The sequence below is a fragment of the Halomonas sp. A29 genome (assembly GCF_046723295.1).
GTDB lineage: Bacteria > Pseudomonadota > Gammaproteobacteria > Pseudomonadales > Halomonadaceae > Halomonas.
Window position 1 is genome coordinate 1 of the sequence record NZ_JAXQPR010000018.1, and the last position, 40,888, is coordinate 40,888.

General features: G+C 65.1%; 38 protein-coding genes and 2 pseudogenes. 14 read left to right on the forward strand and 26 right to left on the reverse strand.

Features of this window, described 5'->3' with window-relative positions; all coding sequences use genetic code 11:
- From SPH52_RS21805 to SPH52_RS21830, 6 genes and pseudogenes are all read right to left on the reverse strand, one after another.
- A pseudogene (locus SPH52_RS21805) lies at positions 1-227 on the reverse strand (C4-dicarboxylate ABC transporter); the annotation flags it as partial.
- Between the two features lie 265 nt (positions 228-492).
- The gene (locus tag SPH52_RS21810; protein WP_411797154.1) at positions 493-1,926 is read right to left on the reverse strand and encodes a sigma-54 interaction domain-containing protein; all 1,434 of its coding nucleotides are present in this window, start codon (positions 1,924-1,926) and stop codon (positions 493-495) included.
- 122 nt (positions 1,927-2,048) lie between these two features.
- Positions 2,049-4,898: a valine--tRNA ligase gene (locus tag SPH52_RS21815; RefSeq protein ID WP_411797155.1), complete on the reverse strand. Its 2,850-nt coding sequence runs from the start codon at positions 4,896-4,898 to the stop codon at positions 2,049-2,051.
- A 175-nt stretch (positions 4,899-5,073) separates the two neighbouring features.
- Positions 5,074-5,514 carry a DNA polymerase III subunit chi gene (locus SPH52_RS21820; protein WP_411797156.1) on the reverse strand — a complete coding sequence of 147 codons (441 nt, stop codon included), beginning with the start codon at positions 5,512-5,514 and terminating at the stop codon, positions 5,074-5,076.
- A 193-nt stretch (positions 5,515-5,707) separates the two neighbouring features.
- On the reverse strand, positions 5,708-6,805 hold the full coding sequence (locus tag SPH52_RS21825; RefSeq protein WP_411797157.1) for a branched-chain amino acid aminotransferase: 1,098 nt from the start codon (positions 6,803-6,805) through the stop codon (positions 5,708-5,710).
- A gap of 132 nt (positions 6,806-6,937) precedes the next feature.
- A complete protein-coding gene (locus SPH52_RS21830; protein ID WP_411797158.1) occupies positions 6,938-8,458 on the reverse strand; it encodes a leucyl aminopeptidase in 1,521 nt (506 codons plus the stop codon).
- A gap of 117 nt (positions 8,459-8,575) precedes the next feature.
- Here SPH52_RS21830 and lptF point away from each other — a divergent pair, with 117 nt between their 5' ends.
- From lptF to SPH52_RS21870, 8 genes are all read left to right on the forward strand, one after another.
- Positions 8,576-9,655, forward strand: a complete 1,080-nt coding sequence (lptF, locus tag SPH52_RS21835) for an LPS export ABC transporter permease LptF (protein ID WP_411797159.1) — start codon at positions 8,576-8,578, stop codon at positions 9,653-9,655.
- Positions 9,655-10,719: an LPS export ABC transporter permease LptG gene (lptG, locus tag SPH52_RS21840; protein WP_411797160.1), complete on the forward strand. Its 1,065-nt coding sequence runs from the start codon at positions 9,655-9,657 to the stop codon at positions 10,717-10,719. The genes lptF and lptG overlap by 1 nt, the downstream gene beginning before the upstream one ends.
- 76 nt (positions 10,720-10,795) lie before the next feature.
- Positions 10,796-11,272: an RDD family protein gene (locus SPH52_RS21845; RefSeq protein WP_411797161.1), complete on the forward strand. Its 477-nt coding sequence runs from the start codon at positions 10,796-10,798 to the stop codon at positions 11,270-11,272.
- Between the two features lie 93 nt (positions 11,273-11,365).
- Positions 11,366-11,572: a (2Fe-2S)-binding protein gene (locus tag SPH52_RS21850; protein ID WP_411797162.1), complete on the forward strand. Its 207-nt coding sequence runs from the start codon at positions 11,366-11,368 to the stop codon at positions 11,570-11,572.
- 181 nt (positions 11,573-11,753) lie between these two features.
- Positions 11,754-12,236 (forward strand): bacterioferritin, encoded by a 483-nt coding sequence (gene bfr / locus SPH52_RS21855; RefSeq protein WP_411797163.1) that lies wholly within the window; start codon positions 11,754-11,756, stop codon positions 12,234-12,236.
- Positions 12,237-12,553: 317 nt separating this feature from the next.
- Positions 12,554-13,597 carry an ABC transporter substrate-binding protein gene (locus SPH52_RS21860; protein ID WP_411797164.1) on the forward strand — a complete coding sequence of 348 codons (1,044 nt, stop codon included), beginning with the start codon at positions 12,554-12,556 and terminating at the stop codon, positions 13,595-13,597.
- Positions 13,598-13,602: 5 nt separating this feature from the next.
- Positions 13,603-14,391, forward strand: a complete 789-nt coding sequence (locus tag SPH52_RS21865) for an ABC transporter ATP-binding protein (protein ID WP_411797165.1) — start codon at positions 13,603-13,605, stop codon at positions 14,389-14,391.
- 9 nt (positions 14,392-14,400) lie between these two features.
- Positions 14,401-15,168: an ABC transporter permease gene (locus SPH52_RS21870; RefSeq protein ID WP_411797166.1), complete on the forward strand. Its 768-nt coding sequence runs from the start codon at positions 14,401-14,403 to the stop codon at positions 15,166-15,168.
- Here SPH52_RS21870 and SPH52_RS21875 read toward each other — a convergent pair.
- The 6 genes from SPH52_RS21875 to SPH52_RS21900 form a co-directional block, all read right to left on the reverse strand.
- On the reverse strand, positions 15,165-15,389 hold the full coding sequence (locus tag SPH52_RS21875) for a DUF1653 domain-containing protein (RefSeq protein WP_411797167.1): 225 nt from the start codon (positions 15,387-15,389) through the stop codon (positions 15,165-15,167). The genes SPH52_RS21870 and SPH52_RS21875 overlap by 4 nt on opposite strands.
- 16 nt (positions 15,390-15,405) lie before the next feature.
- Positions 15,406-16,260 (reverse strand): tRNA cyclic N6-threonylcarbamoyladenosine(37) synthase TcdA, encoded by an 855-nt coding sequence (gene tcdA / locus SPH52_RS21880; protein ID WP_411797168.1) that lies wholly within the window; start codon positions 16,258-16,260, stop codon positions 15,406-15,408.
- Between the two features lie 43 nt (positions 16,261-16,303).
- Positions 16,304-17,071, reverse strand: a complete 768-nt coding sequence (locus SPH52_RS21885) for a pseudouridine synthase (RefSeq protein WP_411797169.1) — start codon at positions 17,069-17,071, stop codon at positions 16,304-16,306.
- Positions 17,072-17,156: 85 nt separating this feature from the next.
- Complete coding sequence (locus tag SPH52_RS21890) at positions 17,157-18,455, reverse strand: Glu/Leu/Phe/Val family dehydrogenase (RefSeq protein WP_411797170.1); 1,299 nt, start codon at positions 18,453-18,455, stop codon at positions 17,157-17,159.
- 97 nt (positions 18,456-18,552) lie between these two features.
- Positions 18,553-19,107 carry a GNAT family N-acetyltransferase gene (locus SPH52_RS21895; RefSeq protein ID WP_411797171.1) on the reverse strand — a complete coding sequence of 185 codons (555 nt, stop codon included), beginning with the start codon at positions 19,105-19,107 and terminating at the stop codon, positions 18,553-18,555.
- An 88-nt stretch (positions 19,108-19,195) separates the two neighbouring features.
- The gene (locus SPH52_RS21900) at positions 19,196-20,611 is read right to left on the reverse strand and encodes a hypothetical protein (RefSeq protein WP_411797172.1); all 1,416 of its coding nucleotides are present in this window, start codon (positions 20,609-20,611) and stop codon (positions 19,196-19,198) included.
- A 191-nt stretch (positions 20,612-20,802) separates the two neighbouring features.
- Between SPH52_RS21900 and SPH52_RS21905 the strand changes: the two genes are divergently transcribed.
- On the forward strand, positions 20,803-21,468 hold the full coding sequence (locus SPH52_RS21905) for an SDR family oxidoreductase (RefSeq protein ID WP_411797173.1): 666 nt from the start codon (positions 20,803-20,805) through the stop codon (positions 21,466-21,468).
- A 111-nt stretch (positions 21,469-21,579) separates the two neighbouring features.
- Positions 21,580-22,821: an MFS transporter gene (locus SPH52_RS21910; protein ID WP_411797174.1), complete on the forward strand. Its 1,242-nt coding sequence runs from the start codon at positions 21,580-21,582 to the stop codon at positions 22,819-22,821.
- Between the two features lie 77 nt (positions 22,822-22,898).
- On the opposite strand, the gene SPH52_RS21915 is transcribed toward SPH52_RS21910, so the two are convergent.
- From SPH52_RS21915 to SPH52_RS21955, 9 genes are all read right to left on the reverse strand, one after another.
- Positions 22,899-24,608, reverse strand: coding sequence for an ABC transporter permease (locus tag SPH52_RS21915; protein ID WP_411797175.1), 1,710 nt, complete (start codon positions 24,606-24,608; stop codon positions 22,899-22,901).
- A complete protein-coding gene (locus SPH52_RS21920) occupies positions 24,608-25,579 on the reverse strand; it encodes an ABC transporter substrate-binding protein (protein ID WP_411797176.1) in 972 nt (323 codons plus the stop codon). The genes SPH52_RS21915 and SPH52_RS21920 overlap by 1 nt, the downstream gene beginning before the upstream one ends.
- 39 nt (positions 25,580-25,618) lie before the next feature.
- The gene (locus tag SPH52_RS21925; RefSeq protein WP_411797177.1) at positions 25,619-26,719 is read right to left on the reverse strand and encodes an ABC transporter ATP-binding protein; all 1,101 of its coding nucleotides are present in this window, start codon (positions 26,717-26,719) and stop codon (positions 25,619-25,621) included.
- Between the two features lie 93 nt (positions 26,720-26,812).
- Positions 26,813-27,628 carry a phosphonate ABC transporter, permease protein PhnE gene (gene phnE / locus SPH52_RS21930; RefSeq protein ID WP_411797178.1) on the reverse strand — a complete coding sequence of 272 codons (816 nt, stop codon included), beginning with the start codon at positions 27,626-27,628 and terminating at the stop codon, positions 26,813-26,815.
- A 48-nt stretch (positions 27,629-27,676) separates the two neighbouring features.
- The gene (gene phnE / locus SPH52_RS21935; RefSeq protein WP_411797179.1) at positions 27,677-28,486 is read right to left on the reverse strand and encodes a phosphonate ABC transporter, permease protein PhnE; all 810 of its coding nucleotides are present in this window, start codon (positions 28,484-28,486) and stop codon (positions 27,677-27,679) included.
- A complete protein-coding gene (phnC, locus tag SPH52_RS21940) occupies positions 28,483-29,322 on the reverse strand; it encodes a phosphonate ABC transporter ATP-binding protein (RefSeq protein WP_411797180.1) in 840 nt (279 codons plus the stop codon). Before phnC ends, phnE (SPH52_RS21935) begins: the two co-directional genes overlap by 4 nt.
- Positions 29,323-29,417: 95 nt before the next feature.
- The gene (gene phnD / locus SPH52_RS21945; RefSeq protein WP_411797181.1) at positions 29,418-30,383 is read right to left on the reverse strand and encodes a phosphate/phosphite/phosphonate ABC transporter substrate-binding protein; all 966 of its coding nucleotides are present in this window, start codon (positions 30,381-30,383) and stop codon (positions 29,418-29,420) included.
- 115 nt (positions 30,384-30,498) lie between these two features.
- Positions 30,499-31,041, reverse strand: a complete 543-nt coding sequence (locus SPH52_RS21950; RefSeq protein ID WP_411797182.1) for a phosphatase PAP2 family protein — start codon at positions 31,039-31,041, stop codon at positions 30,499-30,501.
- Entirely contained in the window at positions 31,013-32,176 is a 1,164-nt protein-coding gene (locus SPH52_RS21955; protein ID WP_411797183.1) for a glycosyltransferase family 4 protein, read from the reverse strand. The genes SPH52_RS21950 and SPH52_RS21955 overlap by 29 nt, the downstream gene beginning before the upstream one ends.
- Before the next feature lie 185 nt (positions 32,177-32,361).
- Between SPH52_RS21955 and aceK the strand changes: the two genes are divergently transcribed.
- The 3 genes from aceK to SPH52_RS21970 are packed head-to-tail and all read left to right on the forward strand — an operon-like array spanning position 32,362 to position 35,714.
- Positions 32,362-34,107, forward strand: a complete 1,746-nt coding sequence (gene aceK, locus SPH52_RS21960; protein WP_411797184.1) for a bifunctional isocitrate dehydrogenase kinase/phosphatase — start codon at positions 32,362-32,364, stop codon at positions 34,105-34,107.
- Positions 34,108-34,128: 21 nt separating this feature from the next.
- Positions 34,129-34,863 carry an SIR2 family NAD-dependent protein deacylase gene (locus SPH52_RS21965; RefSeq protein WP_411797185.1) on the forward strand — a complete coding sequence of 245 codons (735 nt, stop codon included), beginning with the start codon at positions 34,129-34,131 and terminating at the stop codon, positions 34,861-34,863.
- 50 nt (positions 34,864-34,913) lie between these two features.
- Positions 34,914-35,714 (forward strand): tRNA-uridine aminocarboxypropyltransferase, encoded by an 801-nt coding sequence (locus SPH52_RS21970; RefSeq protein WP_411797186.1) that lies wholly within the window; start codon positions 34,914-34,916, stop codon positions 35,712-35,714.
- Between the two features lie 6 nt (positions 35,715-35,720).
- Here SPH52_RS21970 and SPH52_RS21975 read toward each other — a convergent pair whose 3' ends face one another.
- Positions 35,721-36,377, reverse strand: coding sequence for a GGDEF domain-containing protein (locus tag SPH52_RS21975; protein ID WP_411797187.1), 657 nt, complete (start codon positions 36,375-36,377; stop codon positions 35,721-35,723).
- A 490-nt stretch (positions 36,378-36,867) separates the two neighbouring features.
- Positions 36,868-37,290: pseudogene (locus SPH52_RS21980) on the reverse strand (hypothetical protein); the annotation flags it as partial.
- A gap of 102 nt (positions 37,291-37,392) precedes the next feature.
- Here SPH52_RS21980 and SPH52_RS21985 point away from each other — a divergent pair.
- On the forward strand, positions 37,393-37,827 hold the full coding sequence (locus SPH52_RS21985) for a transcriptional regulator (RefSeq protein ID WP_411797189.1): 435 nt from the start codon (positions 37,393-37,395) through the stop codon (positions 37,825-37,827).
- Here the strand turns inward: SPH52_RS21985 and SPH52_RS21990 are convergent.
- The 3 genes from SPH52_RS21990 to SPH52_RS22000 form a co-directional block, all read right to left on the reverse strand.
- On the reverse strand, positions 37,824-39,065 hold the full coding sequence (locus SPH52_RS21990) for a TraB/GumN family protein (RefSeq protein ID WP_411797190.1): 1,242 nt from the start codon (positions 39,063-39,065) through the stop codon (positions 37,824-37,826). The two genes, SPH52_RS21985 and SPH52_RS21990, sit on opposite strands and share 4 nt — an antisense overlap.
- Positions 39,066-39,144: 79 nt before the next feature.
- On the reverse strand, positions 39,145-40,593 hold the full coding sequence (locus tag SPH52_RS21995; RefSeq protein ID WP_411797191.1) for a TrkH family potassium uptake protein: 1,449 nt from the start codon (positions 40,591-40,593) through the stop codon (positions 39,145-39,147).
- Positions 40,594-40,636: 43 nt separating this feature from the next.
- Positions 40,637-40,888, reverse strand: a 252-nt coding sequence (locus tag SPH52_RS22000) for a TrkA C-terminal domain-containing protein (RefSeq protein ID WP_411797192.1), incomplete at its 5' end; no start/stop codon positions are given.

Below are 40,888 nucleotides of genomic sequence, written 5' to 3' on the forward strand. Positions count from 1 at the left end.
CGCAGGTTGATATTGCCACCGGAGATCGCTTCCAGGGTTTCGGAGAGGTGCACGACCGGCGTGCTCAGGCCCACCAGGTGGGACGGGAAGGCGATGGGCACCTGCCAGCGCACGCGCTCCTGGGCCTCGACGAAGCTGGAAGCCGCGGCGCCCGCCATCAAGGTGGCGGTAGCAACGCCGAGGGTGAGCGGACGAAGGCGAGTGGCGAGAGACGGTGTGAACGACATGTAGGCTCCTTGTGCTTTGTTGTCGCAGCGCCTTTGGTTGACGCTGTCGTTGTGCAAACTGTCTTTGTTCATATCGCGGCCAGTTCCGGCACTACGTGCCGGGCGTTGGCGCGTGCCCCAGTACAGTGCACAGGCCGTGCCATTCCTGAGAAATACAAAAAATACAATGGATTATGAGAATAGAGGGGAGGTGTCTATAAGAGAGATGTCCGGTATCTCGGACAATATTAGACTTTCGTGGATACTTATTTCGTCGGGAATCCGGTCATGTGTCCGTTTTTTCGGACAGCTTGGCAAGCTTGTCGTAGAGCACCGAGCGGGGAATGCCCAGCAGACGGGCGGTGCGCGATTTGTTGCCGCGGCAGGCAGCGAGGGCGTTGGTCAAGGCGGTGCGCTCGGCCTCGGCGACAATCTCGGCCAGCGGGCGCACGCTGGCGGTAGGCAGCGGACCGGTGCCAGCCTGGGCGGAGAGGGGCAGGGCGGCGCGCAGCTGTGGTACGTCGATCAGGCTGCAGGCTTCGTTCAGGGCCAGGGTCTGCTCGAGAACGTTGCGCAGCTCGCGAATGTTGCCCGGCCAGTCGTGGCGCTGCAGTAGCGCCACGGCCTCGTGGGTGATCTCGGCGCGGGGCTCGCCGCTCTCCGCGGCGATCCGGTCGAGCAGCGTCTCGCACAGGATTCCCAGGTCGGCGATGCGTTCGCGCAGCGGTGGGATCTGGATGCGCAGCACGTTGAGGCGATAGTAGAGGTCGGAGCGAAAGCTGCCTTCGGCGACCATGGCTTCCAGATCGCGGCTGGTGGCGGCGATCACGCGCACGTCGATGCGCTTGATCTCGTTGGAACCCAGCGGCTCCACCTCGCCCTCCTGCAGGACTCGCAGCAGCTTGGCCTGTAGCGCCAGCGGCATGTCGCCGACCTCGTCGAGGAACAGGGTACCGCCGTCGGCGAGCTGGAACTTGCCCTGGCGGGTGCGTTTGTCGGCGCCGGTATAGGCGCCCGGGGCGACGCCGAAGAACTCCGCCTCCAGCAGGCTTTCGGGCACGGCGGCCACGTTCACGGCTACGAAGGGATTGGCGCCGCGCGGGGAGTCTCCATGGATGGCCTGGGCCAGCACCTCCTTGCCGGTACCGGTCTCGCCCAGCAGCAGTACCGGTGTGACCCGTGCAGCGGCCAGGCGGGCGCGGCGTTTGACCTCGAGTACTGCGGGGCTGGCGCCGACGAAATCGGCCAGGGCATAGCGCGAACCGCGGCTGGCCAGGGCACGCCGTGCCGCCGCCAGGTCATGCTGCAGGCGGCGGTACTTGCCAATCAGCGGCGTCAGCGGCTCCAGGTCGTCGAACACGATGAAGGCCACCGCGCCGTTTACCCGGCCGCTGGCTGGGTCGTGCAGCGGCAACCGGGTGACCACCAGCTGACGCGCCTGGTATTCCATGATGTCGAGCAGGATGGGCCGCCCGCTGCGTACCACCTCGGGCATGCGGGTATGAGGAATTACTTCGGCGACCGGCCGGCCGATCACTCTGGCCGCGTCATCGATACCGAGCAGGCGGCAGTAGCAGGCGTTGATCCAGATGAGGCGGCTTTCTGCATCCACCAGGATCGCCCCGGCGCTGTTGCGCTCCAGCAGCGGAAACAGCGGGCGTATCGCCTCGAGGGTCAAGCCTTGGCTGTGGCTGGCCAGGATGCTGTCGTCTCGAGGCATTCGCGTCCTCTCCGAGTCCGCCTGCGGCGGTTGTGGGCCGCTGATCAACGCGGCGGTTTCGGGCCGCTGTCAAGCGCGGCGGTTTCGGGCCGCTGTTAGAGCGCGGCGGTTTCGGGCCGCTGTTAGAGCGCGGCGATCTTGTCGCGCTGTTCGACCAGCACGGCGCGGGCAGCCTGGTATTCCCTCAGCTTGCCGCGCTCCTTCTCGACCACCGCCTCCGGCGCCTTGGCCACGAAGCTCTCGTTGCCGAGCTTGTTCTCGATGCCGCCGATCAGCTTGTCCTGCTTGTCGATCTCCTTGGCCAGGCGGGCGAGCTCGGCCCCCTTGTCGATCAGGTCGGCCATGGGTACCAGTACCTCCATGTCGCCGACCAGCTGCGTTGCCGAGAGCGGCGCCTCGCTCGGGTCGTCGAGCCAGGTGGCGCTTTCCAGCTTGGCCAGCTTGGCCAGGAACGGGCGGTTGGCTTCCAGGCGCTCGCGGTCAGCTGGCGAACCCTTGGTCAGCAGCACCTCGAGCGGCTTGCCGGGAGCGATGTTCATCTCGGCGCGAACGTTGCGCACCGCCACGATCACGCCCTTGAGCCACTCGATGTCGCGGGTGGCCTGCTCGTCGATTTTCTCCTGCTCGGCCATGGGCCATGGCTGCGCCATGATCGACTCGCTGCCGTCCCCGGTGGCCTTGCCCGCCAGCGGTGCCACGCGCTGCCAGATCTCCTCGGAGATGAACGGCATCATCGGGTGGGCCAGGCGCAGGATGGCTTCCAGCACACGCACCAGGGTGCGGCGGGTGCCGCGCTTGGCCGCCTCGCTGGCGCCGTCGTCCCACAGCACCGGCTTGGAGAGCTCCAGATACCAGTCGCAGTACTCGTTCCAGACGAACTCGTAGAGCGCTTGCGAGGCGTGGTCGAAGCGGAACTCCTCCATCGCCCTGGTCACCTGGGCTTCGGTCTGCTGCAGGCGTGAGACGATCCAGCGGTCGGCCAGCGACAGCTCGATGCTTCCACCATCAACTCCGCAATCCTCGCCCTCGGCATTCATCAGCACATAGCGCGAGGCGTTCCACAGCTTGTTGCAGAAGTTGCGGTAGCCGTCGAGACGGCCCATGTCGAACTTGATGTCGCGCCCGGTGGTGGCCTGGGAGAGGAAGGTGAAGCGCAGCGCGTCGGTGCCGTGGGGCTCGATGCCCTCGGGGAACTCGTCGCGAGTGGCCTTGGCGATGGCCTTGGCCTTCTGCGGCTGCATCATGTTGCCGGTGCGCTTCTCCAGCAGCGTATCGAGCTGGATGCCGTCGATCAGGTCGATGGGGTCGAGCACGTTGCCCTTGGACTTGGACATCTTCTGGCCCTGGCCGTCACGCACCAGGCCGTGGACGTAGACGGTCTTGAACGGCACCTCGCCGGTGAACTTCAGGGTCAGCATGATCATCCGCGCGACCCAGAAGAAGATGATGTCGAAGCCGGTGACCAGCACACTCGAGGGGTGGAAGGTGGCCAGCTCCGGGGTCTGCTCCGGCCAGCCCAGGGTGCCGAAGGTCCACAGGCCCGAGCTGAACCAGGTGTCGAGCACGTCTTCATCTTGTGTCAGGACGATGTCGTCACTCAGGCCGTGCTTCTTGCGCGCCTCGGCCTCGGTGCGGGCGACGTAGACGTTGCCTTCGCTGTCGTACCAGGCGGGAATGCGGTGGCCCCACCACAGCTGGCGCGAGATGCACCAGTCCTGCAGGTCGCGCATCCACGAAAAGTACATGTTCTCGTAGTTCTTGGGCACGAACTGGATGTCGCCGTTCTCCACCGCGGCGATGGCGGGCTTGGCCAGGCTCTCCACGGCGACGAACCACTGGTCCGTGAGCAGCGGCTCGATGACGTCGCCGGAGCGGTCGCCAAAGGGCAGGGTGTTGTTGACCGTCTCGATCTGTTCGAGCAGCCCGGCGGCTTCCATGTCGGCGACGATCCGCTTGCGCGCCTCGAAGCGGTCCTGTCCGGCGTAGGCCTGGGGCAGGCTCAAGTCGATCTCGGGCAGCGGGCGGCCCTGGATGTCGAAGGCCTCGGCCTGGGGCAGGATCGCCGCGTCCTGGGTGAAGACGTTGATCAGCGGCAGGCCGTGGCGACGACCCACCTCGTAGTCGTTGAAGTCGTGGGCCGGGGTGATCTTCACGCAGCCGGAGCCCTTCTCCATGTCGGCGTGCTCGTCGGCGACGATGGGGATGCGTCGTCCTACCAATGGCAGCTCGACGAACTTGCCCACCAACGAGGCGTAGCGCGGGTCTTCGGGGTTGACCGCCACGCCGGTGTCGCCGAGCAGGGTTTCGGGGCGGGTGGTGGCGACCACCAGGTAGTCGAGCCCAGCGTCGGTCTTTACGCCGTCGGCCAGCGGGTAGCGGAAGTGCCAGAACTGGCCCTGCTGGTCGCGGTTCTCCACTTCGAGGTCGGAGATGGCGGTGTGCAGGGTGGGGTCCCAATTGACCAGGCGCTTGCCGCGATAGATCAGGTCCTCTTCATAGAGCCGCACGAAGACTTCCTGCACCGCCTTGTAGAAGCCGTCGTCCATGGTGAAACGCTCGCGCGACCAGTCGACGCTGGCGCCCATGCGGCGCAGCTGGCGGGTGATATGGCCGCCGGATTCGTGCTTCCACTCCCACACCCTGTCGATGAACGCCTCGCGGCCCAGGTCGTGGCGGCTCTTGCCCTCTTCGGCGGCGACCTTGCGCTCCACCAGCATCTGGGTGGCGATGCCGGCGTGGTCGGTGCCGACCTGCCACAGGGTGTTGTTGCCCTGCATGCGGCGCCAGCGGATCAGCGTGTCCATGATGGTGTCCTGGAACGCGTGGCCCATGTGCAGGCTGCCGGTGACGTTGGGCGGCGGGATCATGATCGAGTAGGGTTCGCCCTCGCCCGAGGGGGCGAAGCGGCCGTCGGCCTCCCAGCGCTCGTACCAGCGGGATTCGATCTGCTCGGGTTGGTAGGTCTTGTCCATGGGGCGTTCCGGGTCCAGAAATGATCGCCGCCGGGTCGTGGGGCCGGGCGGCGGGAAGTCATCGAAAGCGTGCGAAAAATGAGCTCGATTATAGCGCGATGGGGCGCTTGACGTCAGCCAGGCTTGAAGAGAAGACCGGCGAGATAATGCTTCAGAGGGGCGCCTGGGGCGGGACTCACCCCTTGAGCTGATGTGCCTTCACGGGATAGCCGCGCTGCTTGTAGGTCTGCCAGCACTCGCGCTTGGCGACGAGCACCTGCTGATGCTGGTTGATGATCTCGGCGACCCGCTCGAAACGCGAGAACCACTCGGGGATGCCCGGGTCGAGGTTGAGCAGTGCCATGGGTGCTTCGGCGCTCGGCTCGGGCGGCTGCTCCCAGCCGATGGTCACCGCCACGCCCTCGGCCATCTCGCTGCCGAGCAGGGCATGCGGCAGGTAGGCCTCGGGGCGAAAGGTCCACAGCCGCTCGTCGAGGTCGCTGGCCATGGCCTCGTCCTCGGCGTGCAGGTGCAGCCGGTAACCCTTGCCGGCGATGGTCTCGGCCAGCCGGCAGGCGAAGTCGAGCCGCGCTTCCAGCGTGGTGTCGGGGAGGATGTAGAAATCTACTTGCGTCATCAGAGTCTGCCCGGGGCTTTCCCTCGGGGCCAGGCCTTCGCGGAGGCGCTATGAATACATCCCTGTACGCTACCGACGCCATCCCTGGCGTAGGACCTCCGCGTCGGCCTGCCCTTCGGCGCCCCTCGCCTCGGTGGGTTAGCCGTTGTGGCAACGGACTCGCGGCAGCGGGCCCATCGTGGCGCCTTCGCCGTTACACCAGGCGCGTCAACCAGCCATGCTTGTCTTCGGCACGGCCGTACTGCAGGTCGAGCAGCTTGGCGCGCAGGCGTTTGGCCACCTCGTTGCCTGCATCGGGCATGCGGATGGTGTCGTCCTCGGTGACCAGCTGACCTACCGGAGTGATCACCGCGGCGGTACCGCAGGCGAAGACTTCGGTGATCTCGCCGGAGGCCACGCCGTCGCGCCACTCGTCGATGCTGATGGCGCGCTCTTCCGGCGTCAGGCCTTCGTCGCGGCCCAGGGTGAGCACTGAGTCACGAGTCACGCCCTCGAGGATGGTGTCGGTCAGGCGCGGCGTTACCAGACGGCCGTCCTTGTAGACGAAGAACAGGTTCATGCCGCCCAGTTCCTCGACCCATTTGTTCTCAGCGGCATCGAGGAAGGCGACCTGGCCGCAGCCGTGCTTCTCAGCTTCCTTCTGGGCAGCCAGCGATGCGGCATAGTTGCCGCCGCACTTGGCGAAGCCAGTGCCGCCGGGCGCGGCGCGCTTGTAGTGCGAGGAGAGCCAGATCGATACCGGGGCGATGCCGCCCTTGAAGTAGGCGCCGGCGGGGGAGGCGATCACGTAGTAGTCGACTTCCTTGGCCGGGCGCACGCCGAGGAACTTCTCGCTGGCGATCATGAACGGGCGCAGGTAGAGGCTCGATTCGTCGGCTTCACTGCTGGGTGTCGGCACCCAGGCGTGGTCCTGGGCGAGCAGGGCCTTGAGCGAACCGACGAAATCCTCGTCGCTGAGCTCGGGCAGCGCCAGGCGACGCGCACTGCGGCGGAAGCGTTCGGCGTTCTTTTCCGGGCGGAACGACCATACCGAGCCATCGGCATGGCGGTAGGCCTTGATGCCCTCGAAGATCTCCTGGCCGTAGTGCAGTACGGCGGCGGCCGGGTCGAGGGTCAGCGGTCCGTAGGGGCGCACCTCGTGGCCGTGCCAGCCGGACTCGGCCGTCCAGCGTACGTGGGCCATGTGATCGCTGAAGTACTGGCCGAAGCCGGGGCTGGCGAGAATGTCATCGCGAATGTTGGCTGCCACGGGCGTGGCGTTGGGCAGCGTCTCGAAGGTTGCGTTGGGCACGGCAAATGGGTCTCCGCTAAGCCGGGATTCCGGCGTTTTCTTGGGCTTCTACGGCGCACCGGGTCAGTCGACCCGGTGCGCGCAATGCGTCAGGTGTAACGGTTGTCGCCTGCGTTGGCAACCTTGGCAACGTCAGGCGTCGTTCTCGACCTGGCGTGCCTCTTCCTCGCGGTCGAGCAGGTACTGGGTCAAGAGCCCTACCGGGCGGCCGCTGGCGCCCTTCTGTTTGCCCGAGGTCCAGGCGGTGCCGGCAATGTCCAGGTGTGCCCAGGGAAACTTGTCGGCGAAGCGCGAGAGGAAGCAGGCGGCGGTGATGGTGCCGGCCGGGCGTCCGCCGATGTTGGCCATGTCGGCGAAGTTGGAGTCGAGCTGCTCCTTGTATTCGTCCCACAGCGGCAGGTGCCAGGCGCGGTCCCAGGCGGCTTCGCCGGCGTCGAGCAGGTCCAGCGCCAGGTCGTCGTCGTTGGAGAGCAGGCCGGTGGCGTGGTGGCCCAGGGCGATGATCGCCGCACCGGTCAGGGTGGCGATGTCGACTACGCTGGCGGGCTCGAAGCGTTCGGCGTAGGTCAGCGCATCGCACAACACCAGGCGCCCCTCGGCGTCGGTGTTGAGCACTTCCACCGTCAGCCCCTTGAGCGTCTTGATGATGTCGCCGGGCTTGGTGGCGCGGCCGTCGGGCATGTTCTCGGCGGCGGCGACGATGAACACCAGATTGAGCTTGGGCCGGATGCCGAGCACCGCCTTGGCGGTACCGAATACGCTGGCGGCACCGCACATGTCGAACTTCATCTCGTCCATGGCCTCGCCGGGCTTGAGCGAGATGCCGCCGGTATCGAAGGTAATGCCCTTGCCCACCAGAACATGAGGCGAGTCATCGGCCTTCTCGGCGCCCTGGTACTTCATGACGATCAGCCGCGAGGGCTGCTCGCTGCCTCGGCCCACCGAGAGCAGGCTATGGGCGCCGAGTTCCTCCAGCGCCGCCTCGTCGAGGATCTCGACGCTGAGTGCACCGCCCGATTCGCGACCCAGCTGTTCGGCCTGCTCGGCCAGGTAGCTGGGGGTGCAGACGTTGCCCGGCAGGTTGCCCAGGGTGCGGGTGTAGGCCACGCCTTGGCCGATGGCTTTACCGATGCGGGCTCCCTCGCGGGCCTCGTCGGCGGAATCGCCGTCACTGAGCAGCAGGGTAACCTTGGCAAGACGCGGGCGCGGCGCCTTCTCCGACTTGAATTCATCGAAGCGATAAACGGCACGCTGTGCAGCCTCTGCGGTCATGCGCGCCTTCCAGGCGATGCTACGCTCAGGCACGGGAGCGTCGGTGAAGGCCGCCGCGACCTCTTCCACTGTCAGCCCGGCGATGGCGGAGAAGGCGGCGTCCAGCGCCTTGATGAAGGCGCGCTCCTGACATTTGCCGCTCTCGCCCAGGCCCACCAGCATGAGGCGGTCGGCGGCGAGGCCGGGAGCGAAGGGAATCAGCTGTACGTTGCCCAGCTTGGCGTCGAAGTCGCCGCGTTCGATCAACTGGCCGATCAGCCGCTCGCTGGCATCGTCGAGCTTGGCGGCGGTGGGCAGCAAATCGCCATCCTTGAAAACCGGGACCACGAGGCAGGCCGATTCGGCCTTGGCAGGATTGGCCGTCTGAACTGGGAATTCCATGGTGACTCCACAAGACAAGCGATGGGGGATTCTGGATAATGCCGGCACGGCTCCAGGCCACTGCCGAATCACCCAAGTGTACTCAAGGCATGGCGCCATTGCATGGAAGACCGCTGCATGATCATTTTTCGATACCTGACCCGCGAGATCCTGCTCACCATGGCCGCCGTCGCCGGCGTGCTGCTGCTGGTCATCATGGGCAGCCGGTTCATCCGCTACTTCACCGAGGCCGCGGAAGGTGACATACCCGCCACCATCCTCGGCAACCTGATGCTTTATCATCTGCCCGGCTTTCTCGAGCTGATTTTGCCGCTGGCCTTCTTCCTCGGCATCCTGCTGGCCTATGGCCAGCTCTATCTCAACAGCGAGATCACGGTGCTGGTGGCCTGCGGCATCAGCCCCGCCCGGCTGTTCCAGGTCAGCCTGGTGCCGGCGACCCTGGTGGCGATCATGGTGGGGCTGTGCAGCCTGTGGCTGACGCCAGCGGGGGCGCTGCACAATGCCGTGATGCTGGAGGAGCAGCGCAGCCAACTCGATTTTACCGCTTTGGCCCCGGGGCGCTTCCAGGACTTCGGGGGTGGTCGCACCGCCTATACCCAATCCTTCAGCGAGGATGGCAGCCGCATGCAGGAGGTCTTTATCAGCGAGCGCCAGCGGCGCCGTGACGGCACGCCGGAAACCGCCGTGACGCGTGCCGGCAGCGGCTACCAGACCGTGGACCCCGACACCGGCAGCCGCTTCCTGGTGCTGGCCGACGGTGAGCGCTACAGCGTCGACCCCGGCCGCTTCGAAGCCGAGCGGTTGGAGTTCGAGACATACGCCGTGCGTCTCTCGCTCGGCGGTGAACAACGTGAGCTGGAGTCAGCGGAGTACGCCACCACGGCGGAGTTGCTCGTCGATGACTCCGCCCGTGCTCGTGCCCAGCTGCAGTGGCGGCTGTCGTTGCCGCTGATGGTGTTCATCCTGACGCTGATGGCGATGCCGCTCTCTAGGGTCAATCCGCGTCAGGGACGCTTCGCCAAGCTACTGCCGGCAATCTTCCTGCACATCTGTTACCTGAGCCTGTTGCTGGCGGCGCTGGATGCCATCGGTCGCGGCACGCTGCCGGCGGTCATCGGCATGTGGCCCATCCATGCGCTTTTCCTGGCATTGGGTGTGGGGTTGCTGATGCACAACCAGCGCAGGGGGATGCGCTGATGCTGACGGATCGTCTCGACCGCTATATCGCCCGCAACGTACTGGGAGCAATCATCGTCGTTCAGGTGGTGCTGCTCGGCCTCGACCTGGTGATTTCCTACATCAACGACCTGGATGACGTCGAAGGCAGCTACGGCGCTTTTCAGGTACTGCTCTTCCTGCTGATGCGCCTGCCCTGGCGCTTCTATCAGTACGCCCCGGTAGCGGTTCTGATCGGCGCGCTGATCGGCCTGGGCAGCATGGCCTCGAGCAACGAACTGACGGTGATGCGTGCCGCCGGGCGCTCTCTCACGCGCATCCTTTGGGGGGTGATGAAGCCCATCATCCTGGTGGTGGCCGTGGTGCTGCTGACCGCCGAATACGTCAGCCCGCGCACCGAACAGTTCGCCAACGCCTGGCGCCTCGAGCAGATGCAGGGCGAGGGCACGGTGCTGGTCCAGCAAGGTGGCTGGCAGCGCGAGGGGGACAGCGTCTATCGCTTCGGCGCCATACGCGCCGACGATACCGTGCTCGACCTGACCCGCTACCGCTTCGAAGGGCGCGAGCTGCGCGAGGCCACCACGGCCGAACGCGCCGTATGGCGCGACGGCAGCTGGCTGCTGGAAGAGGTGGCCGTCACCCGCTTCTTCGAAGATCACACCGAGGCCGAGCGTCTGGCCGAGCAGCCCTGGCAGACCAGCTTGACTCCCGCCCAGCTCAACCGACTGCTGCTGCCGATCAACAGCCAAGCCCCCAGCGAACTGTGGGCCTATGCCCGCTTCCTGCAGACCCAGGGGCTGCAGGCGACCCAGCCACTGCTCTACTTCTGGCAGAAGATGCTGATGCCGCTGACCATGGCCTCGCTGGTGCTGGTCGCGGCTTCGTTCGTGTTCGGCCCGCTGCGCACCGTGGCGGCCGGCACGCGCGTGTTCTACGGGGTGGTCGTCGGGTTGTCCTTCAAGTACCTGCAGGACCTGCTGGCACCTGCCTCGACGGTGTTCGGCTTTTCTCCGGTATGGGCCGTACTGGCGCCGACACTGATCAGTGCCGGTTTGGGGCTCTACCTGCTGCGTCGCACCGGCTGACGGTCGGCACGGCGACAGCGCTCCATGAAGTCTGCGCCACCGGTACCTGCCCGTGGCGTTCCAGGAAGAGACCACGATGCAACGACGTTTCGATCAGCTCGACGATGTATGGCCGGCCGGCCTTGGACGGCGCCTGGGCGCCATGCTCTATGACGCTTTTCTGGTAGCGGCGATCTGGATACTGTTCACCGTGTTGCATGTGGCTTTCGTTCGCCATGTGCTGGGCCTGGGCGCCGAGGAGATCGGTGCCGGAACGCCTCAGCGCCTCACGCTGCAGCTGTTGCTGTTGGCCGGTGCTTTCCTCTTTTTCGCCTTCTCCTGGATGCGTGGCGGCATGACCCTGGGCATGCAGGCCTGGCGCCTGCGCGTGCAGACCCGCGACGGCCGTACCATCACCCTGGCCCAGAGCCTCATGCGTTATGTGGTAGCGTGGCTGTCACTGGCGGCCTTCGGCCTCGGATACCTGTGGGTGCTGTTCGACTCGGAGCGCCGTAGCTGGCCCGACATCGCCTCGGGCACCAGGATCGTGGTACTGCCCAAGGCGAAGCGGTAATGTGACACCGATCAAAAAATGTTCGATTCGCCCTTGCGATAGCCTATGCGAATCATTTACATTAATCCTCGTAAGCACAGCGAGGTGATGTCGATGTACGTATGTCTTTGCAAGGGCGTATCCGACCGCAAGATCCGCGAAAGCGTCGAGGCCGGTGCCCGTAGCTGGAGAGAGGTTCAGCAGGAAACCGGCTGCGGTACCCAATGCGGCAAGTGCGCCTGTGTGGGCAAGGCCATTACCCGCGATGCCATCACCTCCGAAGTCATGGCGTCTACCTGCGATCTTGCCTACGCCGTGTAGTGTTCCGAGCGGCTACCGCTCAGCGTTGCCAATCTATCTCATTCTTGTTGTCATTAATCCAACCGACTGTCTCGGTTGGATTTTTTGCGTGTTTGGGCTAATACTGCCTATCATGTCCAACTGAGCGTTACGCGACGACAAGACAGGCCCAAGACCGAGACGAGAGATAGGGAGAAAGGCAATGAAAGGCGATGCCAAGGTCATCGAATACCTCAACAAGTCCCTCGGCAATGAGCTGGTGGCGATCAACCAGTACTTCCTGCATGCCAAGATGTACAAGGACTGGGGCCTCAAGGCGCTGGCCAAGTGGGAGTACGATGAATCCATCGATGAAATGAAGCACGCCGACAAGCTGATCGAGCGCATCCTGTTCCTCGAGGGCGTGCCTAACCTGCAGGACCTCGGCAAGCTGCACATCGGCGAGAACGTGCGCGAGATGCTCGAGAGCGATCTCAAGATCGAGCACGAAGGCCGCAACGACTACATCGAGGCCATTGCCTACTGTGAGCAGGTCAAGGACTACGTCTCCCGCGACCTGTTCCGTCACATTCTGGCCGACGAGGAAGAGCACATCGATCATATCGAGACCGAGCTCGGCCTGATCGACAAGGTCGGCATCGAGAACTACATGCTGAAGCAGATGCAGGAAGCCGGCGACGAGTAACGCTTTTACCCTGCGCCCTTAAACGGCACTGACTTCAACGTCGGTGCCGTTTTCGTTTCTCGCCGCTGTGGGTTGACGAAGGGTTTCCCTGACGTTGGCCCTGCGTTATTCAGCACGGTTTGACCTCCCTCGCAATGAGCTAAGCTGGTGCATGCGGATCTGTTCATCGACATCCGCTGCACCGACCTGACGCACCCCAACTTTGACGCCATGCGCTAATGTATAGCGCTGCCTGCACGACGGTCGAGCAGATGCCGTTGGCAGGGCGATTGCATAGAACAAACACAACCAAAAAACGCTTCGCGAGGGTAGCACTCATGAGTCGTCAACTTACCGCTGGCCTGTTGGCCGGGGCGCTTGGCCTGTCCCTGTCGGGTGCCTCCGTGGCCCAGGCGGACGAAACCCGCATCCGCTTTCAGCTCGACTGGCGCTTCGAAGGGCCATCGGCGCCCTTCCTCATGGCTGTGGAGCGCGGCTATTTCGCCGAGGAGGGGCTCAGCGTCCAGATCGACTCCGGCAGCGGTTCCGCCGGAGCCATCAACCGGGTTGCCTCGGGAGCCTACGAGATGGGCTTCGGGGATCTCAACGCGCTGGTGGAGTTCCTGGCCGAGAACCCCGATGGGCCCGGCATTCAAGGCGTCTATGTGGTCTATGACGGTACGCCGGCCTCGGTCTTCGCGCGCAAGGATCGCGGTATCGAGACGGTGGCAGATCTGGCCGGTAAATCGCTTGCCGCGCCGGCCTTCGACACCGGCTATCGCGCCTGGGGTGTCTTCGCCGCCGCCAACGACCTGGAGTCCGATAGCGTCGAGTGGCAGAACGTCGACCCCACCCTGCGCGAGACCCTGCTGGTACGTGGCGACGTGGATGCGATTACTGGCTTCTATTTCACCAGCCTGCTCAACCTCGAAGGTCGTGGCATGGGCGAAGAGCAGCTCACCATCCTGCCTTTCCCCGATTTCGGCGTGCCACTTTACGGCAACGCCATCATTGCCAGCGAGGCCTTCTCCGAGGAAAATCCGGAAGCCGTCGAGGGGTTCCTGCGCGCCTTCAATCGCGCTCTGGAAGAGACCCTGGCCGACCCGGATGGCGCCATCGACTATGTCTACAACCGCGATGCGCTGATCGACAGGGAGATGGAGACGCGTCGGCTCAGGCTCGCCATCGACAGCGTCATCGATACTGAAGACGCCCGTGCCAATGGCGCCGGAGCAGTGGACGAGGAGCGGCTGCGCAACGCCATTCAACTGGTGGCGGACGCCTACGACCTGCCTTCGGTGCCGGAGCCCGAGCGGGTGTTCACCTCGCGGTTCCTGCCGCCCCAGGAGGAGCGCATGATCTTCCCGGAGCGCGCGGAGTGACGGCATTGGCACAAACCATGCCCTTCGTCGACTTCGACCGGGTCAGCCTGGCCTACGACGACACCGGCAACGCCATCGAAGAGATCTCGCTCTCCATCAAGGAGGGCGAGTTCGTTGCCTTCGTCGGCCCCTCCGGCTGCGGCAAGTCGACCTTCATGAAGCTATGCACCGGCCTGCATGGACCCACAGCCGGCAGCGTTCGCGTGGATGGCGAACCGGTGGGCGGGCCCTTGAAGATCTGCGGCATGGCGTTCCAGAGCGCCAACCTGCTGCCGTGGCGAACCACCCTGGACAACGTGCTGTTGCCGCTGGAGATCGTAAAACCCTATCGTTCGCAGTTTCGCAAGCGACGCGCGGAGTTCATCGGCTGGGCCCGCGACCTGCTGCGCACGGTGGGGCTCGAAGGCTACGAAGACCAGTACCCCTGGCAGCTCTCCGGCGGCATGCAGCAGCGCGCCTCGATCTGTCGCGCTCTTATCCACCGCCCGCGGCTGCTGATGCTCGACGAACCCTTCGGCGCGCTGGATGCCTTCACCCGCGAGGAGCTGTGGTGCGTGCTGCGTGACCTGTGGGAGGCCCAGCGCTTCACCGTGGTGCTGGTTACCCACGACCTGCGCGAGGCCGCCTTCCTGGCCGATACCGTCTACGTCATGAGCCGCCGGCCGGGGCGCATCATCGAGCGGCGCGAGATCGACCTGCCGCGGCCGCGGGAGCTGGCGGTCACCTACGAGAAGCCTTTCATCGATCTGGTGCAGGAGTTGCGCAATGTGATCGGTGATATCCGCAGCGCCTGAGGAGCGAGCATGAACAACAAAGACAAGCTGCGCGAGCGCCTGGCACCCTGGGTCGCCGTGATGGCGCTGGTGGCGATCTGGGAAGTCAGCGTGCGTCTGCTCCAGGTGCCGGAATTCATCTTTCCCAGCGCCTCGGCCACCGCTCAAGCCCTGGTGACCTTTGCCGGTCCCATCGGCATGCACTCCTGGCAGACGCTATGGACCACCCTGGCGGGCTTTGCCCTGGGGGTGGCGGTAGGATTGGCGCTGGGCTTCGTCGTCGGCTCCTCGCGCTTTCTCTACCACGCCTGCTACCCGTTGCTGGTGGGCTTCAATGCCATTCCCAAGGTCGCCTTCGTGCCGATCCTGGTGGTGTGGTTCGGCATCGGCTCGGTGCCGGCGATCCTCACCGCCTTCCTGATCTGCTTCTTCCCCATCGTGGTCAACGTGGCGACGGGGCTGGCGACCCTGGAGCCGGAAATGGAGGACGTACTGAGGGTGCTCGGCGCGCGGCGCATGGATGTGCTGCTCAAGGTGGGCCTGCCGCGCTCGCTGCCCTACTTCTTCGCCTCGCTGAAGATCGCCATCACCCTGGCCTTCGTCGGCACCGTGGTTTCCGAGACGGTGGCCTCCAACCAGGGTATCGGCTACCTGATGATGAGCGCCGGTTCGCAGATGCGCATGGCGCTGGTGTTTGCCGGGCTGATAGTGATCAGCGCCATGGCCATGGTGATGTATGAGCTGTTTGCCATTCTGGAGAAGCGGATGACCGGATGGGCGCACCGCGGCCAACGTTAGAACGCCTTTTCGAGGTCGAAACGCGGCACCGGTTCGCCTCGCACTTCGACGGTCTCGGTGAACATGGCCAGCGGACGCACCCACAGGCCGTAATCGCCGTACAGGGCACGATAGACCACCAGCGGCTCCTCGGTCTCGCTATGGTGGGCGATGCCGAGCACCTCGTAGCGGTTGCCCTTGTAGTGGCTGTAGATACCAGGAACGGGTAAGGGGTGAGACATCGCGTCGGGCTCCAGGTCAGAGGGGCATGTCGTTATCGGCGGTTGCCTTTACGGCTTGCTTGGCCAGGCGAGCGAGTACCCGAGAGGCAGCGACGAAGCCGAAACCGCCGGTGACGAAGGTGGCCGCACCCACGCCACTGGCGCAGTCGAGGCGGGTCGACTCGCCATCCCCGGGCTTCTGGTAACAGACCTCACCATCCGTATCCGGGTAGACCAGCTGTTCGTCAGAATAGACGCACTCCACGGAAAAGCGTCGTTTGGGATTGCGTGAGAAGCCGTAGTCCCTGCGCAGCCGTGCGCGCACCTTGGCCAGCAATGGGTCGTACTCGGTGCGCGCGAGATCCGCTACCTTGATGCGCGTCGGGTCACTCTGCCCGCCAGCAGCTCCAGCGACGACGATGGGCAGCTTGCGCCTTCGACACCAGGCGATCAGCGCGGCCTTGGCCACCACGCTGTCGATGGCATCGACCACGTAGTCGGTATCTTCCGGAATGCGCTGGGCCAGGTTGGACGGTGTGACGAAGGCGGTATCGGCCAGGACCTCGATACCCGGCTGTATCGCTCGGCAGCGTTCGGCCAGCACCTCCACCTTGGGCCGGCCGATGTTGCCATCGAGGGCAGGCAGTTGACGATTGACGTTGGACACACAGACGTCGTCGAGGTCGATCAGCGTGAGCCGGCCGATACCCGAGCGTGCCAGTGCCTCTACCGTCCAACTGCCCACGCCGCCGACACCGACCACCACCACATGGGCACGGCGGAAGCGCTCCAGCGCCCGGGCGCCATAGAGGCGCCGGATGCCGCCGAAGCGAAAATCGTAGTCGTCCTGGGCCGGCGGGGCGACATCGTGCGGAGGTAGTGGAGCGGTCATGGCGGCGTCTCGAAACTCCTGGGTCAGGTCAGGTCAGGTCAGGTCAGGTCAGGGCGGGTAAGGGCGTTTCCAGGCAACGTGCCGCATCGGTCGGCAGATGACCGGCCCAGCCGAAGTGCTGGAACAGGCCCGTCATGGAAACATCCAGTCTACAGCTCAACTCCAGATGATAACCGTCGACGGGATGCTCGAGGCTCAAGCCCACCGCGGCCAGCAACAGCCGTGGGCACTGCAGGCGCTCGGCGAAGAAGCGGTTATGGTTACCCTTGCCATGCTTGGCATCGCCGATGATCGGATAGCCGCGCCGCGACAGGTGGCGGCGAATCTGATGACGGCGTCCGGTCAGTGGCCGCACCTCCATCAGCGAATAGCGGCTGGAAGGATAGCGATCCACCTGTACCGGCAGCTCCACGCTGTCCAGCCGTCTCACTTCGGTAAGCGCTTCCAGGGCCGGCATCTCCGCCTTGGGGCGGCTGCCATCCTCTTCTCTCAGTGCGTAATCGAGCCACTCATGCTCGGGGCCGATGCCGCGAACCACGGCCAGGTAGCGTTTGGTGATCCGGCGCTGGGTGAAGGTCTCGCCAAGTCGAGCCGCAGTGTTCGAGTCAAGGGCCAGAACCATGACACCCGAGGTGGGGCGATCGAGGCGATGCACCGGATAGACACGCCGGCCCAACTGGTTGCGCAGACGCTGCAGCAGGAACTCGCTCTCGCCGCCTGCCAGCTTGGAGCGGTGCACTAGCAGCCCCGCAGGCTTGTGCACCGCCACCAGGTGATCATCGCAATGAAGAATGGTCAGGGGTTCCGTCATGGCGGTCCGGATATGCTCGCAAGGGGGCGACATTGTCGCCCCCGCCGGAACGCTTGTCATCTTGCGCGATGCCAGCAGGACACGCTCACTCGCTGTCCTGGCAGTTGCCACGCAGCTGAATGGCGTCGGCAATCCGTTCGATGCCCTGGCGATACGCCGCCTTGCGATAGGAGATTTCTTCCTTCTCGGCGCGCTCGAAGACCAGCTCGCTTTCACGCTCGAGGCGTTCGGCCAGCCGCTGGTTGATCTCTTCCTCCGACCAGCGTTCTCCACTGCGATTCTGGACCCACTCGTAATAGCTGACGATGACACCGCCGGTGTTGGCCAATACGTCGGGCAGCACCGGTACACCGCGTTCTTCGAGCCGCTCGTCGGCACGGCTCGAGACCGGGCCGTTGGCGATCTCGAGCAGCGCTCTGGCCTTGACCTGGTCGACGTTGTCTTCGTGCACTTGATTCTCCAGGGCCGCCAAGGCCAGCACGTCGACATCAAGCGAGAGTAGTTCATCGCGATCGAGTTTCTTCACATCCTCGGCGATGCATACCGAGTCATCGCAGTAGACCATTTCATGCAGGCGCTGATTGTGGCTCTTCTGCTCCATGATGGCGTCAGGGTCGAGGCCTTCCTGACTGTAGATGGCGCCCTTGGAGTCGGAAACGGCAACGATGCGGTAGCCCCGCTCATGGGCCAGGCGTGAGAAGTGATAGGCAGCATTGCCGAAGCCCTGGACCGCCACGGTGGTGTCCTCGGGCTTGCGCTTCTCGCGTGCGGCCCACAGGTCCAATACGTGCAGGGCGCCACGACCGGTGGCGGCCACGCGGCCCAGCGAGCCGCCCAGGGCAGGCGGCTTACCGGTGATGGCGGCGGGTACCTTGCCGCGGGCCAGGTGGTCGAACTCGTCGGCCATCCAACCCATGACCGTGGCGTTGGTGTTTACATCCGGTGCGGGAATGTCGCGATCGGGGCCCATGACATCGGCGATGGCGCGCACGTAGCCTCGCGCCAGACGTTCGAGTTCCAGTCTAGACAGCTGTTTGGGATCGACCTTGACGCCGCCCTTGCCGCCACCGTAGGGCAGGTCGACCACGGCACACTTCACCGCCATCCAGAAGCTCAGCGTGGTCACCTCCTCCTGGTTGACGTCGGGGTGGAAGCGAATGCCACCCTTGGCCGGCCCCAAGGTGGTGTTGTACTGCACGCGCCAGCCGGGAAAGACCTTGAGGCTGCCATCGTCCATGCGTACCGGCACGCTGACCTGCAGCGAAAGACTAGGCTGTCTCAGGCGCTCCTTGGCATCGCCTTGTACGTCGATGGCTTCGAATACCTCCTCCAGGCGGGAGCGGGCATCGTCGAACAGGTTGGCATGATCCCTTTGCCCTGACATCGTGACCTCCAGATTAACGTGACTCGTCGTTGCCTGATACAGCGTAGCAGTCTCTGGGCGAGGGACGGTGGGAGGCAAGAGCGTGGGAACGGGGATATCAGGCCAGCCAATCGCGACGGTCGAGGCGGTAGATGCAGCAGGTATTGCCACCCAGGTGGCGCTGCTCGACGAAGCGAAAGCCGAGGCGTTCATAGAAGCGATGAGCGCGGTGGTTGTCGGCCAAGGGATCGATCAGAACGGCGGAGACTTCGGGATCGGCAAAGCAGTGTGCCAGCGCCAGTTGCATCATGGTGGTGCCGTAGCCCTTGCCCAGTTCCTCGGGCTCGCCGATCCAGATATCGATGGCACGCAGACCGTTGGCCGATTCGCCCCAATAGCTCCCATCCTCCCGGGCGGGATCGATGATCTGGACGAAGCCGATGGGCCTGCCTTCTCGCTCGGCAATGAACTGCTGACGCCAGTCGGCCTGGTGGGCCAGCTCGGTCTTCCAATCCCAACTGTCGTCAGGGTTGGCGGAGATGACATGGGGTTGGGCGTCCCAATGCGTGAGCAGGGAACAGTCGTGTGGCGTTGCAGGGCGCAAGCGAAGCCTGCGCTTGACGTTCACTTCCATATGTCGAGGGGCAACGAGGGCCGCCGTCTCCCTTTGCATGACGAACTCATGCAAAGCATAGCAGGCGGTGGAAGGTAGCGACGCCTGGAAGTGGCCCCATCTGCAGGGGCCACTGCCGGTCACGAGATCATTCGCGATGCAGGTGCAGCGTGTAGCTCCCGCTTTCGCTGTTGCCATAGGCCCGGGCGACGGCGCGGTAGGTGCCCTCTTCCAGATGGGTACTGATGCGCGCGTTCAGCCCACCGGCTCCGTCGTCGTCACGCAGCGACAGGCCCTGGCCCTCCAGCTCGAGATAGGCATCGAAGTCGTCCGAAAGGAGGTCCAGGCGATAGTCTCCGGCGCTCTCCACGACCAGCTCATAGTAGTCACGGGCACCTGGCTCCAGCCGGGCTTGAATCGGACTGTCGACCTCCAGTTGGCCGTTGCTGGGCAGATCGTCGAGGTCGACCGCGCTGGCACGCAGTTCGAACAAGCCGCTGCCGTGACCGCCATGGCTGCGCGCGGTCACGCGATAGCTGCCGGCATCCAGAGAGGCGTAGAGACGGGCATTGAGCCCTTCGCCACCGTCATCGTCGCTGTAGGAGACATTATTGCCGCTCAGCTCGAGGAAAGAATCGAAGTCGGACGAAAGCATGTCGATAGTGACGGCTGCAGGTGAATCGAGGGTGAACTCGTAGCTCAGCGTTTCGCCGCTGAACCAGCCATGCAGCGGCTCGTCGAAGGTCAGTTCACCGCTGTTGCGCAGCGTTTCGCCACTGGCCAGCTCGTGGGGGGCAAGCTCCAGCGTGTAGAGACCGCTGTCCTGGCCGTAGGAGCTGCGGGCGGTGAGGCGATACTCACCCGGCTCGAGGAAATCAGCGATCCGTGCATCGAGGTTGCCGGCGCTGTCGTCGTCTTCGCGGCGGTAACCGTTGGGGCCTTCGAGCACCAGATAGGCATCCAGGTCGCTTGAGCGCATCTCGAACTGGAACAGGCCGCTCTCCTCGATGGTGAGCGTGTAGGTGTCACCGCTTCCTTGCAGCCAGCCATCGGCCCGTGAAGGCATCTCCAGCGTATCGCTGGTGGTGAGCTCAATGTGACGGCTGTTCAACGTGAAGGGGCCATAGCTGTGCAGGTCGTGGCCGCTGACCACCAGCATGTAGTCGCCGTCCTCGTCGATACGACGACGCAGCGAAGCGGCCGCGGGGGCGTCGTAATAGGCAGGGTTTGCGCTGGTAGCGAGTATCTGCTGTTCGGCATCGTAGAGTGCCAGGCTGCCCTGCAAGGGACCGCTGAGCTCGATCTCGATCAGAGCCCCCTCCTCGAGGGTCAGGGTGAAGCGCTCGAAGCGGCTACCATCCTTGCCGTTGAGCTCGCTGGTTGAGGTGATCTCGCCGCGCAAGCGCTCGCCAAGCGATAGAGTGGGTGGGGAGGCAGGGTCGGCGACGGCTGCTTCGATGACCGGGGCGGTCACCGAGGAGCCAGGCAACTGCCAGCCGATGATCAAGCCGAGAGCGGCACCGCCCAGGGCAGCGAGTGTAACAGTAGAGGCGCGATTGGCCATGAAAGCGTCCTTGTTCGATGGCAGGCATCGGTGAACGGACCCCAGAGACGGGGATTACATTGCGTAACCATTATATGCCGGCCTGGCGTTGAGGGATATGTGCCGAATCAGTACTTGAACTTGCCGAGTCGACCATCACACTGGAAAGCGTCCGACATTTGAGATAGCCAACATTCGAGAGAGGAGTCGTCATGTCTTCCAGGGTATTGATTACCGGGGCCAACCGCGGCATCGGCCTGGCACTGGCCCGGCATTATCACGGCGAAGGTTGGCAGGTGATCGGCGTGTGTCGCGCGGCCTCCGCGGAACTCAACGAAGTCGCAACGCAGATGATCGAGGGTATCGACGTGGCCCGTCCGGAGGACGTTGCGCGCCTTGCCGAGGCCATGCGTGGGCAACGCCTGGACTTGCTTATCAATAATGCCGGTCTGCTGCACGATGAGTCGCTTGGCTCGCTCGACTTCGACACCATTCGCGAGCAGATGGAGGTCAACGCATACGGCCCGCTACGGGTGACCGAGGCCCTGCTGGACAACCTGGGCGCCGGCAGCAAGGTTGCCAACGTCACCAGCCGCATGGGCTCGATTGCCGACAACGACTCCGGTGGGCGCTATGGCTACCGAGCCTCGAAGGCAGCGCTGAACGCCTTCGGCAAGTCGCTGGCCATTGACCTCAAACCGAGAGGCATCGCCGTTGCCCAACTGCACCCTGGCTACGTCCAGACCCGTATGGTCAACTTCGGTGGGCTGATCCCTCCTGAAGAGGCTGCCAGCGGCATCGCCGAGCGTATCGAGGCACTGACGTTGGAAACCAGCGGCGGCTTCTGGCACAGCAGCGGCGAACCGCTACCTTGGTAGGCCATGCTCACTGTCGTCGGGCTTGACGAAGGCTGCCTTCGTCAAAGGCGGTGGTGATTCTGGAAATTTTGTGTGTAGGCTAACGGTTTCGCCGCATGACCGGAGCCTGCCATGCCCTCCACGCCTTTCGCGTCTTCACCGTCCCCGTCCCGTGCGGAAGGCTGGTGGGTCCTGGCAGCGACCACCTGGGTACAGGTGCTGTGCAGCGGTGCCATGCTGCTGGTGCCGACCCTTGCCCCTCAGATAGCGGCGGCCTTCGGCGTCGCGACGAAACTGGTCGGTCTGCAGGTCAGCCTGTTGTATGGCGTGGCGATGCTCGCTTCGCTGCAGTCGGCGGTGGTGGCGCGTCGTCTGGGCGGTTGCCGGGCCAGTCAATGGGCCATGGCTCTGGTGCTGGCCGGCTGTGCACTGGCGCTGTTCGGCACGCCCGTGGCGCTGCTCGCCACCACCCTGATGCTGGGCCTTGCTTATGGCTTGACTAGCCCGGCGGCGGCGGAGTTGCTGACCCGCTTTACGCCCGCCGAACGGCGCAACCTGGTCTTTTCCATCAAGCAGACCGGAGTTCCCCTGGGTGGGGTCCTGGCCGGCCTGCTGGCCCCGCCGCTGGCGGCGTACTGGAGCTGGCACGCGGCCTTCCTGGCGATCGGTGTGACCTGTCTGGGCATGCTGTTGCTGTTGCAATGCCGCCGTGCCCTGTGGGACGAGGCGCGCCAACCCACCGCACGCATGCGCGGCAGCGGCAGCCTGGCCGTGCTGCGGAATCAGCTGCCGATGCGCTGGCTGGGGGCTGCCGGCTTCTGCCTGTCGGCGGCCCAGCTTTCGCTGCTCAGCTTTGCGGTGGCCTTCATGGTCGAAGAGCGCCTTCTCACCCTGGTTACCGCCGGGGTCATTGTCTCGGTGGTGCACGTGGCTGGCGTGACGGGGCGCATCGGCTGGGGCGTAGTGGCCGACCGCCTGGGTCGCAGCCTGCCGGTGCTGCTCGGTCTGGCCTTTATCATCATGGTCGTATTCCTGGTGCTGGCCTTGCTCGGTGTGTTCCTGCCCACCTGGGTGGTCGTGGTGCTGCTGGTACTGGCGGGCGCCACCGCGGTTGGCTGGAACGGGGTCTATCTGGCGGAGGTGGCCAGGCGTTGCCAGCCCGGAGAAGTGGGCGAAGCCACCGCCGCCGTGCTGGTGCTCACCTACATGGGCGTGCTGGTGGGGCCTGCGCTGTTCAGTCTGATCGTCTGGGTTACCGGAAGCTATGCCATCGGATTCCTGCTGCCCGCCGCCACCGGCGGGCTGGCGATCCTCTGCCTGCAGCAGTACCGCCGTGCCGGTCATGTCGCCGAAGCCACCGCGATTCTCAGATAATGGCATGGCGCACCTGGGCCGAGTTCCGCTCCGAGGCTGAGGCAGTAGCTGCACCTGTCAGTCGATGAGAATGGTGTTCAATCGGCAATGGGCAGACGTTTGCGGCTGAAGACGGTCAGTGCCACTAACAGAGCAGTGGTGGTGAAGACCGCTACTGCGCTCATTGCCATGCCGACGCCGGGGGAGCCCTGCTCGAACTGGCCGAACACGAAGGTCGAAACGGTGCGCATCCCTGCCGGAGCGACCATGAGTGAAGCGACCAGCTCGCGGGAGGCAATGGCGAACACCAGCAGCATGGCGACGATCAGACTCGGTGCCAGGGCCGGCAGCAATATGCGGTGGAAAGTGGTGAAGAAGCCGGCACCGCTTACCCGGGCGGCGGCTTCCAGGCTTTCGCTCATCTGGCGGAAGGCTGCCGAGGCGTAGCGTACCGGATAGGGAAGCAGCAAACAGGCGTAGGCGAGCAGCAGCATGGCGCCAGTATTGTAGATCTGGATTGGCCACCAGGTCTGGTTCCAGGCCAGAATCAGCCCCACCGCAACCACGATACCGGGCATGGTGTTGGGCAGTAGAGAGAGCAGGTCGAGCAGGCCCTTGCCGCGCATGCGCGCACGTACTACCAGGTAGCCGATCAGTGCTCCAAGTGCTCCGGTCAGGAGCGCCGTGCCGATGGCGAGCCCGAGGCTGGTAGAGAGCGCCTGCATGGCGCCGCCGCGGTTGGCCAGCAGCGCCTCGAAGTGACGCAGCGAGAGATTCTCCCAGCTCAGCCCGCCGGAGAGCGTAGTGGTGAAGGCGGTGGCTAGCACGGCGAGAATCGGCACCGCCACGGCGGTCAGCGCCACCAAGGTGAAGAAGCCGAGCACTGGCCATTTCCAGGGCCCCAGCTCGGTGCGCTCGAGCTGGGCGGGTTTGCCGGTCTGGCTGACGTAGGAGCGGCGGGTGACCAGCCAATGCTGAAGGTAGAAGGCGGCCATGGCCAGCAGCACCAGCAGCAGTGAGAGCACCGCCGCGCCGGGAATGTCGATGGGCCAGTCCGAAAAGCGCTGGTGGATGCCGGTGACCAGTACCGGGAAGCCGGCCTGGGCGCCGAGGGTTGCGGGGGTGCCGAACTCCTCGATGGTCAGCGCGAAGACCAGCAACAGGCTGGCGGCGATGCCCGGCGTAGAGAGCGGCAGGGTGATGCGCCACAGGGTACGCCAGGGCCCGGCACCATTGATCCGCGCGGCGGCGGCGTAGCGCCCGCCGACGCTCGACATGGTGCGCGAGACGGCGAAGTAGACGACCGGAAAGACATTGAGTGTCATCACGAAGACGATACCCGAGAAGGAGAACAGGAAGCCGCTGGCGTTGAACCCGAGGAGCTGCTCCGCATAACCGCGTGGCTGCAACGTCAGCATCCAGCAGAGCGCGGCGATGTAGGGCGGGATCATGAAGGGGACCAGAAAGATCAGATCCCAGGCCGCGCCGCCGGGCACGCGGGTCAGGGCGCGCAGCGCGCCCAGCGGGATCGCCAGCAGTGCGCAGGCCGCTACCACAGCCACGCCAAGGCGCAGAGTGTTGCCGAGCAGGCGCAGCAGCGCCGGGTCGGAGAGCGTCGGCGCGAACAGGGTGAAAGCACCGCCGAGTTGGCCCCGGCTCCAGCCCGGGAAGATCGCCTGGAGGATCACATAGAGCAGTGGCAAGCCCACCAGCAACAGCAGGGCCGCCGCGGTGAGCAGCAAAATGATGCCCGCCCCGTTGAGCAGGGGCCACCGGCCTCGGAGCAAGTGCGGAGCGGGTTTCGCCATCAGTCGCCGACCACCTCGCGGAAGCGTGCCAGGATCGTCTCGCGCCGTGCCCCCATCTCTTGCGCATCGACCTCGATCAAGGACAGTTCGTCGAGCAGGGGACGGTTCGCGTCGATATCGCTACGCGCCGGCATCAAGTAGCTGGCGGCCACTCGGGCTTGGCCCTGCTCGGAAAGCACGAAGTCGATGAAACGCTCGGCGGCCTCGGGCTGCTGGGTGGAGGCGAGGATCATCATCGGACGTGGGGCGATGACGGTGCCGCTCGCCGGGAAGATCACCTCGATGGCCTCACCATCGGCCTGCTGACCCAGGGAGATATAGTCCACCGCGCCGAACACCACCGACTTGGCGCCCTGCAGCACCGGGTTGAGGGCCCGGGCATTGGGGCCGGGCACGATCATGCCGTTATCGCGCAAGGCTTCGATCAGCCTCCACGTCTCCTCTTCTCCCATGGCGGTGAGCAGGCCGGTAACCAGCTCGAAGGCGGCACCGGACTGGGACGGATCGGGCATTGTCACCTGGTCGCGATATACCTCGTCGGTCAGGTCGCTCCAGTCGGCGGGTTGAGGAACCTCGCTGTTACGGTTCCAGACCAGGGCGAGGGCAGAGATGCCCTGTGCCACGTAGTGATCACTCGTGAGGAAGTCCGGTACCGTCTCGGCGTTGGGTGAGCGGTACTCATGCAGGAGCCCCTGTTCATGCAGCGCCTCGGCACTCTCCCAGGAAGCGGAGATCACGACGTCTGCCAATGGGTTGGCCTGCTCGGACTCCAACCGGGCCATCACCTGTCCGGTAGTGCCCTGGAAAACATCGACGCGGATACCGCTCTCGGCAGTGAAATCTGCGGCAAGGCCCTGGATCAGTGCATCGGGACCGGCGGAGTAGACGGTGAGCGACTCGGCGAACGCAACGCCTGGCAGGGTCAGTAGGGCGGCGGTAAGGGCAAGCGGCTTTAGAGGAGAGGCGATCATGATGGCTCCTAAGTGGCATATGGGGGCGTTGTCGAGTCGCTAGGCTTCCGCAGTACGGGTCGCTCGCGCCCCCAGCGGTTGCAGCGCGAGGAGGCGCTGCTGGCCGTCCCAGGCACGCAGGGCGGTGAGGTCGAGTTCGATGCCGACCTGCTCGTGCCGCGCGGGCGCTTCGCTGCTGTGCAGCTTGAGGAATTGCCCGTTCTCCAGCGCCAGGCGCAGGTTGAAGTGGTCGCCCTGGAACAGCCGTCCTTCGACACGGGCTTGCAGCTCTTCCCCTCCCGCGGATCGCAAGCGCAGCGCACGGCGCGGCACCAGCAGGGTTGCCTCGCCTCGGTGTTTCCCTGCGACAAGCGGGAGCTGCTGGCTGCCGATATGAAGTCCTTCCTCATCGCAGCGCACGGCAAGCAGTGTCCCTGCATCGATGAATTCGGCGATGGCGGGAGTCGCCGGCGCTCGGAACAGCGCTTCGGGCGTGTCGACCTGGCTCAGCCGGCCCTGCTGCAACACCGCGACACGGTCGGCCAGGGCAAAGGCCTCGTGCTGGTCATGGGTGACGAACACTGCCGTCAGGTTGAGTTCCTCGATCAGCGCGCGAATCTCCAGCGCCAGGCTCTCGCGGAGCCCCTTGTCGAGGTTGGAAAGCGGCTCGTCCATCAGCAACAGGCGGGGTTTGCCGACGATGGCACGGGCCAGGGCCACGCGCTGCTGCTGGCCGCCGGAGAGCGTGCCGGGGGCGCGGCTGGCGTATTCGCCAAGGCCTACCAGGGAGAGTGCCCATTCCACCTGGGAGCGACGGGCGCTGGCCCGTACGCCCTGCATCTCCAGCGGGAAGGCGACGTTGTCGGCCACGCTCATGTGTGGCCACAGGGCATAATCCTGGAACACCATGCCCAGGCGCCGGGCCTCGGGGCTGAGATGTCGACCTGGCGCGGCCACGCACTCTCCTTCCAGCAGGATCCGGCCTGCGTCGATGTCATGGAGCCCGGCGATGGCGCGCAGCAGTGTCGTCTTGCCACAGCCGGAGGAGCCCAGCAGCGCCAGGACCTGACCCCGGGGCAGGGCCAGGTCGATACCATCCAGTGCCACATTATTGCCGAAGTGCTTGCGCAGCCCTTCGATCTTCAGTGCCTCGACGGTCACTTCATCCACCTCGTCAACGACAAGCGGCCAACGTAATCGCGAAAGATGTCAGCAGGATGACGCCTGCGTGACGGAGGCGCGGCGGATCTTTCATCAGATGATGGCATGGCGCACCTGTGCCGAGATCCACTCCGAGACCAGCACCGTGGCGAAGATCATCAGGAAGATCACGCTGACCTGGCTCCAGGCCAGGCTGTTGATCGCTGCGTTGAGCTGCAGGCCGATGCCGCCGGCGCCCACCAACCCCAGTACCGTGGATTCGCGAATGTTGATGTCCCAGCGGTAGACGCTGATCCCGGCAAAGGCAGGCAGCACCTGGGGGAGTACGCCGTAGTTCAGCACCTGCATGCGGCTTGCGCCGGTAGCGCTGATCGCTTCCACCGGGGTCGGGTGGATCTCCTCGATCGCCTCATAGAGCAGCTTGCCGACGAAGCCTATGGAGCGCAGGGCGATGGCGATGATGCCGGCCAGCACGCCGGGGCCGAGGATCGTGACCAGCAGCATGGCCCAAATCAGCGAGTTGATGGAGCGAGAGGAGACAATGACCAACAGCGCGGCGCTACGAATCAGCGGGTGCGGCGAGGTATTGCGCGCGGCGAGAAAGGCCACTGGAAAGGCCATGACGATGCCCAGCAGCGTGCCCAGGGTGGCGATATTGAGAGTGTCCCACATCGGCTTCCACAGTCGATGAGCGTAGCCCCACTGCGGCGGCAGCATGCGGCTGATCAGGTCGCTGCCCTGGCGGCCGGCGTCCTCGACGAACACCCACATGGTGTTGTCCGAGATCACCTTCCAGCACAGCAGGAACAGCGAGATGCCGGCCAGCCAGGCGAGATAGCCGAGCCACTGGGCGCGGGTAGTGCGCAGGCGCCAGATGGGCGTGCCCTGCGGAGTGGTCGAGACGGGCATGGATCATTCCTTATCAGGCAAAGGCAATGAGCGAGCACAGCCATTGCATTACTGGGTCCAGCGGCGGACATGACTCGAGCTGTACTCACACAGCAACACGATGGCGATGATGATCAGCAGGATCGCGGCCGAGGTGTCGTACTCGTAGCGGCCGATCGAGGTGTTCAGGGTGGCGCCGATGCCGCCGGCACCGACGATGCCAATCACCGCCGACTCGCGGAAATTGATGTCCAGGCGGTACATGGAGAGCCCGATCAGGCGCGGCATCACCTGGGGCTGCACGGCGTGGTTCATGACCTGCCACCAGCTGGCCCCGGTCGCGCGAACCGCCTCGACCTGGCGCCAGTCCAGGTCTTCGATGTCCTCCGCCAGCAGCTTGGCCATGAAGCCGATGGTGGCGAAGGCCAGAGTGATCATGCCGGCCAGCGGGCCGAAGCCGAACATCACCACGAACAGGATGGCGATGATCACCTCCTGAAAGGTACGCGAGACGGTGATGATGCCGCGGCAGACCAGGTAGACGGGTAGCGGCGCGATGTTGCGTGACGCCCCCAGCCCCACCGGTATGGCCAGCGCCACGCCGATGACGGTGGAGGTCAGCGTCATGGTCAGGCTTTCGAGCAGGCCGTTGACGATGTCGCCGCGGCGGCTGACAAAGTCGGGCTGGGCGAAGGCCGCCAAGAAATTGAGCCCGCGGCTCAGACCGTCGGCGACACGTGCCCAGTTGACCTGGATGCTGGCCAGCGCCAGCACCAGGTAGAGCACGGCACCACCCACCAGCAGCCAGCGCAGCCGGGCGTCGGCGATGAACGGCTGTCGGCGCCAATGGCCCACCCGGGCCAGTTGCTCTCGGTTCATTGCACGCCCCCAGCAGTAACGGCGACCAGCGGCCGAGGGACGGAGAGTGCGGGCGCCACCGACTCCTGGCTCGGGGCGGACTCGCCCTGGGTGTCCCATTCTTCCTCACCGTAGATGGTGGTGAGGGTCTCGGCATCGAGCTCTTCCGGGCGGCCGTCGAAGACGATACGGCCGGCGCGCAGGCCGACGATGCGGTCGGCGAACTGCCGGGCGAGCGCCACATCGTGGATGTTGATGATGGCGGCCAGCTCGTGTTCGGCGCACAGCTCACGGATCAGACGCATGATCTGACGGGAAGTCTTCGGGTCGAGGCTCGCCGTGGGCTCGTCCACCAGCAGCAGCTCGGGACGCTGCAGCAGGGCACGGGCAATGCCCACCCGCTGCCGCTGGCCGCCGGAGAGAGCATCGGCGCGCTTGTCGATGGCATGTGGCAGGCCCACACGTTCGAGCAGGTGGAACGCCTCGGCGACGACCTCCTGCGGGTAACGGCGCAGGAAACTGCGCCAGAAGCCGACGTAGCCCAGGCGCCCGGAGAGCACGTTCTCCATCACCGTGAGGCGGTCCACCAGGGCGTACTCCTGGAAGATCATCGCCATGGACCGCCTTGCTTCACGCAGGCGTCTACCGGAGAGCCGGGTCAGCTCGACGCCGTCGAGCGTGATGCTGCCCGAGGTGGGCTCCACCAGGCGGTTGACGCAGCGGATCAGCGTGCTCTTGCCGGCCCCTGAAGGACCGATCAGGGCAAGTACCTGGCCACGTGGCAGGGCCAGGTCGATATCGGTCAGCGCATGGTCCCCGGTGGGGTAGCGCTTGTAGACGCTGGAAAGGGTCAGCATGGGCGGCTCCCTTCGTTCATTCATGACGTCAGCCGGGGCGATCCCCGGCTGCTCGCGCTTTGTGGCCATGTCTGCACAGCCGTTCTTGTCCGGCATCAATCGCAGTCGTAGGTGACGCCGTTGGCCTCATCGATGGTGCGAATCACCTCCCAGTGCTCCTGATAGGTGATGGGAACGAACTGTGCTTCGCCGGAGTTGGCAAACTCGGTCTCGAGCGCGCTGCCTTCCCAGTCGAAGCTGAAGAAGGCTTCCTTGATCCTCTCGGCCAGCTCCGGGCGCAGGTTGTAGACGTGGCCGTAGCCGGTGGTGGGAAAGGTCTGCGAGGTATAGAGCACTTCGTAGTCGCCCTCGTTGACCACGCCGCGCGAGATCATGCGGTGAGCCACCGAATTGGCGATGGCCGCCGAATCGTAGTCGCGGTTGACCACGCCAAGCACAGAGTTGTCGTGTGAGCCCGAGAAGTCGGTGGTGAAGTCCTCATCCGGCACCAGGCCGAACTCGCTGGTCAGCAGTGCAGAGGGCGCCTTGAAACCCGAGTTGGAGGTAGGCGAGGTGAACGCCATGCTGCGCCCGGCCAGGTCCTCCATGGACGCGATGCCGCTACCCGGGTAAGTGATGATCTCCATCTCGTAGCCGAAGCTGCCATCCTCGGAAGCCATCATGGCGAAGGGCACGAAGCCGGAGCAGTTCACCGCCATGGGGTTGGAGCCGGTGTTGAAGCCGGCCACGTGCAGGCGGCCGGCGCGCATCGCCTCGAGCTGGGCGGCGTTGGATTGTACGGGGAAGAACTGCACGCGCTTGCCGGTGATTTCCTCCATGTGCTCGAGGAACCCGGCCCACACCTCGGCATAGACGGCCGGGTCTTCCACCGGGGTATAGGCGAATACCAGGGTATCGGGGTCGACCCACTGGGCTTCGTTAGTGGGTGCGTCGGCTACCAGGTCGCCGTCGGCATCGGTGAAGCGCGGGGCGAGGTTGGCGCTGGCTTGAAGGGCGGTGGCAGCCAGGATGGTGGCGATCGCGGTACGAAGCAGAAGAGGAGAGAAACACTTGGGTTGCATGTCGGTCACCTGTGTTGCGGACTGTAGCGAACGGTTACGGTGCCATCCTGCTGTCTGGGCATGACGGCTTCCGGTCGTTCGTGTGACCGTTACATGACGGCGCTATGCAGGCGTGTCAGCCCGCCAGGTAGAGGCTGGCCAGGCCGAAGGCGTAACCGATGGCGGCACCGGCGACGACGTCACTGATGTAGTGCAGCCCGAGCCCGACCCGCGAGAGCGCGATGAGCAGCGCCAGCGGTACCAGCAGTGGCAGCAGCCAGGGCGCATGGGCCGCGGTCAGCACGCAGAACATCACCGCATGCATGGTGTGCCCGCTGGGAAAGCTGTAGCGGTCGCGAGCCGGTTCGCCGCACTGGATCAGGTTGACGAAGGTGATGAAGGGACGTTCCCGACACAGGCGGGTCTTGATGACGCGATAGACGAGAATGGCAACAAGCCCCGTGATGGCGTACTGCAGAAAGTAGGCGAGGCCGGCTTCGGGCTGGAGCAGCGGCTGGGCGGTGATCAGCAGCACCCACACCGGCCAGTCGCCTACGCGGCTGGCCATGCGCAGGGTGGCAAGCCACGGGGCGTACAGGCTGAGGCTGGCGAAGCGCTGGCACAGCCGCCACTCCAGCAGGTCGAGTCGGTCAAATACCGCAAGGGCGCGTGGTCGCATGGTTCACCTCCCGGGCTTGCTCGAGTACGGAAAGAAAGGTGTCGGCAATGGCAGGCCAGCGGCAGGCCTGGCTGCGCAGGCGCGCCGCGCGGCCCATCTGGGCGTAGCGCGCCGGCTGCTGGCACAGCGCCACGGCGGCCTCGCGGAATGCCTCGGCGTCGCCGGCGGACACGGTCACGCCGTTGACGCCGCTGTCGATCAGCTCGGCGGCGGCGGCGTGGCGGTAGGCCACCACGGCCAGGCCGCTGGCCATGGCCTCAGGCACTACGTTGCCCCAGGTCTCCGAGAGTGAAGGGAACAGGAACAGGTCGGCGCTGGCGTAGTGCCGGGCCAGGGCCTCCGGTGAGATGAAGCCGGTGAAGTGCACCTCCGGCAGCGCTTTCTCGAGCGAACGGCGTGCCGGCCCGTCGCCAACGACGACCTGGGCCATGTCGGGGCGCGCGCTGCGCATGGCATGGAAGGTCTCGCGCAGCAGGGTGAGATTCTTCTCCGCCGCCAGGCGGCCGACGTGCAGTGCCACCGGGCGGTGCTCGTCGGCTCCCCAGCTGCGGCGCAGCTCGGCACAGCGCAGCGCGGGGTCGAGCCGCTGGTGGTCGATGCCGCGCCCCATAACCTCGAGCCGCTGGAAGCCTTGGCGTGAAAGGTCATCCGCCTGCAGGCGGGTGGGAACCAGGGTGGCCTGGCAGCCATTATGGAAGTGGCGCAACCCGCGCATCAGCGTCGGGGCCAGCCAGGGCACGCCGTAGTCGCCGCAGTAGTGGTCGAAGTTGGTGTGCCAGCCGGCCACCAACGGGATGCCCATGCGCCTGGCCACGCGCCGCGCCGACCAGCCCAGCGGCCCCTGGGTGGCCAGGTAGGCCACGTCGGGCCGCTGCTTCTGCCACAGTCGCTGGATCCGCCGCGCGGCGGGCAGGCCGATGCGCACGGCGCGGTAGCCGGGCATCGCCATACCCGGCACTCGCAGTTCGGCCTGAATGCCCGGTGTGCGCCGCGGAGCGGTGGAGTCGGCAGGGTGTGGCCGGATGAGTTGCAGCGACATGCCCCGTACCAGCAGTTCCTGGCTCAGCTGCGTGAGGGTATGGGCAACACCGTTGATTTCGGGCGACCAGGTCTCGCTGACAAGACAGATTCGCATGGCATCCTCGCTGCCTAGGTGCTTGGGAGCGAGAATGCCTGGCATGGATGACGGCCCGGCGACAGGGCGATGATGAATGGATGACGGTGGACGTGTCGTCGAACTACAGTGCGCCCCACCATGGTCGGCTCGCACAATGAGCCAGAATTGGCGAAGCTGGTGGCCTACGCTGCCCGGAGCCCGCCATGAAGCACTCGCCCGCCTATCGCCTTGCCGCCACCATCCTGCACGGCTTCGACGAGTACCGTAACCGCTTCAAGGAGATCACTGCCGATGCCAGCCGGCGTTTTCGCGATGCCGCCTGGCGCGAGGCTCAGCAGGCCTCGGCCGAGCGCATCAACCTCTACGAGGAGAAAGTCGGCGAGACCCTGGCACGGCTGCAGCGCGCCTTGGACGAGGACGACCTGACCCACTGTGAATGCTGGCGCGAGGCGCGCAACCACTATGCCGAGCTGATCAGCGAACGCCTCGACTACGAACTGGCCGAGACCTACTTCAATTCGTTGTTCTGCTCGATCTTCCACCATCGCCACATTCGCAACGACTGGATGTTCGTCTACAGCTCGCGGGACGCCGCCGCCCACCACTCGGGGCTCGAGCCTTGCCGTCGCATGACCGTCAAGGGCGATTGGGCAGCAGCGATCCGCTGGGCGCTGGCCGTGGCCCCCTTCGAGACGCCGTACGAGAATCTGGAGCGTGACGTGCGGCTGGGCGCCGAGTTCCTGAGCGGGCATCTGCCCCGTGCGATCCTCGACGCGCCGGATGCCGAGGTCGAACTGCTCAAGAGCGTGTTCTACCGCAACAAGGGCGCCTACCTGGTGGGGCGGGTGCGTGGCGCCGGCGAGCAGGTGCCGCTGGTGCTGCCGATCCTGCACGAGCAGGGCGAAGGGTTGCACCTGGATACGGTGCTGATCGAGTCCGACGAGGTCTCCATCATCTTCTCCTTCACGCGGGCCTACTTCCAGGTCGAGGTGCAGGTGCCGGGCGAGTTCGTCGACTACCTGCAGCAACTGATGCCCGACAAGCCGGAGGGCGAGCTCTATTCGGCGATCGGTTTCTTCAAGCACGGCAAGACCGAGTTCTTCCGCGCACTCAACCGCCAGGTGGCCAAGCGCGAGGACAAGTTCATCATCGCTCCCGGCGTGCGCGGCATGGTCATGGCAGTGTTCGTGCTGCCCTCGTTTCGCACCGTGTTCAAGATCATCAAGGACCGTTTCGATCCCTCCAAGGAGATGAGCCACGACACCGTGCGTGGGAAGTACCGGCTGGTGAAGCGCCACGACCGTGTCGGACGCATGGCCGATACCCAGGAGTTTTCCAACTTCATTGCGCGCAAGGATCACTTCTCGCCCGAGTGCCTCGAGCACCTGCTGGAGGTCGCGCCTTCCACCGTGTACCTCAGGGGCGACAAGGTGATCATCAAGCACTGCTACACCGAACGCATGATGACCCCGCTCAACCTCTATCTGGAACAGATCGGCGAGGAGGAGACGCGGGCGGTGCTCAAGGAATACGGCAACGCCATCAAGCAGATGGCGGCGGCCAACATCTTCCCCGGCGACATGCTGTTGAAGAACTTTGGTGTTACCCGCCACGGCCGAGTGATCTTCTACGACTACGACGAGGTGTGCTACCTCACCGAGTGCAACTTTCGCCATATCCCCGAGCCGATGTATCCGGAGCAGGAGCTTTCCAGCGAGCCTTGGTACTCGGTGGGGCCTAATGATATTTTCCCCGAGGAGTTCGGGCCGTTCCTGTTCGCCGACATCAAGCTGCGCAAGCTGTTCTACCAGCTGCACCCCGAACTGTTTGACGCCGACTACTGGAAGGGGCTGCAGCAGGCGATCGTCGACGGGCGTGTGATCGACGTCTACCCCTATCGCAACAAGCAGCGTTTCAGTGCCAGCGAGGAGAACGGCCTGGTGTACTGACGTAACGCAACGAGGGCCGTAATGGCAGATGGTAAGCGCCCCCACCTGGTGGTCTTCACCGGCTCCGGCATCAGCGCCGAGAGCGGTATCCAGACCTTTCGTGCCGGCGACGGGCTGTGGGCCGAGCATCCCATCGAGGAGGTCGCCACGCCGCAGGCCTGGCGGCGTGACCCGGCCCGGGTGCTGCAGTTCTACAACCGGCGCCGCGAGCAGGTGCGCCGGGCGCGTCCCAACGCTGCCCACAAGGCACTGGCAGCGCTCGAGCAGCAGGGCTTTCGTGTCAGCATCATCACTCAGAACATCGACGACCTGCACGAGCGCGCCGGCTCGCGCAACGTGCTGCACCTGCATGGCGAGATCCTCAAGGCACGCTCCACTGTGGATGCCCGCATGCAGTATCCGCTGCCGCGTGGCGGGATCGAACTGGGCGACATCTGCGACAAGGGCAGTCAGCTGCGTCCCGACGTAGTGTGGTTCGGCGAGAGCGTGCCGCACTTCGCCGACGCCTGCGAGATCGTCGCCGAGGCGGACCTGCTGCTGGTGGTGGGAACGTCTCTTGCCGTGATGCCGGCCGCCTCGCTGCTCGACCACACGCCGCTGGATGCGCCCAGCGTACTGGTGGACCCAGAGGCCGAGGCGCTGGCTCCGCCGGGGGTGACGCGCATCAGCCAGTCCGCCGGCAGGGGCGTACCGGCACTGGTGCGTCACTGGCAGCGCGAGGGGAGGCTGTGGGTGCCGCAAACCCTGATTGGCTGAAGGCCAGAGCATGCTAGAATGCCGCCCCCGCTGACCCTGGATATGCGATCATGCTGGACGAGACTTGCCGGGCCGACCTTGCCGACCGCGACTCCGTGTCGAGGCTTTCGCATGACCCCGCCACGGGGCTTGCCTGTGACCCTGCAACCGGTCATCCACGTCCGCCGCGGCGCGAGTTCAAGGCGCGGGGCAGCTTTACCGAGCGCTGCGCCGGCTGCCAATTGCCGGTGTTGAACTGTCTCTGCCCCTACCAGGCCAGCGCCGAGAGCGAGGCGCAAATATGGCTGATCACCCATCCGCTCGAGCATTTCAAGCCAACCAATACCGGTCGCCTGATCCACGACGTTCTGCCGGCGACCGAGGTCTTCACTTGGTATCGCACGGCGCCGGATGCGCGACTGCTGGCACTGCTCGACGATCCGCGCTTCGCTCCCTTCGTGATCTTTCCCGACGACCAGCCCGATTATGCCGAGCGGGTGGTGGGTATCGAGGCGGTGGGCGAGATCAAGACGAACGGCAGGATACCGGTCTTCATCCTTATCGACGGCACCTGGCGCCAGGCGCGGCGTATCTTCCGCAAGAGTCCCTATCTCGACCGGCTGCCGGTGCTGCCGCTGGCTACCACGCGGCTGACCCGCTATCGGTTGCGCAAGCCGGCTTCCCAGGCCCACCTGTGTACTGCCGAGGTGGCGGCTGAACTGTTGCGTCAGAGTGGCGATGTCGATGCGGCCCAGGTGCTGGACGACTACTTCGACGCCTTCAATGTCAGCTATGACGCCAGCCGCCGCTACGAGAAGATCGAACAGCCGACCCCGGCGATGCGCCGGCTACTGGCATATCGTGCCGAGTAGAGGGCCTCACTCGTAGGCTTCCTGGGTGCGTACGCAAGCACGCCCCGCGCGTTTGGCGCGGTACATGGCACGGTCGGCGCGTTGCACCAGCTTGCGTGAGGTATCGCCAGGTTGATAGACAGCGACACCGAAGCTGGCGGTGACTTGCCCTATGGGTTCGATGTGGCATTGAGTGAGGTCGTGACACAGTCGGCAGGCTAGCTCATGCGCCTGGGGCAGGTCGCAGCCGGGGGCGACGACGACGAACTCCTCACCGCCCCAGCGGCCCAGGTGATCGCTGTCGCGCAGCTGTGACAGGGCTTCCTGGGCGACCCGGTGCAGCACTCGGTCGCCCGTTTCATGGCCATGGGTATCGTTGATCGACTTGAAGTGGTCGACGTCGAACAGCAGCAATGCCAAGGGAGTGTCGTTCCGACTGGCTATCGCCAGCTCGGCTTTGAGCACCTGCTCAATGCGGTGGCGGTTCGCCACCTGGGTCAACGGATCGGTGTAGGCCAACCACTGCAGCTTGGTGTTGCGTTCGTGAAGCAGGCGGTAGCGGTGCCGGGTTTCGCGTTTTTCGTGCAGCATTGCGCTGCGCAGCGCGGCCAGTTGGATGAGCTGCAGCAGCAGGTATCGAAGGGGCGGGGCGAGGTGGCGAGGCTGTCGATCCCGGCATATCACCAGGTTTCGACCAGGGGGCGTCTCGCCGAGATCGAGGATGAGGGCCGCGCGTGCCTGCCGAGCGGTCAGCCAGGTGTGCAGNGAGATCGAGGATGAGGGCCGCGCGTGCCTGCCGAGCGGTCAGCCAGGTGTGCAGCAGTGGCGGCGGCAGGCACAGCGGGCAGTGCGACAGGTCGGGGAGCGGGCCCGGTGCCCCGAGCAGCTCGATCGGCTCCGCCTGGCTGTCGATCAGCATCAGCGGTGCGTTGGCGCAACGGCTCACGTCGCTGGGAAGAGGCTCGAGACGAGAGCCTTCCTGACCCAACCGAATGCTGCGCCCGCCATACTCATGGCTATGGAGGATGCAGGATTCGAAACCGGTCAGTGCGTGCAATGCCCGCAGCAGTTGATCATAGAGCTCGTTGACGCTGCTGGCCTGGGATAGGCGCGTGCTCCAAGCATAACCGAGCCCCGGCAGCTCATGGCTTCTTTCCTCATGAGGCTCCACTTCGAGAATCACATGCCGTTCTACCAGATGCGCCGAGACGTAGAGATACCGCGAGGAAGCATCCGCCTGACCAGAGGGAATCGCCAGGCCGGGAGCCCCCTTTGCCAGGGCTCCCGCCAGGGCCATGACGGTATCGGCTCCCAGCACCTCCTCGGGAGGCCGCCCGAGAGCGTCGCTGGGCGACAAACCGAAGAAGCGAGAAAGATTGGCACTGGCCAGGCTCACGCCTTGCCAGTCGCTGTCAAAAGCAATGAGGCAGCCATGCGGCTGCACCGCATCGTAGATGGGCGGTACAGACGGGCAGATGCTCGCATCGAGTTCCCTATCAAGCGAGTCCGGCATGGTGCTTCCCTGTTGTGTATAGCCGGCAGCGAGAGTGGCTGCCTTCCTCCCTGCTGCATGCGTGCCGTTAAGGATGGCCGGCATGGTGCGCAAGGGTCTTCTACATGATGAAAGTAAACCACTTGTTGTTGTCGTATATCAACCATGGTTTAACCGCGAGTTCGGCGCGCACGGCACATTCCCTCGATGAATGAGAAAACTGCCTTCGCCGAGCGGTTGGCCGATGCCATGCGCGCTGCCGGCTACGAACCGCGCCCTGCCGTACTCGAGCGGGAATTCAACCTGCGCTATTGGGGTAAGCCCGTCACGCTGCAGGGCGTGCGCCGTTGGCTATGCGGGGAGACCCTGCCTCAGCAAGAGAAGCTGCTAGTGTTGGCCGAGTGGCTTGGGCTCGAGCCGCAAGTGCTGCGCTTCGGTGAGGCCGGCGGTTATCGGATCAGTGAGCCGCGCGGCTCCTGGGACGTGTCGGTCAGCATCGAGGAGCGCCGCGTGCTGCAGCGCTACCTGGCCCTGCCAGTGGAACAGCGCAAAGTGGTGGCCCAGGTCATAGAGGCCTTTGCCCGGGCCGAACGCAGCGACTCGGGAGAAGGCCAGACCGGCGATGGAAGTGTCCCTCGCTAGGCGGTGCCCAGCAGCGCCCCGGCGATACGGAAGCCGGCGATCCAGGTGCCCGCGGCGGAGCCCAGGGTGGCGAACAGGAACACCAGCAGCGTGCGCGAGACCCGGTTGCGCCACCAGCCCTTGAGCTCGGTAACGTCGTGGCGCAACATCGAGAAGTCATGCACCTTGGGCTTGCGCATCCATAGCTCGACCCCGGCGGCAACGAAGCCGGCGCCGATGGTGGGGTTGAGCGAGGTCAGCGGCGCCGCAAACATCGTGGCCACCACGGTGACCGGGTGCGCCAGGGCTGCCAGGGTGGCGATTCCCGAGAGCACGCCGTTGATCAGGAACCACTCGACGACCAGTTGCCAACCAAGTTCGGTGTTGCGCGAGAAGCCGATGGCAAACCCGGTCAACACCAGCGCCGTGATCAGCCATGGCAGGGCGCGCCAAAGTTTCGAAGGCGGCGGAGTGGCTTCCAGGGCTTTACGTTCCACTTCGGGTTCGGCGGGCAGGGGGGCGCCGAAATGCTCCACCATGCCCTTCATGTGGCCGGCGCCGATCACCACCAGTACGTTGCGGTAGCGCCCGGGGGGCGCCTGCTCCGCCAGGCGAAGCACCATGTAGCGGTCGCGCTCGGAGATCAGCGGCGTGTAGAGCGCTTCCGATTCGGCGGCGAATTCGCTGAAGGTCGACTCCAGCACGTCGCCCTCCTTCAGTCGCTCGATCTCCTCGGGCTTGATCTCTTGACGCGACATCACGCTGCCGAGCAGGCCAGTGAACAGCGACATGCGCTGCCACCATGGCACGTTGCGGTAGATACGCTTGAGCGTGATGCCAACGTCGCGGTCGATCAGCAGCAGCGGCAGCTCATGGTTACGCGCCTCTTCCAAGGCCGCACGCATCTCGGCGCCCGGTTCGATACCGGACTGCTCGGCGACGCGCTGTTGGAAGGCGCCCAGTGCCAGGTTGGCGGCAACCATGCCGGCCTTGCCCTGGCGGAAGATCTCGAACAGGTCCTGCTGAGCCAAGGCGTCCGGGTTGCTGAGGTTGTGATGGCGCGCATCGCACAGCTCGATGGCCACGGCGTCGAATTCACCGGAGCGGATCAGCCGGCGCACGTCCTCGGCGCTTTCGGCGGAGACATGCGCGGTGCCCAGCAGGGTATAGCGGGTGCCGCCCACCTCGACGACACGATGGGGGCCGCTGAAGGCGCCTTCCTGGCGCGGGTCGGTCACGGGTTCCAGGGAGTCGGTCATGTACGCTCGGGTCGCAAGGGGTGAAGAGTTCGATTATCCATGAAGCGGCGCGCGGGACCAAACCCGGCCAGGACTCGGCTCACTTGCGCCAGAAGGCGGGCGTGAACAGTACCAGCACGGTGAAGATTTCCAGGCGGCCGAGCAGCATCGCCACCACCAGGATCCATTTGGCCGCAGCGGGCAGATCGCCGTAGTGAGCGGCCGCCTCACCCAGGGCGGGGCCCAGGTTGTTGAGGCAGGAGGCCACCGTCGACCAGGCGGTGACCTGATCGACGCCGGTGGCCATCACCCCCACCAGCATCAGGAAGAACAGCATCAGGTAGGCCGAGAAGAAGCCCCACACCGCCTGGGCGATGCCGTCGGGCACGCTGACCTTGCCTACCTTCACCGCGATCACCGCGCTGGGATGGATCAGCCGCATCACCTCGCGCATGCCCTGCTTCAGGATCAGGATGATACGGATCACCTTCATGCCGCCACCGGTAGAGCCGGAGCAGCCGCCGACGAAGGCGGCCATGAACAGCAGGAAGGGTAGCGCCCCGGGCCAGCCCGAGAAGTCGGCCACGCCGAAGCCGGCGGTAGTAGCGATGGAGACGACCTGGAACACCCCGTGACGCAGGCCACGCTCGGTATCGTAGGTGCCGGTCAGCCACAGCGATACCACGGCGATGACGGAGAGACCGGCGAGGAAGATCAGCAGGAAGCGAGCCTCGGGGTCGTGCAGGTAGTGGCTGAGCTGCCTGCCGCGCCAGGCCAGGAAGTGCAGGCTGAAGCTCATCGCCGAAACGATCAGGAAAGAGACGCAGATCAGCTCGATGACGGCGCTGTCGAAATATCCGATGCTGGCGTCGTAGGTGGAGAAACCGCCGATGGCCACGGTGGAGAAGCTGTGGCCCAGGGCATCGAACCAGTTCATGCCGGCGGCCATGTAGGCCAGGAAGCAGGTCAGCGTCAGCGCGGCGTAGATGTACCACAGCGCCTTGGCCGTTTCGGTGATGCGCGGGGTCAGCTTGGAGTCCTTCAGCGGTCCCGGGATCTCGGTGCGGTAGAGCGCCATGCCGCCGACCCCCAGCGTGGGCAGGATCGCCACCGCGAGAACCACGATCCCCATGCCGCCCAGCCATTGCAGCTGCTGGCGGTAGTAGAGTACCGACTCGGGCAGGAACTCGATGCCGGTGATCACCGTGGCGCCGGTGGTGGTCAGCCCCGAGAAGGATTCGAACACGGCGTCGGTGGGGGCGAGGGCAGCGTCGCCGGTGAGCATCAGCGGCAGCGAGCCGAACAGCCCCAGTACGCTCCAGAACAGTGCGGCGATCAGGAATCCGTCGCGGATGCGCAGCTCCTTGCGTGCGCGTCGATTGGGCAGGTACATCACCAGCCCGGTCATCACGGTGATCAGGATGGCGATGGTGAAGGCATCCCACTGGCCGTCGCCGAACAGCAGCGAAACCAGGATCGGCGGCATCATGGTCAGGCTGAACATCATCAGTAGCAGGCCGAGGATGCGAAGGATCACTCGCAGGCTCATCGGGCGGCGTTCCCTGCGTCGCGGATTGTCATCGAGCCCGTCATCAGAAGAACGTCAGCCCGACCTGGAACAGCCGCTCGACGTCGCGGATGCGGCGCTTGTCGATCACGAACAGGATCAGGTGGTCGCCCGATGCCACCACCACGTCGTCATGGGCGATCAGCACCTCCTTGCCGCGCACGATGGCGCCGATGGTAGTGCCCCGGGGCAGGTCGATCTCGCCGATGGCCCGGCCCACCACCTTGGACGACTGCATGTCGCCGTGGGCGATCGCCTCGATCGCTTCGGCGGCGCC

Bases quoted from the DNA above. Each gene is read 5' to 3' on its own strand.
- SPH52_RS21810 (WP_411797154.1), bottom strand. From the start codon at position 1,926: ATGCCTCGAGACGACAGCATCCTGGCCAGCCACAGCCAAGGCTTGACC.
- SPH52_RS21815 (WP_411797155.1), bottom strand. From the start codon at position 4,898: ATGGACAAGACCTACCAACCCGAGCAGATCGAATCCCGCTGGTACGAG.
- SPH52_RS21820 (WP_411797156.1), bottom strand. From the start codon at position 5,514: ATGACGCAAGTAGATTTCTACATCCTCCCCGACACCACGCTGGAAGCG.
- SPH52_RS21830 (WP_411797158.1), bottom strand. From the start codon at position 8,458: ATGGAATTCCCAGTTCAGACGGCCAATCCTGCCAAGGCCGAATCGGCC.
- lptF (WP_411797159.1), top strand. From the start codon at position 8,576: ATGATCATTTTTCGATACCTGACCCGCGAGATCCTGCTCACCATGGCC.
- lptG (WP_411797160.1), top strand. From the start codon at position 9,655: ATGCTGACGGATCGTCTCGACCGCTATATCGCCCGCAACGTACTGGGA.
- SPH52_RS21845 (WP_411797161.1), top strand. From the start codon at position 10,796: ATGCAACGACGTTTCGATCAGCTCGACGATGTATGGCCGGCCGGCCTT.
- SPH52_RS21850 (WP_411797162.1), top strand. From the start codon at position 11,366: ATGTACGTATGTCTTTGCAAGGGCGTATCCGACCGCAAGATCCGCGAA.
- bfr (WP_411797163.1), top strand. From the start codon at position 11,754: ATGAAAGGCGATGCCAAGGTCATCGAATACCTCAACAAGTCCCTCGGC.
- SPH52_RS21860 (WP_411797164.1), top strand. From the start codon at position 12,554: ATGAGTCGTCAACTTACCGCTGGCCTGTTGGCCGGGGCGCTTGGCCTG.
- SPH52_RS21870 (WP_411797166.1), top strand. From the start codon at position 14,401: ATGAACAACAAAGACAAGCTGCGCGAGCGCCTGGCACCCTGGGTCGCC.
- SPH52_RS21875 (WP_411797167.1), bottom strand. From the start codon at position 15,389: ATGTCTCACCCCTTACCCGTTCCTGGTATCTACAGCCACTACAAGGGC.
- tcdA (WP_411797168.1), bottom strand. From the start codon at position 16,260: ATGACCGCTCCACTACCTCCGCACGATGTCGCCCCGCCGGCCCAGGAC.
- SPH52_RS21885 (WP_411797169.1), bottom strand. From the start codon at position 17,071: ATGACGGAACCCCTGACCATTCTTCATTGCGATGATCACCTGGTGGCG.
- SPH52_RS21890 (WP_411797170.1), bottom strand. From the start codon at position 18,455: ATGTCAGGGCAAAGGGATCATGCCAACCTGTTCGACGATGCCCGCTCC.
- SPH52_RS21895 (WP_411797171.1), bottom strand. From the start codon at position 19,107: ATGCAAAGGGAGACGGCGGCCCTCGTTGCCCCTCGACATATGGAAGTG.
- SPH52_RS21900 (WP_411797172.1), bottom strand. From the start codon at position 20,611: ATGGCCAATCGCGCCTCTACTGTTACACTCGCTGCCCTGGGCGGTGCC.
- SPH52_RS21905 (WP_411797173.1), top strand. From the start codon at position 20,803: ATGTCTTCCAGGGTATTGATTACCGGGGCCAACCGCGGCATCGGCCTG.
- SPH52_RS21910 (WP_411797174.1), top strand. From the start codon at position 21,580: ATGCCCTCCACGCCTTTCGCGTCTTCACCGTCCCCGTCCCGTGCGGAA.
- SPH52_RS21915 (WP_411797175.1), bottom strand. From the start codon at position 24,608: ATGGCGAAACCCGCTCCGCACTTGCTCCGAGGCCGGTGGCCCCTGCTC.
- SPH52_RS21920 (WP_411797176.1), bottom strand. From the start codon at position 25,579: ATGATCGCCTCTCCTCTAAAGCCGCTTGCCCTTACCGCCGCCCTACTG.
- phnE (WP_411797178.1), bottom strand. From the start codon at position 27,628: ATGCCCGTCTCGACCACTCCGCAGGGCACGCCCATCTGGCGCCTGCGC.
- phnE (WP_411797179.1), bottom strand. From the start codon at position 28,486: ATGAACCGAGAGCAACTGGCCCGGGTGGGCCATTGGCGCCGACAGCCG.
- phnC (WP_411797180.1), bottom strand. From the start codon at position 29,322: ATGCTGACCCTTTCCAGCGTCTACAAGCGCTACCCCACCGGGGACCAT.
- phnD (WP_411797181.1), bottom strand. From the start codon at position 30,383: ATGCAACCCAAGTGTTTCTCTCCTCTTCTGCTTCGTACCGCGATCGCC.
- SPH52_RS21950 (WP_411797182.1), bottom strand. From the start codon at position 31,041: ATGCGACCACGCGCCCTTGCGGTATTTGACCGACTCGACCTGCTGGAG.
- SPH52_RS21955 (WP_411797183.1), bottom strand. From the start codon at position 32,176: ATGCGAATCTGTCTTGTCAGCGAGACCTGGTCGCCCGAAATCAACGGT.
- aceK (WP_411797184.1), top strand. From the start codon at position 32,362: ATGAAGCACTCGCCCGCCTATCGCCTTGCCGCCACCATCCTGCACGGC.
- SPH52_RS21965 (WP_411797185.1), top strand. From the start codon at position 34,129: ATGGCAGATGGTAAGCGCCCCCACCTGGTGGTCTTCACCGGCTCCGGC.
- SPH52_RS21970 (WP_411797186.1), top strand. From the start codon at position 34,914: ATGCTGGACGAGACTTGCCGGGCCGACCTTGCCGACCGCGACTCCGTG.
- SPH52_RS21985 (WP_411797189.1), top strand. From the start codon at position 37,393: ATGAATGAGAAAACTGCCTTCGCCGAGCGGTTGGCCGATGCCATGCGC.
- SPH52_RS21990 (WP_411797190.1), bottom strand. From the start codon at position 39,065: ATGACCGACTCCCTGGAACCCGTGACCGACCCGCGCCAGGAAGGCGCC.
- SPH52_RS21995 (WP_411797191.1), bottom strand. From the start codon at position 40,593: ATGAGCCTGCGAGTGATCCTTCGCATCCTCGGCCTGCTACTGATGATG.